Source organism: Nonomuraea sp. NPDC003754, from assembly GCF_053605785.1.
In genome coordinates, this window is record NZ_JBSGJX010000051.1 from 1 (window position 1) to 54,911 (window position 54,911).

Consider the following 54,911-nt stretch of genomic DNA (forward strand, 5'->3'; position numbering starts at 1 on the left):
ATCGCGATCCCCGAGGGAGAGTGGGACAAGGCCACCCTGCTCGCCTTCGAACCGCCACGCTCGTCATCGGCACCGTCGCGGGGCTCTACCCGGTCAGGTGGTGGTCAGTGCCACCGTCGGCGACAGGCGGGCCGCGCGCATGGCCGGGTAGAGCCCCGCGACGGTGCCGATGACGAGCGTGGCGGCCACCGCGCCGCCGATCGCCCACGGGGGCACGACCGGCGGCCAGTCCCGCGACATCGCGTACCCGACCGTCGCCAGCGCCCCCAGGACCGCGCCCGCCACCCCGCCGAGCGCCGACAGCAGCAGCGACTCCGACAGGAACTGGACGCGGATCTGCCCTCTCGTCGCCCCCAGCGAGCGGCGCAGGCCGATCTCGCGGCGGCGTTCGAGGACGGAGATGACCATGGTGTTGGCCACGCCGACCCCGCCCACCAGCAGCGCGACCGCGCCGAGGCCGAGCAGCAGGCTGGTGAAGGCGCCCGCGGCGGCGGCCCTGGCGGCCAGCGCGTCGGACGGGCGGCTGACGTCGACCTCGTTGGGGTTCTCCGGGTTGACCGTGCGCGGCAGCACGTCCCGCACGGCCTCGACCGCCTCCTCCGCCGACCGTTCGTAGATCGTCGTCGGGTGCCCGTCGAAGCCGAGATGTTCCTCGGCGACGGGGAAGCCGACGAGCGCCGACCGTTCGATCTCGGGGGCGAGCGGCGTGGGGCGGAGGATCCCGATCACCGTGAACCAGCGCCCGCCCATCCACACCCGCACGCCGGTGCGGGTGATGCCCAGCCGTTCGGCGGCCTTGGCGCCGAGGACGACGGCGGGCTGGCGGGAGGTGGCGTCGTTCAGCCAGGTGCCCTTCGCCACCGTGCCCTCCAGCGTCTCCAGCAGGGACGTGGTCGCCGCCTGGACGCTGATGCCGCCGGTCACCGCCTCGTCGATGTGGGAGGTCCGCCGTACGGTCGCCGGGGCCGACCCCGTCGCGGCGGCGGAGAAGACGGGGCCGATGCGGGAGACCATGTCGACCGCGGTGCGCGGCAGCTTGGCGGGCTCGCCGAAGACGGTGTTGCCCGCCGAGACGGTCAGCATGTTGGTGCCCAGCTTGTCGAGCTGGCGCAGCAGTTGCTCCCGCGAGGACGACGAGATGCCGATGACCGCGATCATCGTGGCGATCCCGATGGCGATCCCGAGCGCCGACAGGATCACCCTGGCCGGGCGGGCCCGCAGCCCCGACGCCCCGACCCTGAGGACGTCGCGGAGGCTCAGCCTGGCCGGTCTCATGGGAGCACCAGCCCGTCCCTGACCCGCACCTGCCGGGGACACCACTCGGCGATCTCGCTGTCGTGCGTGATGATCGCGATGGTCGTCCCCGCCTCGCTGAGCTCTTTGATGATCTTCAGGACCTCGGCTCCCGCCGCCGAGTCGAGGTTGCCCGTCGGCTCGTCGGCCAGCAGCAGGGGCGGGTCGCCCACGACGGCCCTGGCCACGGCGACACGCTGCTGCTCGCCGCCCGACATCTGGTTCGGCTTGTGGCCGAGCCGGTGGCCGAGGCCCACCCGGTCCAGCGCCGCGGCCGCCCGCTCGCGCCGGACGCGCAGCGGGGTGCCGGTGTAGAGCATTCCGTCGGCCACGTTGTCCAGCGCGCTCACCCCCGGCGACAGGTGGAACTGCTGGAAGACGAAGCCGAGGTGCCGGGCGCGCAGCGCGGACAGCCGGCGGTCGCTCAGCCCCAGGACGTCGTGCCCGGCGATCCGCACGCTTCCCGCCGTCGGCCGGTCGAGGGTGCCGATGATCTGCAGCATCGTGGACTTGCCCGAGCCGGAAGGCCCGATGATCGCCAGCAGCTCGCCGGAGTCGACCGTCAGATCCACCCCGCGCAGCGCGTGGACGGTGCCGTTGTAGGTCTTGGTGACTCCGCGCAGCTCGATGATGCTCATTCGGCGGGCACCCCGACCTTCATCCCCTCGGCCAGTCCCGCGCCGGTGATCTCGACCATGCCGCTGCCGAACGCGCCGACCTCGACCGGCACGAGCCTGGTGCGGGCGCCCTCGACGACCTCGACGCCGAACCCGCCCTCGCGCAGCGCGAGCAGCGCCTCCACCGGTACGGCCAGCACGTCCTCGCGCCGCTCGCTGACCAGCTCGACCTCGACCGGCGCCTGGTCCAGCTTGGTGCGGGGGGCCTTGTCCAGGGTGATGTCGACATCGACGGTCGTGCTCTCCTTGACCGTCTTGGCGACCGTGCCGACCGAGGTGATCCGCCCGGCCGCCTTCTCGCCGCCCGGCAGCTCGACGGTGACCTTGGCCCCCTTCCTGGCCAGGGTCTGGTCGTCGGTGTCGAGGTCCACGTGGACCACCCTGTCCAGGCCGCTGACCGCCAGCACCTGCCGGCCGTGGGCGGCCCTGCCGCCGACCTCGCCCCGGACGCCGGTCACCCTGACGGCCGACGGCAGGAACACCACCTGGGCGGCGTCCACCCGTCCCGTCTCGGGCAGGCCCCTGTCCTCCTGCCACTCGACGACGGCCTGGTAGGTGGCGTAGGTGAACTCGTCGTCCACGGTGAAGCCGTCGTAGCCGAGCGCGGCGAGGTTGCGTTCGAGCTGCTCGACGTCCGGGCCGTCGCCGACGCCGAGCTGGAGGGTGCGGTAGAGGGGGAGCTTGCCGTACATGAGGACCGTGGGGCGGCGGTCGGTCCTGAACAGGGACCGGCCCCGCCTCACGACCGCGCCCTCGTCGGGGAGCCAGGTCAGCGTGCCCGCCGCGCCCGCGGCCACCTGGCGCTCGCCCTCGTAGGTGAGGGCGCCGTCGACCGTCTTGGTGTCGATCAGGTCCTGCCTGGTGATCGGCGCCGTGGCCGGTACGGCCGCCGCCGCGGGGGCCGCCGCGCCGGTGCCGCCGTCGGCCAGGACGGCCACCGCCGCGCCCGCCACCGCGACCGCGAGGAGGCAGGCACCGGCGAGGGCGACCCTTCTCACGAGCCGTTCCCCCTCAGCGCGCCGGGCGCGAACTCCTTGCAGGCCTCCTGGGCGACCTTCATCGCCTGCTCGCCGCCCTCGGCCCCGGTGATCCTCACCATGCCGTCGGCGCTCGGGTCCTCCATCTTGACGCCGTTCTCGCGCATGCACTGGGCGAACTTCAGCATCTGGTCGCGCTGGGCGGGGTCCATGGCCTTGCGCTCGCCCGCCGCCTGGTCGAGGTACTGCTTGCAGGCCTTCATCGCGGCCTCGGTCTTGGCCTGCTCGCCCTTCTTGGCCTGGATGCGCACGCCTCCGCTGCCGTCGGGATCGGGCATGTCGACGCCGTTCTCGCGCATGCACTGGGCGAACTTGAGCTGGGCGGTGTTCCTGTCCATGGTGGCCGAGGCGCTCGGCCTGGCGGCGGCGGTGGCGCTCTCGCCGACGCCGGCGACCTGCGCGGTGGTGGAGGGGGTCGAGCCGCACGCGGCGGCGAGCAGGAGTGGCAGCGCGGCCACGAGGAGGTGTCTTCTCATGCCGCACACTTCACTGAAGGGAGCGCTAAAGCCGGATAAGTGGCTTACTCACGGCTAACAGGCGGTGCTGCACGCTCGTCATCATGCGGGTGCTCATCGTGGAAGACGAGGAACAGCTGGCCGACGCCGTGGCGCGCGGGCTGCGGCTGCAGGCCATGGCCGTCGACGTGGCCTACGACGGCCAGGAGGCGCTCGAACGCGCCTCCCACACCGACTACGACGTCGTCGTCCTCGACAGGGACCTGCCCGAGGTGCACGGCGACGACGTCTGCGAGGAGCTGGCCGGCAGGAGCAGGATCCTCATGCTCACGGCGGCCGGACAGGTGCGCGACAAGGTCGAAGGGCTCACCCTCGGCGCGGACGACTACCTGGTCAAGCCGTTCGCCTTCGCCGAGCTGGTGGCCAGGATCAGGACCCTGGCCCGCCGCAGCTCGCCCGCCGCGCCGCCGGTGCTGGAGCGGGCCGGGATCAGGCTCGACCCCGCCCGCCGTACGGTGACCAGGGACGGGCGGCCCGTGTCGCTCAGCCGCAAGGAGTTCGACCTGCTGTGGGAGCTGATGCGCGCCGAAGGCGCGCTGGTGACCTCGGCGGAGCTGCGCCGCAGGGTGTGGGACGAGTACGCGGGCACCGACACCGCTGTCCTGCGCGTCACCATGACCGCGCTGCGCAGGAAGCTCGGCGGTCCCGCCCTCGTCGGGAACGTGCCGGGCAAGGGGTACCGGCTGTGAGGCTCGGGCTGCGCGCCAGGCTCACCGTCCTGTACGGCGTGCTGTTCTTCGTGGCCGGATCGCTGCTGCTCTGGTTCACCTACCTGCTGACGTCCAGCGCGTTGAGCAAGCAGTTCGTCCTGGCGTTCGCCAAGGTCGGCCCGGGCGCGGCGCTGCCGTCCAAGGAGCAGCTGCAGACCACGATGAAGCGCGAGGTGGGCGTACGCGCCGCCGAGGTGCTGGACGAGATGCTGCGCTACTCGCTCATGATCATGATTCTCATCGGGATCATCGCGGTGATCCTCGCCTACCTGGTGGCCGACCGCGCGCTGCGGCCGATCGACCGGGTGACCGAGACCGCGCAGCGCCTGTCGGAGAGCACCCTGCACGAGCGCATCGGCCTGGACGGACCCGACGACGAGGTCAAGCGCCTGGCCGACACCTTCGACGCGATGCTCGACCGGCTGCACAGGGCGTTCGACGCCCAGCGCAGGTTCATCTCCAACGCCTCCCACGAGCTGCGCACGCCCCTGGCGATCAACCGCACGGTCCTGGAGGTGTCGCTGGAGGAGCCGGAGGCCTCCGCCGACCTGAAGGCGCTGGCACGGGCGTTGCTGGGCACCAACGCCCGCTACGAGCGGCTGATCGAGGGCCTGCTGCTGCTGGCCCAGTCGGAGCAGGAGCTCACCGCGCGCCGCCCGGTCGAGCTGCGCCACATCGTCCGCACCGTGCTGGAGCAGGTCGACCTGCAGCCGCGCAGGCGCCGGGTCACGATCCACCAGGACCTGTCGGACGCCGAGGTCGAGGCCGATCCGCTGTTCCTGGAGCGCTGCCTGTTCAACCTCGTGGAGAACGCGATCAAGTACAACGTGCGCGACGGCCAGGTCTGGATCAGGGTGTCGGCCGACGGGCTCGTCACGGTGGAGAACACCGGGCCCGTGGTCGCGCCGTACGACGTGGACGGCCTGTTCGAGCCGTTCCGGCGGCCGGCGGGGGAGCGCGTGCGCTCCGACAGGGGCGCCGGGCTCGGGCTGTCGATCGTGCGGGCCATCGTCGACGCGCACGGCGGCACCATCACCGCGCTGCCCAGGCCGGACGGCGGCCTGGCCGTCACCGTGAGCCTGCCCAGGCCGGACGGCGGCCTGGCCGTCACCGTGAGCCTGCCCAGGCCGGCGACGGCGAGCGTCGCGGGCCCGGGCAGGCCCGTGAGGGGGACCGGGGGTCTGCGGGAGGTCAGCAGGTGAAGTGGACCCCGGAGAAGCCGCGCCGCCACTGGGTGACCTCGGGCGCGACCGTCGCGGGATCCACGGACGGGTCGAGGCTGCGGGCCACGAACGCGGCCAGCACGGGCATGTCCTCCTCCGTCATGCCCAGCCGCGCCACCTCGGGCGTGCCCAGGCGCAGCCCGTTGACGTCGCCCTCGACCGGGGCGGCCGGCAGGCCGATGCCGCAGGCCAGCAGGTTGGCTCGGCGCATGCGGCGGGCCGCGGCCTGGCCGCCCTGGGGAGCGACGAGCGCGAACTGGTGGGAGTTGGTGCCGCCGCCGAAGACGGGCAGGCCGAGCTCCTGCAGGCTGGTCGCCAGCTGGTGGGCGGTGCTCACCATCATCTCCGCGTAGGCCTTGCCCGCCACCTTCCAGTCCAGCAGCGCGACGGCCAGCGCCGCCGTACGGCCCGCGTCGAAGTTGGCGGTGAGCCCCGGATAGGCGATCGCGTCGAGGCGTTCGGCCAGCGCGGCCGAGTCGGTGACGACCAGGCCGCCGGCCGGGCCGCCCAGGCTCTTGTAGGTGCTCATCGTCATGAGGTGCGCGCCCTGGGCCAGCGGGTTCGGCCAGACGCCGCCGGCGATCATCCCGCACACGTGGGCCGCGTCGAACAGCAGGAGGGCCCCCACCTCGTCGGCGACCTCGCGGACGGCGGACACCGGGTGGGGGAAGGGGTTGAGGCTGCCGCCGAGGGTGATCAGCCTTGGCCTGACCCGTACGGCGAGCTCGCGCAGCGCGGCGACGTCGACGGTGTAGCCGTCGGCCGCGACGGGGGCGTCGACGGTGGTCAGGCCGTACAGGCCGGCCGCGCCCGCCGCGTGGTGGGTGACGTGTCCGCCGATGGCGGGCGGCGGGGCGATGATCGTGTCGCCCGGCTTGCAGGTGGCCATGAACGCGTAGAGGTTGGCCAGCGCGCCCGAGCCCACGCGGACCTCGGCGTAGCGGGCCGAGAACACCTCGGCGGCCAGCTCGGCGGCGATGATCTCGATCTGCTCGATGGCCTCGAGGCCGGTCTCGTACTTCTCACCCGGGTAGCCGAGGGAGGGCCTGGAGCCGAGCCCGGCCGACAGCAGCGCCTCGGCGCGCGGGTTCATGACGTTGGTCGCGGGGTTGAGGTTGACGCACTCCACGTCGTGGATCTCGTGGCTGCGGGTGGTGAGCCGCTCGATCTCGGCCAGCGTGGCCGAGGCGGGCTGCGAGGAGACGGCGGCCGCGCCGTGCTGAACGAGATCGTCGGCGGCGGCGGGAACCCAGGAGCGAGGGGCGAGCATGGGGCCAGGGTAAGCAGCACGTCGCGGCGGGCACATGGTGTGGATGAAGGGACCCGCTCCTACACTTGTCGGAATGCAGGCATGGCTCGACGCGCTCGCCGCGGCCATCGAGCGGAGCGTCACCGTCGACGACCCCGACGGCCGGCTGATCGCCTACAGCTCGCGGCACGCCGACGCCGATCCGGTGCGGGTCGCCGCGATCCTCTCCCGGCAGGTCGCGCCCGAGATCAGCCGCTGGCAGGACCTGCACGGCATCGCCGCGGCCACGGCACCCGTCCGGGTGCCGGCCAACGAGGAGCTCGGCATGGGGGCCAGGGTCTGCGTGCCCATCAGGGACGGCGGGCGCGCGCTCGGCTACCTGTGGCTGCTCGACCCCGACCAGACGCTGGACGGCAAGGCGCTCGCGCTGGCCGAGGAGACCGCCCGCGAGCTGGCGGCCGCCTGGCACGAGGACCCCGACGCGATGGTCCGCCGCCTGCTGACCACGGGGCAGGGCTGGAACCGGACGACCCCCAGACTCATCCAGGTGTGCGTCGTGCTTCCCGGCTCCGGCCGGCCGGAACGCCATGCCATCGGCGGCTTGCGGACCGACACCCACGCCGCCTACCTGCTCCGCCAGCCCGCCGACGCCATGCCGGACGAGGACGGCGTCACCCGCGGCTACAGCGAGGCGATGGCGCCCGAGGCGGCTCCTGAGGCCTACCGCCAGGCGCTGACCGCCGCCCACCTGGCCGCCGCCGACCCCGCGCTGCCGCGCCAGGTGTCGTGGGCGGGGCTGGGGCCGTACCTGACGCTGCTCGGCGCGGCGGACGACCCGCTGGCCGGGCTGGACGGCGAGCAGGCGCACACCCTGGAGACCTACCTGGACCTCGGCGGCAACGCCCAGCGCGCCGCGGCGGCGCTGCACCTGCACCGGACGACCCTGTACTACCGGCTCGGCCGCATCGCCGAGGCGCTGGGCGCCGACCTCGACGACGGCATGACCAGGCTCCACCTGCACCTGGCGCTGAAGAAACGAAGGCTCGACTCGGGTCTTCCCGGCTGAGCCCCCTGCTCCAGCTCCCCGGCGGCGGCCGGGGAGCTGGAGCCCGTTCATTCGGCGGTGAGCCGTTCGGCCTCCTCGTGCAGCGCGGCGACCAGCAGGAGCTCGATCGCGAGCTCGGTCAGGTCGGGCGCCGCGAGGCCCTCGAGAACGTGCATGGTGGGCCTCCCTGATCAGGGGACGCCCCAGCAGTCACAGTGGTTTACCGGACGGGTTACCCGGACGGTTACCTGGGCCGGTTATCTGGGCCGGTTATCTGAACCTCTCCCAGGCCGACTGGCGGGTCATGTTCAGGGACGCGCCGATGCGTTCCCAGCTCACGTCGCGGGTGCGGAGGTGGCGCACCCAGTCGTGCAGGTTGTCGTCGATCTGCACCTGGACCGCCGCGATCTTGGGAAGGTGGTCGAGGATCTGCTCGACGGACATCTCCTCCCACATGGGCAGGCGCGGCTCCGACGGCGCGCTGAGGCGCTCTGTCTCGAGGATCTCGTTGCAGAGGGCGACGCACTGGTCGCAGATGTGCACTCCCGGGCCCGCGATGAGCTTGCCGACGTCCGCGCTCTTCTTGTGGCAGAACGAGCAGCGGAGCTTGTCCTTCCAGCTGTCAGGCATGGCCTGACAGTAATCCCGTCAGGCGACACCTGACAAGCCCTCCTGCACGGCTTCTCTGGTCTCCTTGACCTGGGACATGATGATGGCGTTGCGCTCCTCGCCGATCTTGCGGCAAATGGTGGTGTAGGCCTGCAGGATCTTGCGGTAGGCGGCGCGCGCCTCCTCGAGTTGGGCGCTGAGCGCGAGCACTCTGATGGGGTCGCCGTAGAGCTCGGCCTCGGCGAGCATGGCGCGCGCCTCGTTCACGATCTGCTCCGCCCGCTGACGCGTACGGCGCAGCAGTGCCGAGCACTCGTAGAGCTCGGCGAGCCGTGCGGAGGAGACGATGCGCTCGGCGGAGCGCACGGCTGGATCCTCGGTCGTCTCACGGCTGAGTTCCGTTCCCATTTCCGCCACCTCTCAGATCAAGGTTGCCTGAGTGTAGACGCGTCATTCCCGTCTTGGGATCACCCAGGTGGGCAGGGGGTAGGGCACTGTTCCCTGCAGGGATGAATCTCTACGCCGCAGGGGAATTCAGCGCCCCCGCCGAGCCGCAATTCACCCTGCTTAATCAGCAAATTTGCATCGCCGAGTGATATGTCGGTTGTCCCGAAAGTAAAGCCGTCAACACGCCGGATTGCCCGCGCGAACCCGCAGTCTCGTCACATACTGAATTCAAGGGCTAGCGGAACGTGACGGCTGAGGGGCGCGGCTGTGGCTGAACGACCGACCGGATGCGAAGAGGGCGGTGTGGACGTCAGCGTCATCATCCCCGTCCGCGACTGCCGTGACTATCTCGATCGCAGCCTGACCTCCGCACTGGTCCAGCGGGTGAAGAAGGAGATCGTCGTCGTCGACGACGGCTCCACCGACGGCAGCGCCGAACTGCTCGAGCTCTACTCCCATTACCACCGTGGCGTGGTCAGGGTCGTGCGCAAGGAGCACCCGATCGGCGCGGGCGGCCCCCGCAACACCGGGCTGGAGCACGCTCGGGGCCGCTACGTGTTCTTCTGCGACGCCGACGACTACCTCGGTCCCGAGGCGCTCGAGCGCATGGTCGCCATGGCCGACAAGAACGCCGCCGACATCGTGCTCGGCAAGATCGTCGGGCATGGCCGCCGCGCGCCGGTCTCGATGTTCCTGCACAGCACCGACCGGGTCGACCTGGGCGACAGCGCCGTCTACAACAGCCTGAGCTGCTTCAAGCTCTACCGCAGGGAGATGCTCGACCGGCACGGCATCAGGTTCGCCGAGGGGCAGCTGATCGGCGAGGACATCGTCTTCAGCGTCCACGCCTACTGCCACGCCGAGATCATCTCTGTCGTGGCCGACTACGACTGCTACCACCTGGTCGCCAGGCCCGACGGCAGCAGCATCATGCAGCAGCCGGCCAGTCGCGACCCGCTCGGCTGGCTGGCCATGATCGGCAAGCCCATCGAGCTGATGACCGCGCACATCGGGCCGGGGCCGCTGCGCGACCACCTGCTCCGCCGCCACTTCAGGCTCGACATCTTCGCCCAGCTCGGCGCCCCCTTCCTGGCTGCCGACGACATGCGGCGCAAGGAGATCGCCCACGAGGTGGCCGTCCTGTGCGACCGGTGGCTGACGCCGGGCGTCACCGACCGGCTCACCACGACCGACCGCCAGCGCCTGGCGGCGCTCGACGACATCGACAGGCTCGTACGGCTGGCCGGCATCGAGGCCGCCGTCGTGTGCCGCCGCCTGACCGGGCTGCGTTGGGAGAGCGACAGGCTGGTCGTGGAGGGCGAGGCGGCGCTCGACGGCCAGCACGCCGCCGGCGGCGTCGCGCTCGTCCTGCGCTCCCGGCAGGAGCAGGGCGGCGAGCTGGTCCTGCCGGCCGACCCGGTGGGCGACGGCGGCTTCATCGCGAGCGTCGACCCCGGCGAGCTGTCGTCCGGCGTGTGGGACTTCTACGTCGCCGTCGAGTGCGAGGGTGTCATCCGCCTGGGCAGGCTGGGCGCCGACCGCGACGGCGGCATCACCAGGCCGGTTCCCCGCCTGGTGGGCAGTGCGGTGGCGCTGCCGTACTTCACCAGGACCAACGGCAACCTCAGCGTCGACGTCGGCGGGCACGTGCTCACCGTGCCGGGCAGCGCGCGGCTCACCCGCACCCGGTGGATCCTGGGGCACCGCCTCCTCCTCGACGGGGAGATCACCGTGGGCGGCGGCGGGATCCCCGAGGCGGGCGCGGTCAAGCAACTGGTCTGGAGGGAGCGCCACAGCGGCAGGGAGCGCGTCGAGCCGGTGGTGGCGCTGCCCGGCGGCGTGTTCGTGGCCAAGCCCGCGATCGGCAGGTTCGCCCCCGGCACCTGGGACGCCTACCTGGAGCTGGAGCTGGGCGGGCCGCCCGCGCGGTTCAGGATCGAGGTCGACGCCGGCACGGTGGCCGAGCCGCGCAGCTGGTGGCGGGGCCCCGTGCGCAGCAGCGTCCGGCCGTACGCGACGGCGGGCAAGGGCAGGCTGAGCACGGTCGTCCGTAAGATCACGCCTCGGGCGCTCGTGCGAAGGCTGATCCGCCGCGGGTAATTGCTAGACATGTGCAACTGCAAAGCCTTGACTTAAAGTAGGGGAGTTTCGTCCGCTTACTGGAGGCTTGGTCGTGCACGTACCCGATGGCTTCTTCAATGCCGCTACATCCGTCTCGGCAGGCGTCGTCGCGGCCGCCGGGGTGGCGGTCTGCCTGCGCGGCGCCCGGCGGGAGCTCGACGACCGCACCGCGCCCATGGCGGGGCTGGTCGCCGCCTTCATCTTCGCCGTCCAGATGCTCAACTTCCCCGTCGCCGCCGGCACCAGCGGTCACCTGCTGGGCGGGGCGCTGGCCGCGATACTCGTCGGACCCTACACCGGCGTGTTGTGCATGGCCGTGGTGCTTCTCGTCCAATGCGTCTTCTTCGCCGACGGCGGCCTGACCGCGCTCGGCATCAACATCGTGATCATGGGCGTGGTCACCGTACTGGTCGGGTGGGGTCTGTTCCGCCTGGTCACCAGGGCGGCGAAGGGCAAGGCGGCGGTCGGCGCGGCCGCCTTCCTCGCCGCTCTGGTCTCGGTGCCCGCCTCCGCGCTGGCCTTCTCGCTGCTGTTCGCGGTCGGCGGCACCGCCCCGATCGACGCCGCCGCCGTCGCCGGGGCCATGGGTGGCGTCCACGTGCTCATCGGCATCGGTGAGGCCCTCATCACCACCGCGACCGTCGGCGCGGTGCTGGCCGTACGGCCCGACCTGGTCTACGGCGCCCGCGGCCTGGCCGCCCCGCTCGTCCTGAAGGGCGCCGACGGCACGACCTCGCCCGTCGGCGCGGCCCCCGCGGCCAAGCCCGCCACCGGCGGCAGGCCGTTCCTGCTCGGCGGCGTCGGCCTGACGCTCGTGCTGGCCGGCGTGGTCTCCTTCTTCGCCTCCGCCGACCCCGACGGCCTGGAGGCGGTCGCCGAGAACAAGGGCTTCCTCGACCAGGCCACCGACCACCTGTTCGGCTCGTGGGCCCTGGCCGACTACGGCGACGTCGGCGGCGTGCCCGTCGGCGTCGCGGGGGTCGTCGGCGTCGGCATCACGCTGCTCGTCGCCGGCGCCGTCGCCTTCGCGGCCCGCCGCCGCGCGGGAGCCGGGGTCTAGAGATGGGCGCGGGGCACCACCACCAGCTCTACCGGCCCGGCGACTCGCCCGTCCACCGGCTGCCGCCGCAGTGCAAGCTGGTGGCGATGCTGGCCTTCGCGGGCGTCGTCGTGGCCACGCCGCGCGAGGCCTTCTGGGCCTTCGGCTGCTACGCGCTGCTGCTGGCGCTCACGGCGGGCGTCGCACGGGTGCCCGCCGCCCACGTGGTCAGGCGGATGGCGATCGAGATCCCGTTCGTGCTGTTCGCGCTGGCGATCCCGATCATCGGGATGGGGGAGCGGACCGAGGTCCTCGGGCTCTCGCTCAGCGTGCCGGGACTGTGGGCGGCGTGGAACATCCTGGCCAAGGCCTCCCTCGGCGTCGTCGCCTCCATCCTGCTGGCCGCCACCACCGAACCGCGGATGATCCTGCTCGGCGCCCAGCGGCTGCGGCTGCCGTCGTTGCTGGTGCAGATCGCGATGTTCATGCTGCGGTACATGGACGTGATCGTGGACGAGATGCGGCGGATGCGGGTGGCGCGGGAGGCCAGGGGCTTCGAGGCGCGCAACCTCACCCAGATCCCGGTGATCGCCAGGTCGGCCGGCGCGCTGTTCATCCGCTCCTACGAGCGGGGGGAGCGGGTGCACCTGGCTATGCTCAGCCGGGGGTACAGCGGCTCGCTGCCGCTCATCCACGATGTCTCCGGATCGGGGCGGCAGTGGGGGACCGCGCTGGCCCTGCCCGTCACGGCGCTGGCCGTCCTTGGAGTGTCACTGTGGTGAAGTCCCTTGAGGTGAGCGAGCTCGCCTACGCCTATCCCGACGGCACGCAGGCGCTGTTCGGGGTGAACCTCACGATCGGGCGCGGCGAGCGCGTCGCCCTGCTCGGGCCGAACGGCGCGGGCAAGACCACCCTGGTCATGCACCTCAACGGCATCCTGACCGCCGGACACGGCACGGTCAGCGTCGCCGGCACCCCGGTGCGGGCCGACACCCTCAAGGAGATCAGGCAGCGGGTGGGGCTGGTCTTCCAGGACCCCGACGACCAGCTGTTCATGCCGACCGTGCGCGACGACGTCGCCTTCGGCCCCGCCAACATGGGCGTCAGGGGCGAGGAGCTGGAGCGCAGGGTCAAGAACGCGCTCGACAGGGTGGGCATGGCCGACCATCTCGACCGGCCGCCGCACCACCTGTCCTTCGGCCAGCGCCGGCGGGTCGCGGTGGCCACCGTGCTGGTCATGGAGCCGGAGATCCTGGTGCTCGACGAGCCGTCGTCCAACCTCGACCCGGCGGCGCGCAGGGAGCTGGCCGAGATCCTGCGCTCGCTCGACGTGACCGTGCTGATGGTCACCCACGACCTGCCGTACGCGCTGGAGCTGTGCGAGCGCTCGCTGATCCTGTCCGGCGGGGTGATCGCCGCCGACGGGCCGACCCCCCGCCTGCTGTCCGACTCCGCGCTGCTGGCCGAGCACCGCCTCGAGCTGCCGTACGGCTTCGCCGTCCCTGAGGCTCCCGGGACCGCCGAGACGCGTGGGTGACCGCCGGGCGGTCGCCCTCGCCGTCCGCGGCGGTCCTCGGCCGGGCATTCCGCTGCCCGCACGTTGGTGAGCGTAGTTTGTCCATGCCGCTCGTCGGGGGATGTCGAAGTACAGTGGCTCATCGAGGAGGGCCGAATGAAGCTACGGCTGGCGCGCCATGCCATGGGAGACGCCGTGGTGGTCGCGGTGGAGGGTGAGCTCGATCTCTTCACCGCGCCATTCCTCCGTGACGAGGTCCGCGACGCGATCAAACAGGACGGCGCGCGGCTGGTGCTCGATCTCCAGGCGCTGTCGTTCATGGACTCCAGCGGTCTGTCGGTGCTGATCGAGGCGTGGCGCCTGGCGACGGGTGAGGGTGGGTGCGTGTCGCTGGCCGCGCCCCAGGCGCCCGTGGCCCGCATCCTGCGCACCACCGGCCTCGACCGCCGCATCAAGGTCTACCCCGACGTCGACACGGCGGTGGGCGCGATCTGACCGGCGGGGCCGGGCGGACCGGCGGGGAGAGATTTGAGCCACTCGAAGTAGAACTTCGTTCGGTTCTCGCGTTAAGGTCCGTGACATGGACGTCAACGGAGCAGTAGCAATCATCTCGGGCGGGGCGAGCGGCCTGGGCGAGGCCACGGCCCGCGAGCTCGCCCGGCAGGGCGCGACCGTGGTCATCGCCGACCTCAACGAGGAGCGCGGCAAGGCGATCGCCGACGAACTCGGCGGCGTCTTCGTCAGGACGGACGTGTCGGACGAGGCCGAGGTCCAGGCCGCCGTCGACGCGGCCGTGGCCACCGGCAAGCCGGTCCGCGTGATCGTCAACAGCGCGGGCATCGGCTGGGCCGAGCGCACCGTCAACCGTGAGGGCGCCCCGCACAGCCTGGCCAGCTACCGCAAGGTCATCGAGGTCAACCTGATCGGCACCTTCAACCTCATGCGCATCGGCGCGGCCGCCATCGCCAGGACCGAGCCCGTCTCCGAGGACGGGCACAGGGGCGTGGTCGTCAACACCGCCTCCGTCGCGGCGCTGGAGGGCCAGACCGGGCAGCTCGCCTACTCCGCGTCCAAGGGCGGCATCGTGGGCATGACCGTGCCCGCGGCCCGCGACCTGGCCGCCATCGGCGTGCGCGTCAACACCATCTGCCCCGGCATCATCGACACCCCGATCTACGGCTTCGCCGGCGACGCCGCCGAGGAGTTCAAGGCCAAGCTCGTCGCCCCCGTCGTCTTCCCCAAGCGCATGGGCCGCCCCGACGAGTTCGCCCACCTGGTGCGCTCGCTGATCGAGAACGACTACATGAACGCCGAGGTCATCAGGTTCGACGGCGGTATCCGCTTCCAGCCCAAGTGATGAGGTGCGCGTGTCCTCCGACGAAGTACTGATCGAGGAGTCCGACGGCGTCGCGGTGATCACCATCAACCGCCCGTCGGCTCGCAACGCCGTCAACGGAGCCGTCGCCCGTGGCCTCGCCGCCGCGCTCGACGCGCTCGACTCCCGCCCCGACATCTCCGTCCACGTCCTGACCGGGGCGGGCGGCACGTTCTCCGCGGGCATGGACCTCAAGGCCTTCCTGACCGGCGACCTGCCCGTCATCGAGGGCAGGGGCTTCGGCGGCATCGCCGAGTCGCCGCCCAGGAAGCCGCTGATCGCGGCCGTCGAGGGGTACGCGCTGGCGGGCGGCTTCGAGCTCGCGCTGTCGTGCGACCTGATCGTGGCCTCGTCCGAGGCGAAGTTCGGCCTGCCCGAGCCCAAACGCGGGCTCGTGGCGGGCGCGGGCGGCATCATGCGCCTGCCCCGCCGGATCCCCTACCACGTGGCCATGGAGATCGCGCTGACCGGCGACCACTACCCGGCTTCCCGGCTGTACGAGCTCGGCCTCGTCAACCGGATCACCGCCCCGGGCGCGGCGCTGCAGGGCGCCCTGGAGCTGGCCAGGACGATCGCCGCGAACGCCCCGCTGGCGCTGGCGGCGACCAAGCGGGTCGTCATCGAGTCGGCGGACTGGTCGCTGGAGGAGATGTTCGAGAAGCAGGGGCCGATCATCAACCCGGTGTTCGGCTCGAAGGACGCGATGGAGGGCGCGGCGGCCTTCGCCGAGAAGCGCCCGCCGGTGTGGCGGGGCGAGTAGGTCCTTCCCGGCTCCTCCCGCGCCGCCGGGAGGAGCCCCGGCCATCGTGCGGCGGCGCCGTCCCGCGGGAGACGGGCGCCGCGCGCAGGGGATGCTCCGCATTACCGTAAAGGGAGAAGCCTTCCCTCCGACGGCAGGAGAGCGCATGAGTTCCCCCTACGAGTCGGCCAGGCGCGGCGCGAGCGGCCTCCTGCAGGGCGCGCTCGGCGCCCTCCTCCTGGTCGTCGGCATGGTCGTCGTGATGTGGGCGGTCGAGATCTTCGACTACTTCGCGCTCGGCCGCCTCGACTACGAGCTCGGCATCGTCTCCTGGTCTCCCGACGGCCTCGTCGGGATCCTCTTCGCGCCGTTCCTGCACGCCGACTTCGGCCACCTCATGGCCAACTCGCTGCCGCTGCTCGTCCTCGGCTTCCTGGCCGCCTTCCGCGGCCTGGGCAGGTTCCTGTGGGCCACGCTGATCATCATGGTGATCGGCGGCGTCGGCACCTGGGTCGCCACCCCTCCCGGCGTGGTCACCGTGGGCGCCAGCGGGCTGGTCTTCGGCTATTTCGGATTCGTGGTCGCCCGGGGGCTGTTCGACCGGCGCGTGCTCGACATCGTGGTGGGCATCGGCGTGGCCGCGGCGTACTACTCGCTGCTGTGGGGCCTGCTGCCGAACGAGCAGGGCATCTCGTGGCAGGGCCACCTGTTCGGGCTCGTCGGCGGCGTCGTCGCGGCGTGGGTGCTGCGGCGCAGGTCCGCGATCGGCCGCACGCCCGAACCCTTCTGATTCCGCCGTGGCCCGCCGATCAGCCGGGCGAGGCCCTCGGATGGGTGAGCGCCGCCCGCGGACCCGCAGCGGCCCGCTGAGCGGCGCCCAGGGTCAGTGGGCGGCCGGCGCCTTGGTGCGTTCGGCCGGCGAGGCGGCCAGCAGCCGGTCGATGTAGGCCAGCCCGATGGCCGAGGCCACGAAGGCCAGGTGCATGAGGGTCTGCCACATCATGGTCGCCGACGGCGTGTCCTTGGCCCTGATGAACGTCTGGAGCAGGTGCACCGACGAGATGCCGATGATGGCGGTGCCCAGCTTGACCTTGAGCACGTTGGCGTTGACGTGGGAGAGCCATTCGGGCTCGTCGGGATGGTCGGTGAGGTCGATGCGCGAGACGAACGTCTCGTAGCCGCCCACGATCACCATGATGAGCAGGTTGGAGATCATCACCACGTCGATGAGCCCGAGGACCGCGAGCATGACGATGACCTCGGGGCCGGGAAGCGAGTCGACGCCGCCGAAGGCGTCGACCGTGGCCTGGCTGACGTGTCCGGTGATGATCGTGTCACCCAGGTGCCACAGCTCCACCATGAACTGCCACACGTAGAGACCCTGGGCCACGATCAGGCCGAGATAGAGCGGCGCCTGCAGCCACCGGCTGGCGAACATCAGGTGGCCCAGACCGCGCCCCCTCCTCGCAGGCTCCCCCGAGATGGACGTCACTCCTTGTACTCCTGTCGCAGTGGTGGGGCCGCGCTCCGGCAGCCTCGGGTCGTGGACGCGCTCGGGGCCCGCACACGCGAACGAGCACGTCACCCGGCTCACGCTCGAGGCGCCCGCCGCCGGCACCGGCAGGCTGCCGGTGCCGGCGAGGGTCGCGCGGAGCGGGGCGCCGGGGGACGCGCTCGCGTTGCCCGGCGAGCCTGCCCGCCGGGCCAAGGACGCTAGAGGCGCTCGACCACGTAGTCGACGCAGGTGGTCAGGGCCTCGATGTCGGACGGCTCGATCGCCGGGAACATCGCGACGCGCAGCTGGTTGCGGCCGAGCTTGCGGTAAGGCTCGGTGTCGACGATGCCGTTGGCGCGCAGCACCTTGGCCACCGCGGCGGCGTCGACCGTGTCGGAGAAGTCGATCGTGCCGACCACCTGCGAGCGGAACTCGGGGGCGGCGAACGGCGTGGCGAACGACGACTTCTCGGCCCAGGTGTAGAGGCGCTGGGCGGAGTCGGCGGTGCGCGAGGTGGTCCAGGCCAGGCCGCCGTTGCCGTTCATCCAGTCGAGCTGGTCGGCCAGCAGGAACAGCGTGGCCACCGACGGGGTGTTGTAGGTCTGGTCCTTGGCCGAGTTGTCGATGGCGACGGGCAGGCTGAAGAACTCCGGCACGTAGCGGCCGCTCGCGGCGATCTCCTCGACGCGGGCCAGCGCGCGCGGCGACATGATCGCGATCCACAGGCCGCCGTCGGAGGCGAAGCTCTTCTGCGGGGCGAAGTAGTAGACATCGGTCTCGGCGATGTCGACGGGCAGGCCGCCGGCGCCCGAGGTGGCGTCGACGAGGACGAGGGCGTCGTCGCCGCCGACCCGCCTGATCGGCATCGCGACGCCGGTGGAGGTCTCGTTGTGGGTGAGGGCGTAGACGTCGACGCCGTCCTCGGCCACGGCCTCCGGGTGGGTGCCGACCTCCGACTTGATGATGGTCGGGTCGCCCAGCCACGGCGCCTTGCTGACGACCGCGCCGAACTTGGAGGAGAACTCGCCGAAGGACAGGTGCTGCGACTTCTGGCGCACCAGCCCGAAGGCGGCGATGTCCCAGAACGCGGTGGTGCCGCCGTTGCCCAGCACGACCTGGTAGCCCTCCGGCAGCGAGAACAGGTCGGCGAGCCCGGCGCGGACCCTGCCGACCAGGTTCTTGACCGGCTTCTGCCGATGGGAGGTGCCCATCACGCCGGCGCCAGTGGTGGCGAGCGCGGACAGCTGCTCGGGTCGGACCTTCGAGGGCCCGCAGCCGAAGCGGCCGTCGGCGGGCTTGATGTCAGCGGGAATCACGATGTCAGCCACCTGCCCAAGCCTACTGAGCCGACTCCGGTGGCTCGTCCCGGGTCCGGGATGTGAGACATGTGGCGGGCGGCGGGAGCCGTACGGAACGACAAACGGCCCGCTGGTGATCAGCGGGCCGTTACCGAGGGAAAGGCGTCAGATGGTGCCGACGACCTCGTCGGCGCCGGGGACGTCGCTCAGCGGACGCGTGGCGGGGCCGACGTAGTTGGCGCTGGGGCGGACCAGCCTGCCCGTGCGCTTCTGCTCCAGGATGTGCGCGGCCCAGCCGGCCGTGCGCGCGCAGGTGAACATCGAGGTGAACATGTGCGAGGGAACCTCGGCGAAGTCGAGGACCACGGCAGCCCAGTACTCCACGTTGGTGGCGAGCACCCGGTCGGGCTTGCGCGCGTGCAGCTCCTCCAGAGCCGCCTTCTCCAGTGCGGCGGCGACCTCGTAGCGAGGAGCGTCGAGCTCCTTCGCGGTACGGCGCAGCACCCGGGCGCGCGGGTCCTCGGCGCGGTAGACGCGGTGACCGAAGCCCATCAGGCGGTTGCCCTTGTCCAGCTCGCTCTGGACGTACTTCTTGGCGTCGCCGAGCTGCTCGACGCCCTCGATCATGTGCAGCACGCGGGCGGGCGCGCCGCCGTGCAGCGGACCCGACATCGCGCCCACAGCGCCGGAGAGCGCGGCGGCCACGTCGGCGCCGGTGGAGGCGATGACGCGGGCGGTGAACGTGGAGGCGTTCATGCCGTGCTCGGCGGCGGAGGTCCAGTAGGCGTCGATGGCCTTGACGTGCTTGGGGTCGGGCTCGCCCCGCCAGCGGACCATGAACCTCTCGGTGATGGTCTTGGCCTCGTCGACCCTGCTCTGCGGCACCATCGGCAGGCCGAGGCCGCGCGCCGACTGCGCCACGAAGGACAGGGCCATCACGGACGCGCGCGCCAGGTCGTCGCGGGCCTGCGCGTCGTCGATGTCGAGCAGCGGCTTGAAGCCGTAGGCCGGGGCCAGCATGGCCAGCGCGCTCTGCACGTCGACGCGGATGTCACCGGAGTGGACCGGGATGGGGTACGGCTCCGCGGGCGGCAGGCCCGGCTGGAACTTGTTGTCGACAAGCAGACCCCAGACGTGCCCGAACGGGACACGACCTACCAGGTCTTCGATGTCGACGCCCCGATAGCGAAGGGCCCCTCCCTCTTTGTCCGGTTCCGCGATCTCGGTCTCGAAGGCCACGACGCCTTCGAGTCCGGGTTTGAAGTCGGACATTCTTGGCCGCCTTCCTTTCTTGCCGTATGGGCAATCCGTCTCATGGTCGCGGCCGCCTCGGGCGCGTGTTCGCATCCCCGGGGCTCGTCCGCTTCTGTTGATGTCGAGATACCGGCGGGTCAATTTAACCCCCTAACAGGGCGTGCTTCGTCTTCGGGCACGCCGAAACGCCATCGGTGCTGGTAGGGGGTTGTGCGTGGGATCGCCACCAAGCGCGCAAGAATACCTAGTCGTGGATGTCACTTCGCTGGCGGGGCTCCGCCGTACCTATGAGGGACAGCCGTTGCTCGAATCTGACGTCGCGGCCGAGCCGATCGCGCAATTCACTCGATGGTTCGAGGAGGCGCTGGAGGCCGGCCTGCCCGAGCCCAACGCGATGGTGGTCGCCACCGCGTCGGCAGGAGGCCGGCCGAGCGCCAGGACCGTGCTGCTCAAGGGCTACGACGAGCGCGGCTTCGTCTTCTTCACCAACTACGAGTCGCGCAAGGGGCGTGACCTGACCGAGAACCCGCGTGCCTCGCTGCTGTTCCCGTGGCATCCGATCCGCCGCCAGATCAGGATCGAGGGCAGCGTGGTCCGCCTGTCGCACGAGGACTCGGCCGCCTACTTCAACTCCCGCCCGTACGGCTCCCGCGTCGGCGCGTGGGCCTCGCGCCAGTCGGCGGTCGTGCGCTCGCGCGAGGAGCTCGACGACCGTTACGCCGAGCTCGCCGCCCGCTGGCCGGAGGAGCCGCCCGTGCCCGACTTCTGGGGCGGCTTCCGGGTGGTGCCGATCGAGGTGGAGTTCTGGCAGGGCCAGATGGACCGCATGCACGACCGGCTGCGCTATCGGCGGGTTCACTCCGGTTGGGAGTTGGAGCGGCTTGCCCCCTAATGTGCCGTGAGTGGCTTTCGGGGACCTTGTTGTTGACACGCGCCCACTTCGCGTCGCCGCCTACCGGCGCCTGTGGTGGGGGCAGGCCGTCTCCCACGTCGGTGTGGCGGTCACCGTGGTGGCGGTCAGCCAGCAGGTGTGGGAACTGACGGAGTCCTCCTTCTGGGTGGGCATGCTGGGCCTGGCCAACCTGATCCCGCTGGTGGTCTTCGGGCTGTGGGGCGGCGCCGTCGCCGACGCCATGGACCGGCGCAAGCTGCTGGTCATCGGCTGCGTGGTCGCCTGGCTGAGCACGCTGGTGCTGGTGGTGCAGGCCGCTCTCGGCCTCGGCAACGTCTACGTGCTCCTGGTGGCCGTCGGGCTCGGCGCGGCCGGCTTCGCGATCAGCTCCTCCACCAGAGGCGCGATCATCCCCAGGCTGCTCGAGCCCGGACTGGTGCCCGCGGCCAACGCGCTCAACTCCCTCGTCTTCAGCATCGGCGCCGTCTTCGGACCCATGATCGGCGGCGTCGTGCTCGCGGCGGGCGGCTACGCCTCCGCCTACGCCATCGACGCGGTGCTGTTCACCGGGAGCCTCTACGCGGCGCTGCGGCTGCCGGCGCTCGAACCGATCAGCAAGGTGGTCGTCCGCCCGGGGGCGGAGGCCGTGTGGGAGGGGCTGCGCTTCATCATGGCCAGCCCCGTCCTGCTGATGTCGTTCGTCGTCGACATCATCGCCATGGTCTTCGCGCTGCCGAGAGCGCTGTTCCCCGAACTGGTCGCCGATCGTTTCGGCGGCTCCGAGCTCGCCCTCGGCTGGCTCACCTCGGCCATGGCGATCGGCTCGGTGGTGGGCGCGCTGTTCTCCGGCTGGGTGGGCAGGATCAGGCGGCAGGGGGTCGCGCTGGTCATCGTCATCGCCGTGTGGGGGCTCGCCGTGGCCGCGGCGGGGATGGCGCATGAGCTGTGGCTGGTCATGACGTTCATGGCCGTCGGCGGCATGGCCGACGTGGTGTCGTCGGTGTGGCGCCAGTCGATCCTGCAGCTCCACGCGCCCGACGAGATGCGCGGGCGGATGCAGGGCGTGTTCATGGTGGTCGTGGCGGGCGGCCCGCGCCTCGGCGACCTGCGCGCGGGAGCCACCGCCACGGCCTTCGGCATGACCGGGGCGTGGGTGGGCGGCGGCCTGGCCTGCGCGCTGGCCGTCCTCGCGGTGGGGCTGGCCGTACCGGCCTTCAGGAACTACAGGGACAGGAGCGGCGAGCCAGCGTGAGGTCGGAGACGAGCCCCTTGTAGGCCTCCTCGCGGTCGGGCGCGCGCAGCACGGCCGACGGATGGATCGTCGCCACCGCCAGCGCCTCGCCCAGCTCCAGCACCTCGCCCCGCTGCCGGCTGACCCTGAAGTCGGCGCCGAGCAGGGCGCGGGCGGCCGTCGCGCCGAGCACCACGATCATCTCCGGCTCGACCAGGGCGAGCTCCGAGCTGAGCCACGGCCGGCAGGCCTCGATCTCGGCGACGGTCGGCTTCTGGTGGATCCTCCGCTTGCCCCTGAGCGTGAAGGAGAAGTGCTTCACGGCGTTGGTCAGGTAGACCTCCTCCCTGGCGATGCCCGCGTCCTCCAGTGCCCGGTCCAGGACGCGGCCCGCGGGCCCGACGAACGGCGCCCCCTTGTGGTCCTCCTGGTCACCGGGCTGCTCGCCGACGAGCATGAAGCGGGCGTCCGTGGGTCCCTCGCCGAACACGGTCTGGGTGGCGTTGCGATAGAGATCGCAACCCTGGCAGTGCGCCGCGGCTTCGCGCAGCTCCGGTAGGGAGCGATGCTCGGGAAGGAACCGAGCCGCTCCAGTGTTGCCGTCCTTTGCCATCGCTGGTCGTTCTCCCACTAGGGTTTCTGTGGCTTCTGTGCCCCATGACCGGCGTAGCATTCAGGACGGGAGGAGCCTTGACCGCACACGGCTTGATCGACACGACGGAGATGTATCTCCGCACGATCTACGAACTCGAGGAAGAGGGGATCGTTCCTCTTCGTGCGCGCATCGCCGAACGGCTCCAGCAGAGTGGCCCCACCGTGAGCCAGACCGTCGCCCGCATGGAACGTGACGGGCTGGTCCGCGTCGAAGGCGACCGCCATCTGGCGATGACCGATCTGGGCCGCACTCTCGCCACCCGCGTCATGCGCAAGCACCGCCTGGCCGAATGCCTGCTGACCCAGGTCATCGGGTTGCCATGGGAGGAGGTGCACATCGAGGCCTGCCGCTGGGAGCACGTGATGTCCGAGTCGGTGGAGGAACGGCTGGTGAAGCTGCTCGACAACCCCACCTTCGACCCTCATGGCAACCCCATTCCCGGCCTGGAGGAGCTGGGCGCCACCGGCCCCGAGTCCGACGCCTGGTCCGCCTTCCCCAGCATGGCCGACGTGGCCGGGGCCAGGGACATACCCGTTGTCGTACGTCGAATTAGCGAACAAGTGCAAAGCGATCCCGCTGTGATGCTTAAACTCAAGCAAGTTGGGATACAACCCGGACGCGAGGTGACGCTCGCGGCGAGCGACGACGGTGTGCGGGTGACAGGTGATAACGACGCGACGAACACTCCCGCGGAGCTTCCGCGTGAGGTCGCCGCGCACGTATTCGTCTCCAAGCGCTGACGGCGGCGCTGCTGCTTGGTTGAATCCCGCATGGGAGTCCCTCCACTCCCCGGACACGACTGTTGCAGGAGCGCCCGTGGTTCGCTTTGCGCACATGCCTCCCCGAGGAGTGGTCGCCGGATGAAACGTTGGGGGGATCTGTCCCAGGAAGCGGCTGACTTCTTGTCGGCGTCGTCGGTCCTCGACCACGCCGAGATGGCCGTCGTGGTGACGGACCGCTTCAGCAATCTCCTGTACTGGAACCCGTTCGCGGAGAAGCTGTTCGGCCGCCAGGGCAAGGGCTCGGTGCGGGAGGGCTCGGTGCTCTCGCTCGGGATCATGGAGAAGGATCACCCGGCCGCCGTCGAGCTGGCCAAGCACGTGCTCAAGGGCGGCGTGTGGGAGGGCACCTTCGACGTCAAGCGCGGCGACGGCACGATGATCTACGTGCGGGCCCAGGCCGTGCCGCTCCGGCACGACTCCGGCTCGGTGACCGGCATCGTCATCACCGCGCGCGAGGCCATGCGCAGCAACGAGCGCGAGAAGGACCGCTTCGGCCTGCTCGAGCGCATCGGGGAGCGGCTGGCCGGCTCGCTGTACGTCGAGGAGACGCTCAAGCGGGTCGCCGAGATGCTCGTGCCGCAGTTCGCCGACCACTGCTTCATCGAGCTGATGGAAGGCGATCGGCTGGTGCGCAGGGTCTCCCAGCACGTGCAGGGCTGGACCCCCCCGCCCGACACGTGGAAGCCGGTCGGCTCGGAGATCCGCTACCCGGCCGGCCACTACGCCGACACGGCGATGCGCCGCCAGGAGACGATCCTCGTCGAGGACTTCGCCTCCACCAGCTTCCCCAGCCCCCACGAGGGCAGCGCGCGGCTGTGCGGCGAGATCGGGATGACCTCCGCCGTGGTCGCCCCGCTGTGCGTGCGCGGCGAGACGCTCGGGCTGATGTACCTCGGGCTGTCCAACCTCACCGACCGGCGCAGCCCCCACTACGACGCCTTCGACCGCGACTTCGTCGGCGCCATCGCCACCAGGGTCGCCCTCGCCGTCGACAACGCGCTGCTGTTCGAGGAGGAACGGCACACCGCCGAGTCCTTCCAGAAGCACCTGCTGCCCAGGGCGCTGCCCACCCTCGACGGCCTCGACATCGCCGTCCGCTACTACCCCGCCGCGCCCCTGGCCTCCCACGGGCAGGGCATCCAGACCCAGGTCGGCGGCGACTGGTACGACGTGATCCCGCTGTCGGCCGGCCGGGTCGGCATCGTGATCGGCGACGTCGAGGGGCGCGGCGCCAAGGCCGCCGCCATCATGGGCCAGCTGCGCGCCGCGCTGCGCGCCTTCGCCCAGGACGACAAGCCCCCCGCCGAGATCCTGGCCAGGCTCGACGAGTGGACCCGCATCATCGCCACCCCCGAGCAGGACGAGTCGGGCGCCGACATCAGCGTGCCGCCCATCGTCACCTGCCAGTACCTCGTCTACGACGCCTGGTCGCGGCAGCTGTCGTTCGCCAACGCCGGCCACGCGCCGCCGCTGCTGCTGCACGACGGCCAGTGCCTGGAGATGAACATCGAGGAGGTCGGCCAGCCGCTCGGCGTCCGCGCCAAGGGCATGCACGCCGACCTGGTCTACAAGGAAGAGACCCGTACGCTCCCGCCGGGCGCCGCCCTCGTCCTCTACACCGACGGCCTCGTCGACCGGCGGCCGGGGCGCGACTTCGGCGGCAGGACGCCCTCCGACGAGGAGACGCTGGCCATCCTCAGGGACAAGCTGGCCGCCTGCACCAAGGAGAACGTCGAGCGCATCGCCGACACCGCCACCCGCGCGGTGCCCGGCGAGATCGACGACGACATGGCGATCCTCGTGCTGCGGGCCAGCCCCGTCGACCTCGACGTCGAGGAGCGCGACTTCCCCGCCCAGCCGATCATGGTGGGTGAGGCCCGCAGGATGGCCACCGAGGCGTTCACCGGCTGGAACGTCCCCGAGGAGCGCGCCGAGCTGGCCTGCCTGCTCGTCTCCGAGGTCGTCACCAACGTCGTGCTGCACGCCGCCAGCGCCAGCATCCCGCGCAGGGAGCTCGTCGTGGAGGGGCCGCCGCTGCCGTTCGAGGAGTCCTGGGACATGCCAGGCTTCGAGGAGGAGCTGGCCGGCGACAAGACCTTCACGCTGAGGCTGCGCAGGGGCGAGGAGTCGGTGTGGGTCGAGGTGTTCGACCAGGACCTGCGCCTGCCGCGCATCCGCAGCGCGGGCGAGAACGACGAGGGCGGCCGCGGCCTCTACCTGGTCGACCAGCTGGCCAAGCGATGGGGATCGCGCCCCACCAAGGAAGGCAAAGCCGTCTGGTTCGAGATTCCCACACGCAGCAGGTGAGTGGTTCACTCAAGGGATGGAGCTGGCCTTCGAACGGCGCGGCAGCGGCCCGCCGCTGATCCTCGTCCACGGCATCGGCCATCACTGGCAGGCGTGGCTGCCCGTCATGGACCGGCTCGCCGCCTCCCGTGACGTGATCGCCGTCGACCTGCCCGGGTTCGGCGACTCGCCCGAACTGCCGCCCGGCACGCCGTACACGGCCGAGGCGCTGGCCGACGCGGTCGAGTCGTTCTGCGCGCTGCTGGACGTGCGCGAGCCGCACGTCGCGGGCAACTCGCTGGGCGGCTACATCGCGCTGGAGCTGGCTTCCCGAGGCGTGGTCGCCACGGCCACGGCGCTCTCGCCCGCGGGGTTCTGGACGCGCGGCGAGCTGGTGTGGTGCCAGACCGTGCTCAGGTCGCTGCGCGCGTCGGCGGAGACGGCCGCGCGGGCCACCTCCGACGGGCTGCTCGCGCGCCTGCTGGCCTCCCGGGCCGCCGGACGCGCCGTCGCCTCGTTCCTGGTCGCCCAGCCCTCCCGGCTCGACCCGGTCGCCCTCGCCGCCGCCACGCAGGCGCTGGCCGCCGCGCCGGGCTTCCACCCGACGCTGGAGGCGTTCACCGACGTGATGCCGCCCGCGCCGCCGAAATCGCCCATCACGATCGCCTGGGGCGCCCACGACCGGCTGCTGCCCCGACGGCAGGCCGTACGGGCGGCCAAATGGTCGGGGCAGCGGGTCAAGCTGCTGCAGGGCTGCGGGCACCTGCCGATGAGCGACGAGCCCGAGCTGGTCGCCAGGGTCATCCTCGAAGGGTCTGCCCCCAGATGGCCAGCATGACGATCACGAACACCACGACCACGCCGACGTAGCCGACCGGGTTCAGGCGCAGCGCGCGCCGTACCCGGTTGAGGGCCCAGGCGAACAGCAACGCCAGGAAAACCAGGAGGATCAGACCTTCCATGTCCTCCAGTATGGGTCAGAACCCGAAGGAACGGCCGATGATCTCCTTCATGATCTCGGTGGTGCCGCCGTAGATGGTCTGCACCCTGCTGTCCACCCACGCCTTGGCGACCGGGTACTCCATCATGTAGCCGTAGCCGCCGTGCAGCTGCAGGCAGCGGTCGATCACCTTGTTCTGCAGCTCCGTGGTCCACCACTTCGCCTTCGCCGCGTCGACCACCGACAGCCGCCCGGCGTTGAGCGCGGTGACGCACTTGTCGACGTAGTGGCGGGCGATCTCGGTCTCGGTGGCCAGCTCGGCCAGGACGAACCGGGTGTTCTGGAAGCTTCCGATGCTCCTGCCGAAGGCCTGGCGGGTCTTGCAGTACTCGATCGTCTGCTCCAGCACCGCCTCCGCCGCCGCCACCGCGCCGACCGCGATGGACAGCCGCTCCTGGGGAAGGTTGTTCATGAGCTGGACGAAGCCCTGGCCGTCGGTGGCGCCGAGCCGGTTGGCCGCCGGGACCCGGACGTTCTCGAAGAACAGCTCCGCGGTGTCCTGCGCCTTCATGCCGATCTTGTCGAGGTTCCGGCCGCGGGTGAAGCCCTCCGTGCCGCGCTCGACGACGAACAGGGTGGTGCCGCGCGCCCCCAGCTCCGGATCGGTCTTGGCGACCACGACGACCAGGTCGGCGTTGATGCCGTTGGTGATGAACGTCTTCTGGCCGTTGATGACGTAGTGGTCGCCGTCGCGCACCGCGGTCGTCCTGACACCCTGCAGGTCGCTGCCCGCGCCGGGCTCGGTCATGGCGATCGCGGTGATCAGCTCGCCCGACACGAAGCCGGGCAGCCAGCGCTGCTTCTGGTCGTCGTCGGTGAGGTCGACCAGGTAGGGGGCCACCACGTCGTTGTGCAGCGAGAAACCGAGCCCGGACGCGCCGCTGCGGATGATCTCCTCGACGATGACCGCGTTGTACCGGAAGTCGGTGACGCCGGCGCCGCCGTACTCCTCGGGGACGGAGAAGCCGAACATGCCGACCTCGCCGGCCTTCTTCCACACGTCTCTCGGGACGATTCCCTCCTTCTCCCACTGCGGATGGTGGGGGAGGACCTCGCGGGCCATGAACTCGCGCACGGTCTCCTGGAAGAGCAGGTGCTCCTCCTCGAAGAGGTCTCGCTGCATGTGGTCGCCTCCATGGTGGGGTGTGGCACCAGAATACGATTCTGTTCCGCGGCGCGCCTCCCGGCGGGCCGGACGAGCGAGGCGCCCGCCGGAGGCCCGCTTGCTAGGCCGAGTAAAGCTCGTGCAGGTCGAAGGTGCGCGCTCCCCTGATGCCCTGGTCGAAGTCCGCTCCGCCGTACAGGGAGAGGACGGTGTCCCGCACGTCGTACTTGGAGCTCAGCAGGTCGCGCGCTCGCGCCAACCGGTCGGCGTGACCCTGGTCCATACGGGTGCCCCACTTCACTTCACCCAGAGAGAGGATGCGTCGCGGCCTTCCCGGCTCGGTCGCCGCGAAGACCACCACGTCGACCTCGATCTGGCTTCGGCGTGCCGTGTCGGCGATGACCCCTGCGGCGACCTCGCCGGGGAGCTCGCCGAAAAGTGACTCGGTTCTGGCGAACTCGCGGCACATGTCCTCGAAGTGTGGACCCACGACCTGGCCGTTGAACCTTGTCCGCGCATCCTGCCAGACAGCCGCTGCCCTGCCGCTCTCCAACAGTGCCCATCGGGGGCGCATGACCACCTGGTAAAAGCTGACCAGCGGCTCGCACACGCGGTACACGGATCGGCCTGGGCGGAAGGCATCGATCTCGCGGCGCAGCAGGCAGCTGTCCTCCAGAACATTGAGAGGGTGCCCGATGTCGGTGGCTTTACGACCGATGTAGCTCGCGATACCGCCTCTGGTGGCATTGCCGTTCGCCACGGCGGCGAGCACCGAATGGTAGAGAGCGGTGTCGCGCACGTTCGCCTCCTCCTCCATGAGATAGCGCGCCTCGCGGAACAGGGGAGTGCCAGGATCGAGCACCGTGCGCTGGACCCAGTCATCGAAGTCATCGAGGCACGTAGGCCTCTCGTCGTTCACGAAACGGAGGTAGGCGGGGGTCCCGCCGACTACCGTGTGAACCAGCACGGCCAGCCGCGGATCGTCGAGGCGCCAGTACTGTGCCGCGAGCCGATAGTCGAAGGGGCGGACGACCAGTTCGAGCGACGCTCGGCCGCGAAGGGGGGCGTTTCCTGAGAGCAATCCCCCCATGACGGACATCGCGGAACCGCACAGCAAGAGTGAGGCGGGAATCTCTCTGGAAACCGCTCGATCGATCTCACGCTGGATGATCGACGTCAGAGCCGGTGAGACATTGCTCAGGTAGGGGAACTCGTCGATCATGATGGGCGCGGCCTTCTCCGCGCTGATGGCGAGAAGGTGCCTGATGGCCTCGTTCCAGTCCGCGAAGCGGACCGGGACGTCCGCCTGCGTGTAGTCGGCCAGTGCTTGCGAGAGCAGCCGCAGGGACTCGGCTTCGGTCGCCTCGGTCGCTCCGAAGAAGAAGCCGCCGACCTGTCTGGCCAGAGCTTCGAGGAGAAATGTCTTTCCCTGGCGCCTGCGCCCGCTGATGACACCCAATTGGGTCCGGGTTCCCGCTCTCGCGCTTGGATGACTGCTCCTGGAGGCTGCGACAGATCGTCCGGATGCGAGTCATCGCAGGGGTCACGGCGCGCGGTGCTGTCCCTCTTGCTCGGTGCCCACGACCACTGGGCGATCTACTCCAACGATCAGCGGACCTGGAGGGACGCCGTGGTCCGGCACCGTGGGACACGGGTTCATCACAAGTGCCGCTTGTCGCCGTTTTCGCCTGTGTCGCAGGTGTTTGAAACCTTAAGATCTCCTCTGGATTTCTGTGAGATCGGAGTGTGCGGTGGCTCGTTGGCGGAGCGCATTAGCAGCCGGATCGGTAGGGCTGGTGGCGGGGCTGTGCGTCGTCCTACCGTCAACGCCGGCCTCGGCCGCGCCGGCCGACCTGGTCATCGACTACGACTGCTACGGCGTCGGCAACACCTACACCATCGCCAAGTACGCGCCGGTCAGGCTGCGGACCCGGCTGACGTTCGCGACCGATCTCGTGGTCGGCGGCGCGCTCGACCTCAAGTGGTCGATCGCCTACAAGGACGGCAGCCGCTTCTCCTCGCCCGGCTACTACGCCGCGGGCGCCCAGATGAACGTGCTGGGCAACGCGCAGATCACCGGCGCATGGCAGGGCGTGCTCCAGCCGACCGGCGCGACCACGATCTCCAGCAAGCTCCGGATGGACGACCCGCTCGCGCTGCCGGCGGGCATCGCCGACCCCGGGCAGATCATCAAGGCCGGCGTGATCAAGATCGAGCCGAAGGACATCGTCGTCGACTTCGTGCCGCCGGACGGCGAGGCGACCGTCAACAACGGCAACGACGGCGACAACCCGCGCTTCCACACCATCAACTACGGCGGCCCGTGGACCGAGTTCGACGACCGGCTCTCCTCCGAGCACCACATCCACAACGACTACCACGAGACCTCCGCCCAGGGCGCCTCGGCCGAGTTGAAGTTCATCGGCACGGGCGTGAAGTACATCGGGCCGCGCGACCGTGAGGGCGGTCCCGTCAAGGTCTCCCTGGACGGCGCGCAGCGGGCCGAGGTCGACCCGTCGCGGAACATCGAGGACGACCCGGTCAACGAGGTCCACAACGGCGGTTTCACGCTGTGGGAGTCGCCGCAGGACCTGGCGTACGGCGAGCACACCATCAAGATCGAGAACGGCAGCGCCAAGAAGGCGTGGCTCGACGCGTTCATCGTGACGACCAACACCTCCAAGGTGCCCACGGACTTCCACCGCGCCTCCTGCAAGCTGGTGAGCTCGCCGGTGTCGGTCGAGGTGACGGTCAGGGAGAAGCCCGGCCAGTCGCCGACGGTCAGCCCCACCGTCAGCCCGACCATCTCGCCGACCGTCAGCCCCACGCAGACGCCCACGGGGACCCCGGCGACCACCCCTACGCGCCACCACAACGGCAACCACAACAGCGGGAACCAGACCACGGTCGACCGGCTCGTGAGCGTGCACGGCACCACGACCGTCACCGCCACGCCCACGGTCAAGACGTCGACCGGGCCGACGGCGACCAACTACGTCGCGGCGCAGGTGAAGAAGACACCGTTCGGCGGCGTGCCGTCCGGTGAGGCGCCCGAGCCTTCGCGGCAGCCGTACGCGCTGATGGCCGGCGGCACGGTGCTGCTGCTCGGCAGCGCGGCAGGCGGGCTGGCAATGAGACGGCGGCGGGCCGCGCACGCCGGGAACCGGCGCTGAGGGAGGGCGGATCATGACCGAGCAGAAGTCACTGCTGAACAAGGCCCTTCCCGGGCTGCTGATCGCGGGGTCGCTGGGTGGCGTGGCGGCCATCATGGCGGGACTGCTGTCGTTCATCACCCCGGTCGATGACGGCTCCGGGCCCACCCCGTCCCTGGCGCAGGGGGAGAGCCCCGAGACCCTGGCGATGTACAACGTGGCGAACTCGTTCGTCCTGCCGGCGGTCGGGCCCGGCGGGCCGAACAAGCCGCTGGCGCCCGCCGTGCTGAGCGCGCCGCCGCCGGCCCCGGCCGGTGCCGTCGCGGCGCCCATCAAGCCCAACGCGAAGGCCAAGCCGCTGCGCATCAGGATCCCCAAGATCAAGGTCAACGCGCTCGTCGGCAGCGTGACCGTCGACGCCAAGGGTGAGCTGCAGGCGCCGCCGCTGTCCAAGCCGAACCTCACCGGCTGGTACCGCTTCAGCCCCGTGCCGGGCGAGAAGGGCCCGGCGATCATCAACGGGCACGCCACGACCAAGAACGGCGCGGCGGTGTTCAGGCGGTTGAAGGAACTGGCCAAGGGCGACCAGATCTACGTCTACCGCACCGACGGGAAGGTCACCCGGTTCACGGTCAGCGGGATCGAGCAGGTGAAGAAATCGGCGTTCCCGACAAAGCGGGTGTACGGGAACGTGGACAACGCGCAGCTGCGGCTGATCACCTGCGGCGGGCTGGTCGGCGCGAACGGCCACTACGAGGACAACGTCGTCGTCTACGCCGCCCTGTCGAAGAAGAAGGGTTAACGGCGCGGAAATTTGTCGTGATTTTTGGAGTTTGCAGACGATTCACAGGGACAGTTCGTAGGATCTCTACCGAATCGTGACCATGGACTGGAATCCTGTTATGCCAGTTGTCAACATGGTCCCCGCTGTTTGGAACGGAGAGAGACAGTGCTGAAGTCCTTGGCGCGGCGTCGCCACGCCCTGAAGACCTCTGCCCTGGGGCTCGCGGGAACGCTGGCTCTCTTCGCCGGATCGGTCCTCGGCCTGTCGTCCCCGGCCGAGGCGTCCACCTCGACAGCGGCCGCCGACACCACGATGACCATCCCGTTCAACTGCTCGGGCGCTTTCGAGGGCTCGACCTCGGTACAGGTCAAGATCACGGTTCCGGACAACGTGGCCACCGGCACGACGACCGTCCCCATCAAGTGGGAGTTCGTCAGCGCGAAGCCGAAGGACGCTCTCGCCGCTCGGTCCAAGATCGCTGTCACGGCCGACCTGGATGTCACCGGTGCCACCGCCGGTACGGGGGGCACCGACCTGATGTGGGACCAGGAGTACGAGCTCACCACGCAGGTGACTGCAGGCTCGAACGTCACGATTCCCGCGAAGACGGTCAATGCCACGATCACCACAGGTGCCACCTCCGTCGTTGTCAAGCCGTTGGCGAACGCGGTCAGCCTCGACCTGGACGTGACACCCCCCACCGGGGGCACACCGGTGGAGAGCAGCTGCACGGCGGGAACGGCGACCCCCGCGAGCCTGACGACCACGGTCGGCGGCACGGGCGGTGGCACCGGCACGCAGGACATCGTCACCTACAAGTGCACCGGCCCCGCCACGACGGACATCCAGAACGTGCAGATCAAGGTCGAACTGACCATGCCGACCAACGCGAAGGCGAACGAGCAGTTCGCGATCGGCTGGAAGGGCACCTACGTCTCCGGCCAGGAACTGAAGGCGCCGGCCACGGGCACCATCGCCGCGAAGATCTTCCCCTACGCGACGCTCACGGGCATCACCAACCTGACGTCGGCGACGGGTGAAGGCACGCCAGGGACGATCACGGCGGGCCAGATCATTCCCCTGCCCACCACTTCCGTCAGCATGAAGAGCACGTCGGCGAACACCGGTACGGCGACGGTCAAGCCGGGCAACGTCAACTTCGGCTCGAACGCCGCCAGCGGCACCGATCCCGCCATCAGGTGCGAGGTCCAGAACGCGGCCAACCTGAAGACCTACACGCTCACCGTCGGGACCGGGACCGGGACGTCGCCTTCGCCGTCACCGTCGCCTTCGCCGTCCCCCTCTCCCTCGGCCAGCGCCAAGCCGACCCGTACCGTCACCGCGACCGTCACCCAGACCCCCGTCGGCGGCAACGGCAAGGTGAACAAGACGCCGAAGGGCGCCGCCGAGACCGGTGGCGGTGGCGAGCTGGGTCCTGACGGCCGGATGTTCGTGCTGACCGGTTCGCTGATCGTGCTGGCCGCCGCGGTGGGCGGGCTGATGCTGCGCCGCCGTACCGCGCCTCGGGGTTGACCTCGGTGAGCGGACAGTACCCCGAACCGCCCTACGACGATCGCGGCAGCCAGATCCTGCGGTCGACGCTGATCTTCGCCGCGGTGGCCGGGGTGCTGACCGTGGTCGTCGGGCTGGTGTTCATGCTGATGAGCCCCGAGGAGTACGGCCTGGCGGAGGGGCGGCAGTCGCTGTCGCTGTCGAGCCAGCCGGACGCGATCGCGTCGGGCCAGCCGCAGCAGGCGCTGTTCGAGGCCCCGCCGACGGTGCCGCCACCGTTGCCGCCGATCACGCCCGCGCCGCCGATGCAGCCGTCGAACCCGATCAGGGTGGTCATCAAGCGGCTCGGCATCAACGCGCCGGTCATGTCGGTCGGCCTTGACCGCAAGGGCGCGATCCAGACGCCGCCGATCGACAACCCGAACCTGGTGGGCTGGTACCGGCACGGGTCCACGGCGGGGGAGTCGGGCCCGGCGGTCATGCTCGGGCACAAGGACACGCGCACCAGGAGCGCGGTGTTCAGCAGGCTCGGGGAGATCCGCAACGGCGACGTCATCGAGGTGAAGCGGCGCGACGGCACGACGGCCGTGTTCACCGTGGGCGGGGTCGAGCAGGCGGGGAAGGCGACCTTCCCGACGCAGCGCGTGTACGGGGACCAGGCCAACGCCCAGCTGCACCTGATCACGTGCGGCGGCGTCTACAACCGGGCGACCGGGCACTACACGGACAACATCATCGTCTACGCGACGATGACCAGCTCGCACCGCTCCTAGACGGCCCGGCCGCGCCGCCGAGCTCCAGGCGGCGGCCCGGCCGTTCCGTCGCGCCTTGGACAACGGCCCGGCCGTTCCATCGTGCCTAGGCAACGGCCCGGCCGTTCCGTCGTGCTTCAGGCGGTGGCCCCGCCGTTCCGTCGTGCCTAGGCGGGGGCCGCGTCGAGGCGTTCGGCGAGGACGCGCAGGTCGTCGGCGCGCAGCACGCGGGCGGGGGTGGCGCCGGGCAGCGGCACGTGCAGCGGTTCGAGCCAGCGCGCGGGGATCGCGTCGATCCCGTGGACGGCGCCCGCCAGCCCACCGGTGACGGCGGCCACGGTGTCGGTGTCGCCGCCGACGTCGACGGCCGCGCGCAGCGCCTCTTCGTACGACGAGGTGGTGCGCACCGCCCACACCGCCGAGCCGAGGCATGGCCAGACGGCGCCGTTCACCTCGGTGGCCTGATCCGGGTGCCAGCCGGGGGCGAGGACGGCCGCGTAGCGTTCGCGGTGGCCGGGCTCGACGTGGGCCAGGATCTCCGGCAGCGCGGCGAGGGGGTCGCCGCCGTCCAGGGCGATCCTGATGAGGTCGTGGAAGATCGCTGTGCCCTCTCCCGCGGCGGGGTCGCCGTGCGTGAGGGCGGAGATGCGCCGGGCGGCGTCCATGGTGGCGGCGCGGCCGTGCCGGGCGAAGTGGACGGCGGACGGGGTGGCCCGCATCAGCGAGCCGTTGCCCGCCGCACGTCCCGTCGAGCGGAAGTGGGCCGCCGCGGCCTGGTCCCAGGGCAGGCCGGCACCCAGGACCGCCTCGGTCTGGAGTCCGATGTCCTTGGGCTCGGCCGCCGCCCAGCACCGGAACCGGTCGAAGACGTCGGCCAGGTCGAGCGTGCCGCGGTCGAGGAGTGACTCGGCGACGTGGACGGCCATCTGTGTGTCGTCGGTCGCCTCGCCTGCCTCCCAGCCGCCGCCGGGCCGCATGTTGCCGCCGCCACCGGGGAACGCGGCGGAGAACGCGCCCGCCGGTCCGAACTCGTACGGTGCCCCCAGCGCGTCGCCGACGGCTGATCCGACGACCGCGCCGACCGCTCGCCCTATCCGGTCCATGCCTGTCCTCTCCGCCGACATCCCGCTCATTTCTACCGCCTCTACCGCCGATAAATGCGTTGCGGGGCAGAGGGGGCACCGCCTACTGTCATGGACATGCGCCTTTACCTGTGACGCGCGGGGCTGACCTGATCAGCCGACCGCCACTCAGCCGTCAGACCTCGTCCGTTCAGACGCGGCAGCTGAGCTTGCCAGACCGGCCTTCACCCGTGATGCGGCCGCGTCGCAAGTCGCGTAAAGGAGCACACTCATGCGAGTTCGTTCAGGCCACAAGAAGCACGGCACCGCTCTGCCCGGCAGGGAGATGCCGCAGGTTCCTCGCCAGATGCCCAAGATGCCGCAGCGGCCCATCGCGCCGCCGCGCCGCATCCCGCCCAAGGGGCGGTAGGTGGGCAGTGCGCCGCTCCCCGGTTTCCTCGGGGGGCGGCGCACCTCTTTCCGGAGGCGAATCTTTCCGGAGGCGGGAGGGCGCACCTCTTTCCGGAGGCGGGAGGGCTGCACCTCTCCGGAGGCGGGAGAGTGTCGCCGGGCCGGTCGTGTGATGCGGGAAGCCCGCCAGTCTCCCGCCGGCCGGCCCGGCGGGTCCGTCAGAGGCGCTCGATGATCGTGACGTTGGCCTGGCCGCCGCCCTCGCACATCGTCTGCAGGCCGTACCGGCCGCCGGTGCGCTCGAGCTCGTGTAGCAGCTTGGTCATCAGGATCGCGCCGGTGCCGCCCAGCGGGTGGCCGAGGGCGATGGCGCCGCCGTTCGGGTTGACCTTGGCGGGGTCGGCGCCGAGCTCGTGCATCCACGCCAGCGGCACGGGCGCGAACGCCTCGTTGATCTCGGTGACGTCGATGTCGTCGATCGACAAGCCCGCCTTCCGCAGCGCCTTCCGCGTCGCGGGGATGGGCGCGGTGAGCATGTAGACGGGGTCGTCGCCGAGGAGGGCGAGCTGGTGGATGCGGGCCCTCGGGGTCAGTCCGTGGTCGCGCACGGCCTGCTCGGAGGCGATGAGCACGGCGCCCGAGCCGTCGGAGATCTGTGAGGCGGTGGCGGCGGTGATGGCGCCGCCCTCCTTCAGCGTCTTGAGGCCGGCCATCTTCTCCAGCGTGGTGTCGGCGCGCGGGCCCTCGTCGTCCTCGACGCCGTTGACGGGCACGATCTGGTCCTTGAAGTAGCCGTTCGCGATGGCCTTGGCGGCCCGCTGGTGCGACTCGAAGGCGTACTTCTCCAGGTCCTCGCGGGTGAGCCCCCACTTCTCGCACATCAGCTCCGCGCCGCGGAACTGGGAGATCTCCTGCTTGCCGTACCGCTCGACCCACATGTCCCCGAACGGGAACGGCATGCCCTTCTCGAGGGCGGCGGTGATCGACGAGCCCATGGGGACGATGCTCATCGACTCGACGCCCGCGGCCACCACCAGGTCCTGGGTGCCGGACAGCACGCCCTGGGCGGCGAAGTGGATCGACTGCTGCGACGAGCCGCACTGGCGGTCGATGGTGACGCCCGCCGTCGTCTCCGGCAGGCCGGCGCTCAGCCAGGCGTTGCGCGCGATGTCCATGCTCTGCGGGCCGAACTGCATGACGCAGCCCATGATGACGTCCTCGACCGCCGCGGGGTCCACGCCTGTCCTGCCGACGAGTTCTTTCAGCGTGATCGCGGCCAGGTCGGTGGGGTGGACGGTGGAAAGGCCGCCCTTCTTCTTACCGACGGGGGTGCGGACCGCCCCGACGATGTACGCCTCTGCCACAGTGCCTCCCGGATCCAAACCGAGCAACATTCGGTCAGTGAGAGGTTACAACAGAACCTTGCTCTGTGCCTGTCCCGGCCCGGGTCCTCGCCATACGGCAGGGCGGGCTCAGGGCCACCGCGGTCACCGCTGACCGCCCGTCCTTCACGGCACTCCAGCGGGACTTCGCACCCCGCCGTCACATCGGGCTCGCCGGCCCCCGCGTGGTGCCTCCGACCGGCGGGAGGGCCCCGGGCAGGCGGAATAGGGCGAAGGCCGAGCCCGGAAAAGGCGCCGCCGCCCGCGCGGAGGGATCGCGGGCGGCGGCGCGGGGAGGGGGTCTACTTGATGGAGCCGGCGGTGAGGCCGCCGACCACCTTCCGCTCGATCAGCGCGAACAGGATGATCACCGGGATGGTGGCGATCACCGAGCCGGCGAACAGGTTCTGCCAGTCCACCGAGTACTGCCCGATGAAGGAGTTCAGCGCCACGGTCAGCGGCTGCTTCTCCGGGCTGGTCGTCAGCGTCAGCGCGACCACGAACTCGTTCCACGCGGCGATGAACGTGAAGATCAGCGCGGTGATGACGCCCGGCATCGCCAGCGGCAGCGTGATCCTGAACAGCGCACCGAAGCGCCCGTTGCCGTCCATGAACGCCGCCTCCTCCAACTCCCTCGGGATCGAGGCGAAGTAGGCGTTGAGGATCCACACCGCGAAGGCCAGGTTGAACCCGCCGTTGACCAGGATCAGCGACCACGTCGAGTCGACCAGGCCGAACTGGAAGAACTCCCGGTAGATGCCGACGAGCATCGCGGTCGGCTGGAACATCTGGGTGATGAGCACCAGGATCAGGAACGCCGTGCGCCCTCTGAAGTTGTGCCGGGCCGAGTAGTACGCCGCCGGCAGCGCCACCAGGAGCACGAGCAGGGTCGAGCCCCCCGCCACCTTCAGCGTCACCAGCAGGTTGTCGGCCAGGCCGCCGGTCCAGAAGTTCAGCAGGTTGGACCACTCGAACGACGACGGGAGGTAGGCCGCCTCGCGCAGGCTGGCCTGCGGGCGCAGCGCGGTGAGCAGCATGACCAGGTAGGGGAACAGGAAGACGAAGGCGATCAGGTAGGCCGCGGCGGCGACCAGCACCTTCTTGAGCGACGGCATCGGACCGCCGGTGACGGCACGGGAGTGGGCCATCACGCCACCTCCTGCTTCCACTTGGAGATCTTGAGGAAGATGGCGGTGAGGATGATCACCATGCCGAAGTTCACCACCGACATCGCCGCCGACTCGCCGATGTTCGAGCCCTTGAGGATGAACATGAAGATCGTCGAGGTCGCGGTGGAGTAGCCCGGCTGGCCGTGGGTCATCGACCAGATGATCGGGAAGCTGTTGAAGACGTTCATCACGTTGATCAGCGCGGCGACGGTGAGGGCCGGTCGCAGCAACGGCAGCGTGATCGACCAGTACGTCCTGAACGTGGAGGCGCCGTCCATCCTGGCCGCCTCGTAGACGTCCGAGGGGATCGTGGCCAGGCCGGCCAGCAGCGCGTAGGTGGTGAACGGCACCGACACGAACACCGCCACGAAGATCAGCCAGGGGAACGCGGTGGCGGCCTGGCCGAGCTGGTCGGCGTCGGCGCCGCCCATCGCGGGGATCAGCCCGAGGTCACGCCGGATCAGGTTGATGATCCCGACCTCGGGGTCGAGCATCCACTTGAAGATGATCGACGTCATGAGCACGGAGGCGGCCCACGGGGCGATGAGCGCCCACCGGGCGATCTTGCGTCCGGGGAACCTCTGGTTGAACAGCTGAGCCAGCGCCAGCGAGATCAGCACGGTGAACCCGACGACCGCGACCACCCAGACGAGGCTGCGGAACATCACCGGCCAGAAGTCGGTTTCGGCGAAGAGCTTGTCGTAGTTCTCGGTGCCGTTCCAGCCGCGGACCACGCCGAACCGGCTGACCTCCAGGAACGACGTCCGCACCATCTCGATGACCGGCCACAGGACGACCACCGCGATCAGCACCACCGCGGGCCCGACCCATGCCAGGGGCTCCAGGACGCGCAACCTTTTCATGAAGAACCTTCCATACGGGTACGGCCGGCGCGGGGGAGCGCCGGCCGTACCGACCCCTGAGGATCAGCTGCCCTCGGCGACCTTCTGGATGTCGCCGAGCACCTTCGCCGGGTCGTCCTTGACGGCCCCGCCGATCGTCTGCTTGATCGTGGTGTTCACCTCGGACCACTTGGGGTCCTTGAAGGGGTAGAAGCTGGCGTTGGGCAGCGCGTCGAGGAAGGGCTTGAGCTTCTCGTCACCCGACAGCTTCTGGATGCCGCCGTTGGTCACGGGCAGCAGCTTGTAGTTGTCGACGATCTTCTGGGTGGCGTCGCCGGTGTAGAAGAAGTCGAAGAACTTCCTGATCTCGGCGGCGTGGCCGTTCTTGTTGAACGCCATGATCCAGTCCATGACGCCGAGGGTCGTGTTGAGCGGGCCGGTCTTGCCGGCGATCGGGGCGACCGCGTACTTGCCGTTCACGGCGCCCTTGTCGAAGATCGGGATGGACATGGGGCCGCCGTTGACCATGCCGACCTTGCCCGCGGCGAAGTCCTCCCAGACCGTCTTGCGGTCCTTGGTGCCCGGGTTCGGGGTGGTGAGGCCGGCGTCGACCAGGCCCTTGACGTACGTGAACGCCTCGACGTTGGCCGGCGAGTTGACCGTCCACTTGCCGGAGGCGTCGGTGTAGCCGCCGCCGTTGCCCAGCATCCACAGGAAGGACTCGCCCTGTGCCTCCTCCTGGCCGAGCGGCAGGCCGAACGGCTGGCTGACGCCGGCCGCCTTCAGCTTCTCCGCCGCGGCCTTGAGCTCGTCCCACGTCTTGGGCGGCTCGGCGACGCCGGCCTTCTCGAACAGCTCCTTGTTGTAGAAGAGCGCGCGGGCGGAGGAGACGAACGGGATGCCGTAGGCGGTGCCGTCGACCTTGCCGAAGTCGGCGAACTTGGTGAGCATGTCCTTCGACACCTCGGGCGACAGGACCTCGTCGGCCTTGTAGAGCAGGCCGTCCTTGACGAAGCCGGAGTAGTCGCCGGTCTGGAGGATGTCGGGCACCTGGCCGTTCTGGACCATGGTGGCGACCTGCTTGTCGATGTCGTTCCAGGAGATGACCTGGACGTCGACCTTGATGTTGGGGTTGGCCGCCTGGAACTGGTCCACGACCGACTTCCAGAACTTCGTGCCCGCGTTGTCGGCCGTCGGGTTGTCGCCGTAGTCGGCGGCCACCATCTTCAGCGTGACCTGGCCGCCGGCCTGACCGGTGGAGTCGCCGCCGGTGGCGGGCTGGGAGCCGCCGCCCCCGCACGCGGACAGGACCAGCATGGTGGCAAGGCCGAGAGCGGCGCCGCCCACAAGCTTGATGTTCACCGTAGATACCGCCTTCTCATCGGACGGGTGCGCTGGTCCGTACCAGCCACCTGACACCGCCCAGGGGTTGGGGGTGCGCGCGGGCCGCGGCTCCGCGCGTTTGCGTCAGAGTAAGCCCCTGTTCGGCAGCCGGTCTATACCGGCTGGTCTCGGTTTCACAACACAAAGGCTGACGCGGTCTAGACCGGATGTGATGCGAGGGTGCCCTGTGTCGAGCATCCTGCACGATTCTGCGTGAAACAAGGCCTTTTATATTACTAATCAAGCACCAAGATGACGGCGTACGTCATCGTCACCCGAGGGGGAGGCGATCCACGGACCGTCGATGGACGGGTCGAGCACCCCTTCCTCCAGGAAGGCGTAGCGGCCCTCGAGGAGATAGCGCGCCACCCGGGCGTCGTGCGCGTCGGTGTTGTGCCACAGCCGCTCGAACAGCGCGTCGACCCGCGCGGCGGCCTGGCGGCAGAACGCGTCGGCCAGCTCCACCGGGCGGCGGCCGAGATCGCGCGAGTCCTCGTCGGCGCGCAGGCAGACGGCGGTCATCGCGAACAGCTCCGCGCCGATGTCGACGATCCTGCCGAGGAAGGACTGCCGGTGCTCCAGTGCGCCCCGCCACCTGGACATCGCGTAGAAGGTGGACCTGGCCAGCTTGCGGCTGCTCCGCTCGGCCTGCCGCAGGTGCTGGGCCAGCGGGCCGAAGTCGGCGTAGGAGACCGGCAGCGTGCCGTGGCCGACCATCAGGCCGGGCAGCCACCTGGCGTAGAAGGCGCCGGCGCGCTTCAACGCCCTGGTCCGGTCCTGCCGGGAGGCCCCCGGGTCGACCAGCTCTCCCGCGACCGAGAGATGCGCGTCCACGGCCTCACGCGCGATCAGCAGCCGCATGATCTCCGAGGAGCCCTCGAAGATGCGGTTGATGCGCAGGTCCCGCAGGACCTGCTCGGCAGGCACGCCCCGCTCCCCCCTGGCGGCCAGCGACTCGGCGGTCTCGTAGCCGCGCCCGCCCCTGATCTGGACCAGTTCGTCGCCCACCCGCCAGGCCATCTCGCTGGCGAACAGCTTCGCCAGCGCGGCCTCGATCCTGATGTCGGTGGACTCGTCGTCGGCCATCCTGCTCGACAGGTCCGTCACCGCCTCCAGCGCGTAGGCGGTGGCGGCGATGAAAGCCAGCTTGGTCGCCACCGCCTCGTGCTCGCCGATCCGGTGCCCCCACTGCACCCGGGCGGCGGACCACTCCCGCGCGATCTTCGTCGCCCACTTGGCGTTGCCCGCGCAGGTGGCCGGCAGCGACAGCCGGCCGGTGTTGAGCGTGGTCAGCGCGATCTTCAGGCCCGCGCCCTCGCGGCCGATCCGGTTCCTGGCCGGGACCCGGACACCGGCGAACCGCGTGACGCCGTTCTCGATGCCGCGCAGGCCCATGAACGCGTTGCGCCGCTGCACGGTGATCCCGGGCGAGCCGGCCTCCACCACGAAGGCGCTGATCCTCTCCCCGGTCCTCGCCATCACGACCAGCAGATCGGCGAGCACGCCGTTCGTCGTCCACAGCTTGACGCCGTCGAGCACGTACTCGTCGCCGTCGCGGACGGCCGTCGTGGACAGCCTCGCGGGATCGGAGCCCACGTCCGGCTCGGTCAGCAGGAACGCCGAGATCTCCCCCCGGGCGCAGCGCGGCAGGAACTCCCGCTTCTGCTCCTCGGTGCCGAACAGCCGCAGCGGCTGCGGCACCCCGATCGACTGGTGCGCCGACAGCAGCGCCGACAGCGCAGGGGAGTAGGAGCCGACCAGCATGAGCGCCCGGCTGTAGTACAGGTGGGACAGTCCGAGACCGCCGTACTCCTCCTCGATCGTGATCCCGAACGCGCCGAGGCCCGCCAGGCCCTTGATGACCTCGTCCGGCACCACCGCGGTCCGCTCGATCTCCGCCGGATCGACCTGCCGGTCGAGGAAGCGCCGCAGCGCCCTGACGAACTCCTCGCCCCTCGTGGTGGCTGATTCGTCGAGCGCGGGCATCGGATGCACCAGATCGAGCCTGAAGTCGCCCAGGAAGAGCTGCCTACCGAAGCTCGGCCGCTCCCATTCGGCCTGCCTGGCCTGCTCCGCCACCTCTCGCGCCTGCGCGTACTCGGTCATAACGGCCGCCCATCTCCGTCCACCGTTCTCTTCGGATTCTGATCCCCACCCCTGCCCGTGACCATCCCCGGCCGGCGTTACCCTCAGCCGGATCTCCAAGGCGGGCGTCGTGCGCGGGTGCCGGTCGTCGGGCGCCCGTACGGCAAGCCCGGTCCAGCCCACCCTCCGCGCGGGGCCGGCGTCCCTCCAGGGAGACGGCAGGCGAGCGCGCGGGGCCGGGGCGGCAGACGACGGGCCGGCCGGCGTGGCGGCTTCGGCGCGGCGGGGCGGCCCAGGCGTTCAGCATCGGCCACGGGGCCGGCGATACGGGCGGCGTAGCGGCGACCGGCCGGAGTCCCGCTGGAGTACGCGTGAAAGACGGACGGCCACCGAGTGATCTCGGTGGCCGTGGCGAGGCTTGCCGTACGGGAGGCTGGACGGCGCGCCCTGCGAGAGGTCGTACGGGGGCTGGACGGGAAGAGGGTCAGCGGGGCACGCGGGCGACGCAGAAGACCGTCTGGCCGAAGGGCGGGCGGATGAAGCGCTCGAGCAGCCGGGTGGCGGGCACCACGGTGCGGTCGTAGATCTTCACCAGGCGCGGGTCGGGGTAGCCGACGCCGCCGCGGCGCACGGCCGCCCACCAGGCGATGCCGCCCAGGAAGTTGATCGGCTTCAGCACGTCGATGTCGAGGCCCGCCTTGGCGACCGAGCTGCGCAGGGTCTTGGGCGTGTAGCGCTGGACGTGGCCGACCTTCTTGTCGAAGTCTCCGTAGAGCTGCATGTAGCCCGGCACCCAGATGATGATGCGGCCGCCCGGCGTGACGACGCGGGCCAGCGAGCGCAGCGCCTCGGAGTCCTCCTCGATGTGCTCGAGGACGTTCATCATGACGACCGTGTCGACCTTCTTCTCCATCGGAACCGGGTCCGGGAGCGCGAAGTGCAGCACGTCGATGTCGGAGCGGTCAGCGAAGCGCTTGCGCAGCTGGTCGACGCAGTAGGGGTCGAAGTCGCTCACCACGAGCCGGTCGAGGCGGGGCAGGAACTGCTCGGCGAAGTGGCCGAGACCGGAGCCGATCTCGAGCATCGAGCGGCCGACGTGGGGCGCGACCATGTCGAACTCGTACTGGCGGTAGTTCTTCGCCTCGTCGCCGCCGAGGTGGTTCTCCAGAGCCTCGTCGCCGGCCGCCGGTTGCACCACGCGGTCGTACCCAGATGACATAAGTCCGTTCCTCCATGGAAAACCGGTCGGCCCAGCAGTCTAGTGCCCGGTCGTCCCTGGCAATCACGTTATGGACGGAAGCGGCGTTCATGCGATGGAATCTCTCCTGCCCATGGACGACGCCGAGGCGATAGCCCGATCCCTGGACGGTGACCTTGCCGCCTACGAGGTGCTGGTCGCCCGTTACAGCGCGCTCGCCCACCGCACCGCCGCCATGCTCGGCGCGGGCGACGAGGCCGACGACGTGGTGCAGGAGGCGTTCGTCAAGGCGTTCAGGCACCTGGGCGGCTTCCGGATGGACGCGCCGTTCCGCCCGTGGCTGCTGCGGATCGTCGCCAACGAGACGCACAACCTGACCAGGTCGCGCGGGCGCAGGTCGGAGCTGACGCTGCGGCTCGGCGCGCTCGCCCCGGCGCAGGCGCCCGACGACCCGGAGGGCGCGGCGATCGCCGACGACCGCAGGGCGCGGCTGCTGGCCGCCGTCCGCGAGCTGCCTGATCGGGAACGGGAAGCCGTGGTCTGCAGGTACTTCTTGCAGCTGTCGGAGCAGGAGACGGCACAGGTGCTCGACTGGCCGGTCGGCACGGTCAAGTCCAGGACGCATCGCGGTCTGGCCAGGCTGAGGGAGGAGGTGGGACGTGACCTCGCCTGACGACGAGCCCGGCGTGACACCGCCGGACGACGACCTCGAGGCGGAGCTGACGGCCCTGGCCGGCTTCCTCGACGTGTCCGCCGCCCCGCCGCCCGCCGACGTGGCCGCCGCCGTACGGGCCCGCCTCGAACAGCCCGCCCCACGGCCCGAGGCCGTCGACGATTCCCGCCACGCCCCGGGGCCCGAGACCGAGCCCGGCCGAGATCCGGGGCCCGAGGCCGTCGACGATTCCCGCCACGCCCCGGGGCCCGAGACCGACGACGACCCCGGCCGCGCGACTGATCCCGTGGGGCGGCCTGGCGCCCGGCCCGTGGGCCGGCGGGGGTGGCGCAGGTCCAGGTGGGGGCTGGTGGCCGCCGTCCTGGTCGCGGTCGTCGCGCTCACCGCGGCCACCCCGCAGGGCAGGGCGGCCGTCGTCCACGTCCTGCGGCTGGCCGGCATCGAGCTGCGCGTGGGCGAGAACGGCACGCCGCCCGCCTCGCCCGTGCCGCTGCCGGGGGAGCGGGCCGTCACGCTCGACGCGGCGCGGAGCCTGGTGACGTTCCCGGTGAAGGTGCCCGCTGAGCTGGGCGAGCCCGAGCGGGTCACGGTCAGCGACGGCGGCCGGATCGTCTCCCTGTTCTGGTCCGGCGGCACCAGGATCGACCAGTTCGACGGCCTCGGACCCTACTTCGTCAAGCAGCTCGGCGAGCCCTGGCCCGAGCACGTCAGCGTCGACGGCGCCGAAGGCTGGTGGATCGGCCGCGAGCACCGGCTCAGCCGCGTCGACCGGGAGGACGGCACCGAGCTGCCCCTGCGCCTGGCGGGCCCGACCCTCGTCTGGTTCGACGGCGAGGTGGCCGTCAGGCTCGAAGGGGTGCCGGACAGGCGGCGGGCGCTGGAGATCGCCGCTTCACTCCGCTGAGGGATCAGGGGCGGCCAGCCAGTCGTCCACTCCCCGCAGCAGCTCCTTGCGCACCTGCTCCGGCGCGGTCGACGCCCTGATCGACTGCCTGGCCAGCTCCGCCAGCTCGGCGTCGGAGAAGCCGTAGACCTCGCGGGCCAGCTCGTACTGCGGCAGCAGCCGCGCGCCGAACAGCAGCGGGTCGTCGGCGCCCAGCGCGATCGGCACTCCGGCGTCGAACAGGCGCCGCAGCGGAACCGCCGACGCGTCCTCGACCACTCCGAGGCCCACGTTCGACGTGGGGCACACCTCGCAGCAGATCTGCCGGTCGGCCAGCCGTTCCATCAGCCGCGGCGACTCGGCCGCCCGCACGCCGTGGCCCACCCGGTCGGCGCCGAGATCGTGGACGCATTCCTCGACGCTCTCCGGGCCCAGCAGCTCGCCCCCGTGCGGCACGGCCAGCAGCCCCGCGCGCTTGGCGATCCTGAACGCGTGGTCGAACTCGCGGGCGCGCCCGCGCCGCTCGTCGTTGGACAGGCCGAACCCGACCACGCCCTCGCCCGCGTACTGGGTGGCCAGCCTGGCCAGCGTCCTGGCGTCGAGCGGGTGCCTGGTCCTGTTGGCCGCCACGACCGTCGCGATGCCGATCTTCGCCTCCGCCGCGGCCTTCGCCACCGCGTCCAGCATCAGCTCCAGCGTCGCGGTCAGCCCGCCGAACCTGGAGGCGAAACCCGACGGATCGACCTGGATCTCCAGCCAGCCGGACCCCTCCGCCGCCTCGTCCAGCGCCGCCTCGCGCACCAGCCGGTAGATGTCCTCCTCGCGGCGCAGCACCGACCTGGCGATGTCGTAGAGGCGCTGGAACCTGAACCAGCCCCGCTCGTCGGTCGCGTGGAGCTGGGGCGGCCAGTCCTGCTCCAGCGCGTCGGGCAGGTGCAGGCCCTGCTCCCTGGCCAGCTCGATCAGCGTCGAATGCCGCATCGACCCGGTGAAGTGCAGGTGAAGGTGGGCTTTGGGAAGGGCGGCGAGCGGACGTGGCATTTCCATATGGTGCCACTCAACCTGACCCCCGGTTGACGCGTTGGGAGGGGCGAAAGGGGATCTCGCTGATGAAGGAAGAAGACGAGGCGGCTTTCGACGAGTTCCTTGCCGCCCGAAGCACGTCCCTGCTGCGTACCGCGATCCTGGTGTGCGGGGCCACCCAGCACGACGCGGAGGACCTGGTCCAGCACGCGCTGGAGAAGGTCTACCGGCACTGGCCGCGCATCAGGCACGACAACCCCGACGCGTACGCCCGCAGGATCGTGGTCAACACGGCCATCTCGGCCGCCCGCCGCCGCAAGGTCATCCAGGAGATCACGTTCTCCAGGCCGCCCGAGACGGAGGCCCGCTCACCCGATCTCGACCTGCGCGACGCGCTCATCGCGGAGCTCCGCAAGCTGCCCGCGCGCATGCGGGCCGTCCTGGTGCTGCGCTACTGGGAGGACATGAGCGAGCACGCGACGGCGCAGATGCTCGGCTGCTCGCTCGGCACGGTCAAGAGTCAGGCGGCGCGGGGGCTCGCCAGAATCCGCGAGAACGTCAAGGAAGGAGTGCTCGTATGAAGGTGGAGGAAGCCCTCGCGGACGCCATGGCGGCGAGCGTGGCCGAGGTCAAGGCGGCACCCACTCTGGGCGCCGGCGTGCGCAGGAGGCACCGCGCCCACGTCATCAGGTTCCGTACGGCAGGCGCCGCGCTGGCCACCGCCGTCCTGGCCGCGGGAGTGCCGGTCTATATGGCGGTGACCGCGGGGCCCGAGTCGAGCGGCGTGGCCAACGGCACGTCGACCGTGCGGGTGCTGACCAAGGTGACCGTGCCCGACATGACAGGCAAGACGTTCGAGGAGGCGCAGGCGGCGCTGCAGGCGGCCGGCCTCGTCGCCGAGAAGGCCACAGGGGCGGAGAAGGTCTTCGGCCAGGAGCCCAAGCCGGGCACGGAGGTGGATTCCGGCTCCACGGTCCGGCTGCTGCTCGGGGAGGCCCCGCCCCAGGCGCTCGGCGACCTGGGCGACGGCCGCACGTTCGGCGGCATCACGCTCGGCTACGTGCCGGACGGTCTGGCGTGGGGCAAGTGGTCCAACAAGTGGGACGGCCCGTCCGGCGGCACCTCCTACACGACGACCTACGACCTGCCCGACGAGCCGAACGGCTACTACGGCATCCAGGTCTTCGTCCACGAGGGCAAGGCCGGCGCGCGCGTCGACGACACCCTGAAGCGCGAGGGCGTCGAACGCGTCGACGTCGGCGACAGGCGGGGCTATCTCGGCGACATCGACGAGGGCGGCGACTACGACAAGCTCGGCGCGCAGCCGCGCAAGGAGCCCTGCTGCACGCCGACCCTCGGCTTCAGGCTCACCGACGATCTCGCCGTCGAGGTGGCGATGAGCCCGTCCCGGGCGAAGGAGCTCAGCACGGAGGAGATCACCGCCGAGCTGAAGAAGATCGCCGAGGGGGTGCGCCCCGCGAAGTGACCATGGCGGGGTCGGTGGGCACCAAGGAGATATGGCGCCTGACGAGTTGGTCGCCGGCACGGGCGGGGGACGGCGCGCCGCGCTCGCTCTCGCCGCCCTGGCGGTGACGGTTCTGACCATCTACGCCATCTTCTCCTCCGGGTTCGGGCGGGTCGCGCCCTCCGCCACCCCGCCCACCATCGCCAGCCCCGCTCCACCAGCCCCCACCGACGCAGTGCCCGACACCATGCCCGGCATCACGGTCGTCGCCGACAACTTCTGGCTGACCTACCTGCCGTCAGGCCTCACCCGCACCGGCGGCGGCGCCATCGCGCCCGAGCCCGGCGTCGAGGGCGGCTGGGCCCGCTACGCCTCGGGCGCGGCGTTCGTCGAGGTCCAGGTCGAGCGCGGTACGGTCGCCGCCGACTGGGAGACCTACCGCGAGCGCGTCAGCGTCGCCAAGCCCCGCAAGACCACCGTCCGCGGCAGGCCCGCCCTGGTCGGCAGGCATCCCGGCGGCGGCATGGTCATCGCCTGGCTGGAGCGCACCGGCACGGGCGCCTGGATCCGCGTCAGCGACGGCCTGGCCCACGCGCTCGTCCCGCTGGCGGCCTCCGTCCGGTCGCCCAGCTGATCCGGGGCAACCCTCCCGCGGCCCCAGGCGTACACAAGGGGTATGGAGACCACCGAGTGACCGCGTTCGCCGAGTACGTGGCGGCGCGCGGCACCAGCCTCTTACGCCTCGCGTACCTGTCCTGCGGCTCGCGCGAGGAGGCCGAGGACGTCCTGCAGACCGCGCTGGAGCGCGCCTACCGCAGCTGGCACCGCCTGCGCAAGGACGTCGACCCCGAACCCTACGTCAGGCGCATCATCGTGAACACCGCGATCAACCGCGCCAGACGCCGGGCCGTCCTGCGGTTCATCCCGATGGGCACGCTCCCCGAGGTGCCGGTGGCGGGCGCGGACTCGGGCGTCGAGCTGCGTCAGGTTCTCGCCGACGGCCTGCGCCTGCTGCCGCCCCGGCAACGGGCGGTGGTGGTGCTGCGCTACTGGGAGGACCTGACCGAGGCGCAGACCGCCGAGACCCTCGGATGCGCCGTCGGCACGGTCAAGAGCCAGACCGCCAAGGCGCTGGCGAAGCTGCGCGGGCTGATCGTCATGGATGAGGTGCCGAGCGATGTTTGAGAGCAGCCTGCGGCAGGCCATGGCCGAGGACACCGCCCATCTCGCCGCCGCCCCCGACCTCGCGGAACGGGTGGTACGGCGCTCGCGGCGGCGGCGCCGTACCAGGCACTCGATCGCGGCGGTGGCGACGGCGACGGCGCTGGCGCTGGCCGGATGGGTGCTGGCGCCCGGGGAGCAGCGGGTGGCCACCACGCCGAGCACCACGGGCCGCCTCGACGACGTCGTGGTCCGCCACGTCCCTCCCGGCCTGGGCGAGCCGGTCCAGGGTCACTCCGGCGAGGGCAGGCTCCTGGCGGGCACGCTCACCTGGGGCTCGGGCGCCGACCTCGTGAGAGTCAGCAGGTACGGCGGGGCGGACGGCCTCGACACGCCCGGACTGATGGCCGGAGGGCAGCTGACGTCCACGCGGGGCCGGCAGGCGAAGATCTCCCCCGGCGGGACGGACCTGCTCTGGAGCGAGCGTCAGGGGCTGCTCCTCAGGGTGACGGTCGGCGCGAACCACGTCGCCGAGGTGCGGAGCATCGCCGAAGAACTCCAGGTGATAGACCCCACGGGACCGGCCGGCGGCGTCGTGGAAGGGCTGCGCGTCTCCTACCTCCCGCCCCGCCTCCACCTGGAGAGCTTCACCATGAGGAGCGACGGGGAGACGGCCAAGACGTGGACTGGAGCGGGCGCGAGGCAGATCACGCTGACCGTCGTCAGGGGCAGGCACGCGGCCTCACTGGACGAGCTGGCCGCCTGGAGCGCCGGGGACTGGCGGAACGGGACGCGCACGACCGTCAACGGCAGGCCCGCCTACCGCAACGGCGCCAGGAGCCGGCTGACCGGCCGGCTGTGGCTGCAGGAGCCCGGAGTCGGGGTCGTCCTCAGGATGAGCGAGAACCTCGAACCCGAGATCGACCGCGTCCTCGCCGGGATCATCCCCGTTCCCGCCACGCGGGGCCTCCCCCTGAGATTCGAGGGGCTCACCGTCACGCATCTCCCACCGGGGTTCACGGCAGGGCAGGACGGCGGCATGGACGGCCGCGGCAGATGGTGGACCAGGGCGGGCAGCTCGGTCCTGGTCGAGGTGGTGAAGGGGGAGCGGGCGCGCACCCCGCAGGACCTCGCGCACGTCTCGTGGCCCACGAGCGAGAGGTTCAGCGGTCTGCGAAGGACGACCGTGGGGAGCCGTCCCGCCCTGGTCGGCGACATCGTGACGGGCACGGGCCTGTCCAGGGGCCGCATGGTGCTGTGGACGGCCAGACCGGGCTACGGCGTGCGGGTCCAGGTGAGCGACGACCTGGTCAACGACCTCATGGCGGTGGCCCGCGGCATCCAGGTGGCCCCCGCCCGGTAGCGGGGCCCTGGGAGTCTCGCCGGCACGCGACCGGGAGCGGACCCGGACACCACCACGGCCGTGCCGACGGCCGGGGGTGGTGTCCGGGGCAGGAGAGGGGACGGGCCCCGGTTCAGCTCGCCTCGGCCAGCAGCTTCTGCAGCCGGCTGACGCCCTCGACCAGGTCGTCGTCGCCCAGCGCGTAGGACAGGCGGAAGTAGCCCGGCGTGCCGAACGCCTCGCCCGGCACGACCGCCACCTCCGCCTCCTCCAGGATGAGCTCCGCCAGCTCGGCCGAGGTCTGCGGGCGCCGGCCCCTGATCTCCTTGCCGAGCAGGGCCTTGACCGACGGGTAGACGTAGAAGGCGCCCATCGGCTCGGGGCAGACCACGCCGGGGATGTCGTTGAGCATCCTGACCATGGTCTTGCGCCGCCGGTCGAACGCCTCACGCATCTCCGCCACCGCCGACAGGTCGCCCGAGACGGCGGCGAGGGCGGCCATCTGGGAGACGTTGGCGACGTTGGAGGTGGCGTGGGACTGCAGGTTGGTGGCGGCCTTCACCACGTCGGCGGGCCCGATGAGCCAGCCGACCCGCCAGCCGGTCATCGCGTAGGTCTTGGCGACGCCGTTCAGGATGACGACCTTGTCGCCGAGCTCGGGCACGGCGGTGGCGATGCTGGTGAACTCGGTGCCGCCGTAGACCAGGTGCTCGTAGATCTCGTCGGTGACGACCCACAGGCCGTGCTCGGCCGCCCAGCGGCCGATGGCCTCGACCTGCTCGCGCGGGTAGACGGCGCCCGTCGGGTTGGACGGCGAGACGAACAGCAGCACCTTGGTGCGCTCGGTGCGGGCCGCCTCCAGTTGCTCGACGGAGGCCAGGTAGCCGGTCGTCTCGTCGGTGACGACGTCGACCTGCACGCCGCCGGCCAGCTTGATCGCCTCGGGGTAGGTCGTCCAGTACGGCGCGACGACCAGGACCTCGTCACCCGGGTCGAGCAGCGCGGCGAACGCCTGGTAGACGGCCTGCTTGCCGCCGTTGGTCACCAGGACCCGCGAGGCGTCGACCTCGTAGCCGGAGTCGCGCAGGGTCTTGGCGGCGATCGCCTGCTTCAGCTCGGGCAGGCCGCCCGCGGGCGTGTACTTGTGGAAGCGCGGATCGCGTGCCGCCTCGATCGCCGCCTCGACGATGTAGCCGGGCGTGGGGAAGTCGGGCTCGCCGGCGCCGAAGCCGATGACGGGACGGCCCGCTGCCTTCATCGCCTTCGCCTTGGCGTCGACGGCCAGCGTGGCGGACTCTGAGATCGCGGAGATGCGTGCGGAGATGCGGCTGGACATGGGGTCCATCGTAGTGCGGGCAAGCCGTCCCGACCTGGGCGATCGTGTTCTGGTTCGACGTGGAGGTCATTCGCCCGTACACTTTCGCATGGTCCTGCCGCCGCATGTCGATGCGGCGATCGGTCCGGACAGGCAGTCAATCGATGTAGTGTGGTTGACGACATAGGGCAATGGCGCAATTGGTAGCGCTCCGGTCTCCAAAACCGGCGGTTGGGGGTTCGAGTCCCTCTTGCCCTGCTGAGTGCGGTCCGCGCAGCAAGGCGTGCAAGCGCGCCGCGCAACTGCGTTGGATACGACAGATCAGGTGAGGACTGTGGCGATCGACACGCACAGCGAGACCGCAGGCAAGCCGAGCGGCGAGAAGAAGCAGAAGCGCACTTCGCCCGCCCTTTTCTATCGGCAGGTCGTCAACGAGCTGCGCAAGGTCATCTGGCCGACGCGTAAGGATCTCATCACTTACACCACGGTCGTTCTGGTATTCGTTCTGATCATGGTTGCGATCGTGTCGGGGTTTGACGCCCTGCTCACGGAGGGCGTCCTGCGGATCTTCGGCGGTAGCTGACCCGACGCCTGACAAGGCACCATTCGATTCGACGAAAGAGGAAAAGTCACCGTGTCCGAGACTTCAGACACCCCTCGCGAGGAGTGGGACGACGACGTCGCCGCCGAGGAGGCCATCGACGAGGTCGAGGAGACCGAGCTCGATGAGGCCGAGGAGGCCGACGACGACGTCGAGGAGTCCGAGCAGGCTCCGGTGACCGTCGTCGACGAGGCTGAGGAGGCCGACGAGGCCGAGGAAGCCGTCGACCCCGTCGAGGAGTTCAAGCAGTCCCTGCGCGGACAGCTCGGCGAGTGGTACGTCATCCACTCCTACGCCGGTTACGAGAACCGCGTGAAGTCCAACATCGAGAGCCGCAACGTGTCGCTCAACATGGAGGACTACATCTTCCAGGTCGAGGTGCCCACGCACACCGTCCAGGAGTTCAAGAGCGGCAAGAAGGTCCCCGTGAAGGAGCGCGTGCTGCCCGGCTACGTGCTCGTCCGCATGGACCTGACCGACGAGTCCTGGGCCGCGGTGCGCAACACGCCCGGCGTGACCGGCTTCGTCGGCCTTTCCAACAAGCCGAGCCCGCTCAGCCTCGACGAGGTCGCCAAGCTGCTGGCGCCCGAGCCGACGGAGGAGACCAAGAAGGCCACCACCAAGGCCGCCTCGGGCCCGGCCGTCGAGTTCGAGATCGGCGAGTCGGTCACCGTCATGGACGGTCCGTTCGCCACGCTGCCCGCCTCGGTCAGCGAGATCAGCCCCGAGTCGCAGAAGCTCAAGGTGCTGGTGTCGATCTTCGGCCGCGAGACCCCGGTCGAGCTGTCGTTCAACCAGGTCTCGAAGATCTGACGGGCTCGCATACACTCGACGGGTAACGCGTGACCCCGGCAGTGCGCCAACCGCCGGCGATCCGTCACTCGTTTCCGTCGACCACAGACGTTCGGCAGGCCGTCCACGCGAAGGACGGCCTTCCGACATGTCCGCCCGCACCCGCGAGCGGACGGCAACACGATCAGGACCCGGAGAAGGACACATGCCTCCGAAGAAGAAGATCGCGGCGCTGGTCAAGGTTCAGCTCCCCGCTGGCCAGGCCACGCCCGCCCCGCCGGTCGGTACCGCCCTCGGTCCGCACGGCGTCAACATCATGGACTTCGTGAAGCAGTACAACGCTGCCACCGAAGCCCAGCGGGGCAACATCATCCCCGTTGAGATCACCATTTTCGAGGACCGCAGCTTCACCTTCATCACGAAGACGCCCCCGGCGCCTGAGCTGATCAAGAAGGCGCTCGGCCTCGACAAGGGTTCTGCGGTCCCCCACAAGGACAAGGTCGGCAAGCTGAGCCGCGAGCAGCTGCGCAGCATCGCCGAGACCAAGATGCCCGACCTCAACGCCAACGACATCGAGGCCGCCGAGAAGATCATCGCCGGCACCGCCCGGTCGATGGGCATCACGGTCGCGGAGTAGGTAGAACACCGTCACCCGACGGGCTTCTGCCCAGCAGTCCATTTGTTCCATCCGTGGGAGGGCCAGGCGCTGGCCCGTGACCACAGACTCCACCGAGGAGATCCGAAGTGAAGCGCAGCAAGGCGCACAAGAACGCGTCGGCCCAGGTCGACCGCGACAAGCTCTACACGCCCGCCGAGGCCGCGAGGCTCGCCAAGGCGACCACCACCACCAAGTTCGACGCCACCGTTGAGGTGGCGCTGCGGCTGGGTGTCGACCCTCGCAAGGCCGACCAGATCGTGCGCGGCACGGTCAACCTCCCGCACGGCACCGGTAAGACCGCCCGGGTCCTGGTCTTCGCGACCGGTGACCGTGCCGAGGCTGCCCGCGAGGCCGGCGCCGACATCGTCGGCGCCGACGAGCTCATCGACGACATCGCCAAGGGCAACCGCCTGAACGAGTTCGACGCCGTCGTCGCCACCCCCGACCTGATGGGCAAGGTCGGCCGCCTGGGCCGCGTGCTCGGCCCGCGCGGTCTCATGCCGAACCCCAAGACCGGCACCGTCACGCCGGACGTGGCCAAGGCCGTGACCGACATCAAGGGCGGAAAGATCGAGTTCCGCACCGACCGTCAGGCGAACCTCCACTTCATCATCGGCAAGACGTCGTTCGACGAGCGCCAGCTCATCGAGAACTACGCCGCCGCCCTTGACGAGGTGCTGCGTCTCAAGCCGTCCGCGGCCAAGGGGCGCTACCTGAAGAAGGTCACCTTCTCGACCACGATGGGCCCCGGCGTTCCCGTCGACCCGAACGTGACTCGCGCGATGACCGCCGAGCTCGAGGGCTGACCCCTTCCTCTCACTCGAAGGCCCCCGCAGGATCTCCCTGCGGGGGCCTTCCCCTTTCCCACCCCCCGCCTCCGTCTGTCTCCGGCCTCCGTCTGTCCCTGGCCTCCGTTGCACGAAGGCCGTGCGTTTCCACGCGCGGCGGCCCTTGGAGCGGCGTCCCTTGCCTCGCCCAACCTCATGCTGGTGCGGCTCCGTGTTGGTGGGCTCGGGATGTTCGCTGTGTGCGCCCTGGTGCTGGTGGGGCTGGGGGCGCTTACCGGTCTGTGCGGCGCTGTGCTGGTGGGGCTCAGGATGTTCACTGGTGTGTGCGGCCTCGTGGTGGTGCGGCTCGGGGGGTTTGCCGGTCTGTATGGCGCTGTGCTGGTGGGGCTCGGGATGTTCGCTGGGTGTGCGGCCTCGTGGTGGTGCGGCTCGGGGGGTTTGCCGGTCTGTACGGCAAGCCGGGTCAGGCGCCTCCGTGGTCACCGGTTGCCCTCCGTCGAAGGGACGCTCCTCGAGCCCAGCCGCGTCCCGCCGTCACGGACGGCCCTTCATCGGCCTTCCGTAGCGGCGGCCGGCCACGCGCGCTCGGTGACGCGTATCCCGGGACAGACGCCCGCCACGCGCCTGGGGTGGCGCGTGGCGGGGCTTGCCGTACGGGTCGGTGGGCGGGATCCAGCGGCCGGCCGGATGGGCGGAATCCCGGGCCCGCCGGGTGGACGGATCCCGGGCCCGTCGGGTGGACGGATCGCGCGCCTGCCAGTGAACGGGACGCGTGCCGGATGGCGGAATTCCGGGCCCGTCGGGTGGACGGATCGCGCGCCTGCCAGTGAACGGGACGCGTGCCGGATGGCGGAATTCCGGGCCCGTCGGGTGGACGGATCGCGCG

General features: G+C 70.6%; 54 protein-coding genes, 1 tRNA gene and 1 pseudogene. 33 read left to right on the forward strand and 23 right to left on the reverse strand.

What is annotated here, in order from left to right:
* Window positions 1–93: 93 nt before the first annotated feature.
* From ACWEVS_RS39670 to ACWEVS_RS39685, 4 genes are read right to left on the reverse strand one after another with little or no spacing between them, the layout of a single operon-like run.
* Window positions 94–1,275, reverse strand: coding sequence for an ABC transporter permease (locus ACWEVS_RS39670; protein ID WP_449914306.1), 1,182 nt, complete (start codon window positions 1,273–1,275; stop codon window positions 94–96).
* Window positions 1,272–1,931, reverse strand: coding sequence for an ABC transporter ATP-binding protein (locus tag ACWEVS_RS39675; RefSeq protein WP_449914303.1), 660 nt, complete (start codon window positions 1,929–1,931; stop codon window positions 1,272–1,274). Before ACWEVS_RS39675 ends, ACWEVS_RS39670 begins: the two co-directional genes overlap by 4 nt.
* A complete protein-coding gene (locus ACWEVS_RS39680; protein ID WP_449914301.1) occupies window positions 1,928–2,968 on the reverse strand; it encodes a peptidoglycan-binding protein in 1,041 nt (346 codons plus the stop codon). The genes ACWEVS_RS39675 and ACWEVS_RS39680 overlap by 4 nt, the downstream gene beginning before the upstream one ends.
* Complete coding sequence (locus ACWEVS_RS39685) at window positions 2,965–3,483, reverse strand: hypothetical protein (RefSeq protein ID WP_354913942.1); 519 nt, start codon at window positions 3,481–3,483, stop codon at window positions 2,965–2,967. Before ACWEVS_RS39685 ends, ACWEVS_RS39680 begins: the two co-directional genes overlap by 4 nt.
* An 83-nt stretch (window positions 3,484–3,566) precedes the next feature.
* Between ACWEVS_RS39685 and ACWEVS_RS39690 the strand changes: the two genes are divergently transcribed.
* A complete protein-coding gene (locus tag ACWEVS_RS39690) occupies window positions 3,567–4,211 on the forward strand; it encodes a response regulator transcription factor (RefSeq protein WP_354913940.1) in 645 nt (214 codons plus the stop codon).
* Window positions 4,208–5,434: a sensor histidine kinase gene (locus tag ACWEVS_RS39695; RefSeq protein ID WP_452555952.1), complete on the forward strand. Its 1,227-nt coding sequence runs from the start codon at window positions 4,208–4,210 to the stop codon at window positions 5,432–5,434. Before ACWEVS_RS39690 ends, ACWEVS_RS39695 begins: the two co-directional genes overlap by 4 nt.
* Here ACWEVS_RS39695 and ACWEVS_RS39700 read toward each other — a convergent pair.
* Window positions 5,424–6,725 carry an aminotransferase class I/II-fold pyridoxal phosphate-dependent enzyme gene (locus ACWEVS_RS39700; RefSeq protein WP_452555954.1) on the reverse strand — a complete coding sequence of 434 codons (1,302 nt, stop codon included), beginning with the start codon at window positions 6,723–6,725 and terminating at the stop codon, window positions 5,424–5,426. The genes ACWEVS_RS39695 and ACWEVS_RS39700 overlap by 11 nt on opposite strands.
* Window positions 6,726–6,798: 73 nt before the next feature.
* Between ACWEVS_RS39700 and ACWEVS_RS39705 the strand changes: the two genes are divergently transcribed.
* Complete coding sequence (locus ACWEVS_RS39705; protein WP_354913935.1) at window positions 6,799–7,770, forward strand: helix-turn-helix domain-containing protein; 972 nt, start codon at window positions 6,799–6,801, stop codon at window positions 7,768–7,770.
* Between the two features lie 456 nt (window positions 7,771–8,226).
* Here the strand turns inward: ACWEVS_RS39705 and ACWEVS_RS39710 are convergent.
* Window positions 8,227–8,379: pseudogene (locus tag ACWEVS_RS39710) on the reverse strand (ClpX C4-type zinc finger protein); the annotation flags it as partial.
* Window positions 8,380–8,397: 18 nt separating this feature from the next.
* Entirely contained in the window at window positions 8,398–8,766 is a 369-nt protein-coding gene (locus ACWEVS_RS39715) for a hypothetical protein (RefSeq protein ID WP_354913933.1), read from the reverse strand.
* Window positions 8,767–9,108: 342 nt separating this feature from the next.
* Between ACWEVS_RS39715 and ACWEVS_RS39720 the strand changes: the two genes are divergently transcribed.
* The 8 genes from ACWEVS_RS39720 to ACWEVS_RS39755 all read left to right on the forward strand — a co-directional run bounded on the left by ACWEVS_RS39720 (window position 9,109) and on the right by ACWEVS_RS39755 (window position 16,385).
* Window positions 9,109–10,905, forward strand: a complete 1,797-nt coding sequence (locus ACWEVS_RS39720; RefSeq protein WP_452555956.1) for a glycosyltransferase family 2 protein — start codon at window positions 9,109–9,111, stop codon at window positions 10,903–10,905.
* Window positions 10,906–10,978: 73 nt separating this feature from the next.
* On the forward strand, window positions 10,979–11,986 hold the full coding sequence (locus ACWEVS_RS39725; RefSeq protein WP_449914287.1) for an energy-coupling factor ABC transporter permease: 1,008 nt from the start codon (window positions 10,979–10,981) through the stop codon (window positions 11,984–11,986).
* A 2-nt stretch (window positions 11,987–11,988) separates the two neighbouring features.
* Window positions 11,989–12,747: a cobalt ECF transporter T component CbiQ gene (gene cbiQ, locus ACWEVS_RS39730; RefSeq protein WP_354913927.1), complete on the forward strand. Its 759-nt coding sequence runs from the start codon at window positions 11,989–11,991 to the stop codon at window positions 12,745–12,747.
* Complete coding sequence (locus ACWEVS_RS39735) at window positions 12,741–13,502, forward strand: energy-coupling factor ABC transporter ATP-binding protein (RefSeq protein ID WP_452555958.1); 762 nt, start codon at window positions 12,741–12,743, stop codon at window positions 13,500–13,502. The genes cbiQ and ACWEVS_RS39735 overlap by 7 nt, the downstream gene beginning before the upstream one ends.
* A 135-nt stretch (window positions 13,503–13,637) precedes the next feature.
* Window positions 13,638–13,976: an STAS domain-containing protein gene (locus ACWEVS_RS39740; RefSeq protein ID WP_354913924.1), complete on the forward strand. Its 339-nt coding sequence runs from the start codon at window positions 13,638–13,640 to the stop codon at window positions 13,974–13,976.
* Between the two features lie 85 nt (window positions 13,977–14,061).
* Window positions 14,062–14,838 carry an SDR family NAD(P)-dependent oxidoreductase gene (locus ACWEVS_RS39745; RefSeq protein ID WP_354913922.1) on the forward strand — a complete coding sequence of 259 codons (777 nt, stop codon included), beginning with the start codon at window positions 14,062–14,064 and terminating at the stop codon, window positions 14,836–14,838.
* Between the two features lie 10 nt (window positions 14,839–14,848).
* A complete protein-coding gene (locus ACWEVS_RS39750) occupies window positions 14,849–15,616 on the forward strand; it encodes a crotonase/enoyl-CoA hydratase family protein (RefSeq protein WP_452555960.1) in 768 nt (255 codons plus the stop codon).
* Window positions 15,617–15,761: 145 nt separating this feature from the next.
* Window positions 15,762–16,385 carry a rhomboid family intramembrane serine protease gene (locus tag ACWEVS_RS39755; protein ID WP_354913920.1) on the forward strand — a complete coding sequence of 208 codons (624 nt, stop codon included), beginning with the start codon at window positions 15,762–15,764 and terminating at the stop codon, window positions 16,383–16,385.
* A gap of 93 nt (window positions 16,386–16,478) precedes the next feature.
* Here ACWEVS_RS39755 and ACWEVS_RS39760 read toward each other — a convergent pair whose 3' ends face one another.
* From ACWEVS_RS39760 to ACWEVS_RS39770, 3 genes are all read right to left on the reverse strand, one after another.
* Window positions 16,479–17,087, reverse strand: coding sequence for a TIGR00645 family protein (locus ACWEVS_RS39760; RefSeq protein WP_452555962.1), 609 nt, complete (start codon window positions 17,085–17,087; stop codon window positions 16,479–16,481).
* 221 nt (window positions 17,088–17,308) lie between these two features.
* Complete coding sequence (gene serC / locus ACWEVS_RS39765) at window positions 17,309–18,418, reverse strand: phosphoserine transaminase (protein ID WP_449914276.1); 1,110 nt, start codon at window positions 18,416–18,418, stop codon at window positions 17,309–17,311.
* Window positions 18,419–18,553: 135 nt separating this feature from the next.
* On the reverse strand, window positions 18,554–19,660 hold the full coding sequence (locus ACWEVS_RS39770) for a citrate synthase 2 (RefSeq protein ID WP_354913914.1): 1,107 nt from the start codon (window positions 19,658–19,660) through the stop codon (window positions 18,554–18,556).
* Between the two features lie 232 nt (window positions 19,661–19,892).
* Here ACWEVS_RS39770 and pdxH point away from each other — a divergent pair, with 232 nt between their 5' ends.
* Window positions 19,893–20,534, forward strand: coding sequence for a pyridoxamine 5'-phosphate oxidase (gene pdxH, locus ACWEVS_RS39775; RefSeq protein WP_354913912.1), 642 nt, complete (start codon window positions 19,893–19,895; stop codon window positions 20,532–20,534).
* Between the two features lie 10 nt (window positions 20,535–20,544).
* Window positions 20,545–21,786 carry an MFS transporter gene (locus ACWEVS_RS39780; protein ID WP_449914271.1) on the forward strand — a complete coding sequence of 414 codons (1,242 nt, stop codon included), beginning with the start codon at window positions 20,545–20,547 and terminating at the stop codon, window positions 21,784–21,786.
* On the opposite strand, the gene ACWEVS_RS39785 is transcribed toward ACWEVS_RS39780, so the two are convergent.
* The gene (locus ACWEVS_RS39785; RefSeq protein ID WP_449914269.1) at window positions 21,749–22,378 is read right to left on the reverse strand and encodes a UdgX family uracil-DNA binding protein; all 630 of its coding nucleotides are present in this window, start codon (window positions 22,376–22,378) and stop codon (window positions 21,749–21,751) included. The genes ACWEVS_RS39780 and ACWEVS_RS39785 overlap by 38 nt on opposite strands.
* Window positions 22,379–22,455: 77 nt before the next feature.
* Between ACWEVS_RS39785 and ACWEVS_RS39790 the strand changes: the two genes are divergently transcribed.
* From ACWEVS_RS39790 to ACWEVS_RS39800, 3 genes are all read left to right on the forward strand, one after another.
* Window positions 22,456–23,160 (forward strand): metal-dependent transcriptional regulator, encoded by a 705-nt coding sequence (locus ACWEVS_RS39790; RefSeq protein WP_354913906.1) that lies wholly within the window; start codon window positions 22,456–22,458, stop codon window positions 23,158–23,160.
* A gap of 120 nt (window positions 23,161–23,280) precedes the next feature.
* Window positions 23,281–25,509 carry a SpoIIE family protein phosphatase gene (locus ACWEVS_RS39795; protein ID WP_449914267.1) on the forward strand — a complete coding sequence of 743 codons (2,229 nt, stop codon included), beginning with the start codon at window positions 23,281–23,283 and terminating at the stop codon, window positions 25,507–25,509.
* Between the two features lie 16 nt (window positions 25,510–25,525).
* A complete protein-coding gene (locus ACWEVS_RS39800) occupies window positions 25,526–26,326 on the forward strand; it encodes an alpha/beta fold hydrolase (protein WP_449914264.1) in 801 nt (266 codons plus the stop codon).
* On the opposite strand, the gene ACWEVS_RS39805 is transcribed toward ACWEVS_RS39800, so the two are convergent.
* The 3 genes from ACWEVS_RS39805 to ACWEVS_RS39815 form a co-directional block, all read right to left on the reverse strand.
* Window positions 26,289–26,450 (reverse strand): hypothetical protein, encoded by a 162-nt coding sequence (locus ACWEVS_RS39805; RefSeq protein ID WP_354913900.1) that lies wholly within the window; start codon window positions 26,448–26,450, stop codon window positions 26,289–26,291. The two genes, ACWEVS_RS39800 and ACWEVS_RS39805, sit on opposite strands and share 38 nt — an antisense overlap.
* A 15-nt stretch (window positions 26,451–26,465) precedes the next feature.
* A complete protein-coding gene (locus ACWEVS_RS39810; protein ID WP_452555965.1) occupies window positions 26,466–27,611 on the reverse strand; it encodes an acyl-CoA dehydrogenase family protein in 1,146 nt (381 codons plus the stop codon).
* Window positions 27,612–27,714: 103 nt separating this feature from the next.
* Window positions 27,715–29,052, reverse strand: coding sequence for an ATP-binding protein (locus tag ACWEVS_RS39815; protein WP_452555967.1), 1,338 nt, complete (start codon window positions 29,050–29,052; stop codon window positions 27,715–27,717).
* Window positions 29,053–29,344: 292 nt separating this feature from the next.
* Here ACWEVS_RS39815 and ACWEVS_RS39820 point away from each other — a divergent pair, with 292 nt between their 5' ends.
* The 4 genes from ACWEVS_RS39820 to ACWEVS_RS39835 all read left to right on the forward strand — a co-directional run bounded on the left by ACWEVS_RS39820 (window position 29,345) and on the right by ACWEVS_RS39835 (window position 33,814).
* Window positions 29,345–30,766, forward strand: coding sequence for a hypothetical protein (locus ACWEVS_RS39820; RefSeq protein ID WP_452555969.1), 1,422 nt, complete (start codon window positions 29,345–29,347; stop codon window positions 30,764–30,766).
* Between the two features lie 13 nt (window positions 30,767–30,779).
* The gene (locus ACWEVS_RS39825; RefSeq protein ID WP_354913893.1) at window positions 30,780–31,547 is read left to right on the forward strand and encodes a class F sortase; all 768 of its coding nucleotides are present in this window, start codon (window positions 30,780–30,782) and stop codon (window positions 31,545–31,547) included.
* 147 nt (window positions 31,548–31,694) lie between these two features.
* Entirely contained in the window at window positions 31,695–33,062 is a 1,368-nt protein-coding gene (locus tag ACWEVS_RS39830) for a hypothetical protein (protein ID WP_452555971.1), read from the forward strand.
* Window positions 33,063–33,067: 5 nt separating this feature from the next.
* Entirely contained in the window at window positions 33,068–33,814 is a 747-nt protein-coding gene (locus tag ACWEVS_RS39835; protein ID WP_354913889.1) for a class F sortase, read from the forward strand.
* A gap of 146 nt (window positions 33,815–33,960) precedes the next feature.
* Here the strand turns inward: ACWEVS_RS39835 and ACWEVS_RS39840 are convergent, their stop codons facing one another.
* A complete protein-coding gene (locus ACWEVS_RS39840; RefSeq protein WP_452555973.1) occupies window positions 33,961–34,896 on the reverse strand; it encodes an ADP-ribosylglycohydrolase family protein in 936 nt (311 codons plus the stop codon).
* 250 nt (window positions 34,897–35,146) lie between these two features.
* On the opposite strand from ACWEVS_RS39840, the gene ACWEVS_RS39845 reads away from it, so the two are divergent.
* Complete coding sequence (locus ACWEVS_RS39845; RefSeq protein WP_452417965.1) at window positions 35,147–35,284, forward strand: hypothetical protein; 138 nt, start codon at window positions 35,147–35,149, stop codon at window positions 35,282–35,284.
* A 199-nt stretch (window positions 35,285–35,483) separates the two neighbouring features.
* On the opposite strand, the gene ACWEVS_RS39850 is transcribed toward ACWEVS_RS39845, so the two are convergent.
* The 6 genes from ACWEVS_RS39850 to ACWEVS_RS39875 all read right to left on the reverse strand — a co-directional run bounded on the left by ACWEVS_RS39850 (window position 35,484) and on the right by ACWEVS_RS39875 (window position 43,345).
* Window positions 35,484–36,629, reverse strand: a complete 1,146-nt coding sequence (locus tag ACWEVS_RS39850) for an acetyl-CoA C-acetyltransferase (RefSeq protein WP_354913884.1) — start codon at window positions 36,627–36,629, stop codon at window positions 35,484–35,486.
* A 320-nt stretch (window positions 36,630–36,949) separates the two neighbouring features.
* Window positions 36,950–37,795, reverse strand: coding sequence for a carbohydrate ABC transporter permease (locus ACWEVS_RS39855; RefSeq protein WP_354913882.1), 846 nt, complete (start codon window positions 37,793–37,795; stop codon window positions 36,950–36,952).
* The gene (locus ACWEVS_RS39860; protein WP_354913880.1) at window positions 37,795–38,679 is read right to left on the reverse strand and encodes a carbohydrate ABC transporter permease; all 885 of its coding nucleotides are present in this window, start codon (window positions 38,677–38,679) and stop codon (window positions 37,795–37,797) included. The genes ACWEVS_RS39855 and ACWEVS_RS39860 overlap by 1 nt, the downstream gene beginning before the upstream one ends.
* Window positions 38,680–38,742: 63 nt before the next feature.
* Entirely contained in the window at window positions 38,743–40,020 is a 1,278-nt protein-coding gene (locus ACWEVS_RS39865) for an extracellular solute-binding protein (RefSeq protein WP_452555976.1), read from the reverse strand.
* A 261-nt stretch (window positions 40,021–40,281) separates the two neighbouring features.
* Window positions 40,282–42,147, reverse strand: a complete 1,866-nt coding sequence (locus tag ACWEVS_RS39870; RefSeq protein ID WP_449914243.1) for an acyl-CoA dehydrogenase family protein — start codon at window positions 42,145–42,147, stop codon at window positions 40,282–40,284.
* A gap of 463 nt (window positions 42,148–42,610) precedes the next feature.
* A complete protein-coding gene (locus tag ACWEVS_RS39875) occupies window positions 42,611–43,345 on the reverse strand; it encodes a class I SAM-dependent methyltransferase (protein ID WP_354913874.1) in 735 nt (244 codons plus the stop codon).
* Between the two features lie 94 nt (window positions 43,346–43,439).
* Here ACWEVS_RS39875 and ACWEVS_RS39880 point away from each other — a divergent pair, with 94 nt between their 5' ends.
* Both ACWEVS_RS39880 and ACWEVS_RS39885 read left to right on the forward strand, forming a co-directional pair.
* A complete protein-coding gene (locus ACWEVS_RS39880; protein WP_354913872.1) occupies window positions 43,440–43,997 on the forward strand; it encodes an RNA polymerase sigma factor in 558 nt (185 codons plus the stop codon).
* Entirely contained in the window at window positions 43,984–44,901 is a 918-nt protein-coding gene (locus tag ACWEVS_RS39885; RefSeq protein WP_452555978.1) for a hypothetical protein, read from the forward strand. The genes ACWEVS_RS39880 and ACWEVS_RS39885 overlap by 14 nt, the downstream gene beginning before the upstream one ends.
* On the opposite strand, the gene ACWEVS_RS39890 is transcribed toward ACWEVS_RS39885, so the two are convergent.
* Window positions 44,890–45,927 carry an adenosine deaminase gene (locus ACWEVS_RS39890; protein ID WP_449914237.1) on the reverse strand — a complete coding sequence of 346 codons (1,038 nt, stop codon included), beginning with the start codon at window positions 45,925–45,927 and terminating at the stop codon, window positions 44,890–44,892. The two genes, ACWEVS_RS39885 and ACWEVS_RS39890, sit on opposite strands and share 12 nt — an antisense overlap.
* Window positions 45,928–45,989: 62 nt before the next feature.
* Here ACWEVS_RS39890 and ACWEVS_RS39895 point away from each other — a divergent pair, with 62 nt between their 5' ends.
* The 5 genes from ACWEVS_RS39895 to ACWEVS_RS39915 are packed head-to-tail and all read left to right on the forward strand — an operon-like array spanning window position 45,990 to window position 49,892.
* The gene (locus ACWEVS_RS39895) at window positions 45,990–46,484 is read left to right on the forward strand and encodes a SigE family RNA polymerase sigma factor (protein WP_354913866.1); all 495 of its coding nucleotides are present in this window, start codon (window positions 45,990–45,992) and stop codon (window positions 46,482–46,484) included.
* Window positions 46,481–47,389, forward strand: a complete 909-nt coding sequence (locus ACWEVS_RS39900; RefSeq protein WP_449914234.1) for a PASTA domain-containing protein — start codon at window positions 46,481–46,483, stop codon at window positions 47,387–47,389. The genes ACWEVS_RS39895 and ACWEVS_RS39900 overlap by 4 nt, the downstream gene beginning before the upstream one ends.
* 31 nt (window positions 47,390–47,420) lie before the next feature.
* On the forward strand, window positions 47,421–48,002 hold the full coding sequence (locus tag ACWEVS_RS39905; RefSeq protein WP_452555980.1) for a hypothetical protein: 582 nt from the start codon (window positions 47,421–47,423) through the stop codon (window positions 48,000–48,002).
* 56 nt (window positions 48,003–48,058) lie between these two features.
* On the forward strand, window positions 48,059–48,553 hold the full coding sequence (locus tag ACWEVS_RS39910; RefSeq protein ID WP_449914230.1) for a SigE family RNA polymerase sigma factor: 495 nt from the start codon (window positions 48,059–48,061) through the stop codon (window positions 48,551–48,553).
* Window positions 48,546–49,892 carry a hypothetical protein gene (locus tag ACWEVS_RS39915; RefSeq protein WP_452555982.1) on the forward strand — a complete coding sequence of 449 codons (1,347 nt, stop codon included), beginning with the start codon at window positions 48,546–48,548 and terminating at the stop codon, window positions 49,890–49,892. Before ACWEVS_RS39910 ends, ACWEVS_RS39915 begins: the two co-directional genes overlap by 8 nt.
* A 112-nt stretch (window positions 49,893–50,004) precedes the next feature.
* Here the strand turns inward: ACWEVS_RS39915 and ACWEVS_RS39920 are convergent, their stop codons facing one another.
* Window positions 50,005–51,207: a pyridoxal phosphate-dependent aminotransferase gene (locus ACWEVS_RS39920; RefSeq protein ID WP_449914225.1), complete on the reverse strand. Its 1,203-nt coding sequence runs from the start codon at window positions 51,205–51,207 to the stop codon at window positions 50,005–50,007.
* A 164-nt stretch (window positions 51,208–51,371) separates the two neighbouring features.
* Between ACWEVS_RS39920 and ACWEVS_RS39925 the strand changes: the two genes are divergently transcribed.
* The 5 genes from ACWEVS_RS39925 (at window position 51,372) to rplA (ending at window position 54,043) form a co-directional block, all read left to right on the forward strand.
* Window positions 51,372–51,444, forward strand: a tRNA-Trp gene (locus ACWEVS_RS39925).
* Between the two features lie 76 nt (window positions 51,445–51,520).
* Window positions 51,521–51,769 carry a preprotein translocase subunit SecE gene (gene secE, locus ACWEVS_RS39930; RefSeq protein WP_449914222.1) on the forward strand — a complete coding sequence of 83 codons (249 nt, stop codon included), beginning with the start codon at window positions 51,521–51,523 and terminating at the stop codon, window positions 51,767–51,769.
* Window positions 51,770–51,820: 51 nt separating this feature from the next.
* Window positions 51,821–52,600 carry a transcription termination/antitermination protein NusG gene (gene nusG, locus ACWEVS_RS39935; protein WP_452555984.1) on the forward strand — a complete coding sequence of 260 codons (780 nt, stop codon included), beginning with the start codon at window positions 51,821–51,823 and terminating at the stop codon, window positions 52,598–52,600.
* Window positions 52,601–52,784: 184 nt separating this feature from the next.
* Window positions 52,785–53,216 carry a 50S ribosomal protein L11 gene (gene rplK, locus ACWEVS_RS39940; protein WP_327087736.1) on the forward strand — a complete coding sequence of 144 codons (432 nt, stop codon included), beginning with the start codon at window positions 52,785–52,787 and terminating at the stop codon, window positions 53,214–53,216.
* A gap of 107 nt (window positions 53,217–53,323) precedes the next feature.
* Complete coding sequence (gene rplA / locus ACWEVS_RS39945) at window positions 53,324–54,043, forward strand: 50S ribosomal protein L1 (RefSeq protein ID WP_449914218.1); 720 nt, start codon at window positions 53,324–53,326, stop codon at window positions 54,041–54,043.
* The last annotated feature ends 868 nt before the right edge of the window (window positions 54,044–54,911 follow it).

Excerpts from the sequence above, each read along its gene's own strand:
- ACWEVS_RS39840 (WP_452555973.1), bottom strand. The coding sequence starts at position 34,896 with ATGGACCGGATAGGGCGAGCGGTCGGCGCGGTCGTCGGATCAGCCGTC.
- ACWEVS_RS39890 (WP_449914237.1), bottom strand. The coding sequence starts at position 45,927 with ATGGAAATGCCACGTCCGCTCGCCGCCCTTCCCAAAGCCCACCTTCAC.
- ACWEVS_RS39860 (WP_354913880.1), bottom strand. The coding sequence starts at position 38,679 with ATGAAAAGGTTGCGCGTCCTGGAGCCCCTGGCATGGGTCGGGCCCGCG.
- ACWEVS_RS39745 (WP_354913922.1), top strand. The coding sequence starts at position 14,062 with ATGGACGTCAACGGAGCAGTAGCAATCATCTCGGGCGGGGCGAGCGGC.
- ACWEVS_RS39810 (WP_452555965.1), bottom strand. The coding sequence starts at position 27,611 with ATGCAGCGAGACCTCTTCGAGGAGGAGCACCTGCTCTTCCAGGAGACC.
- ACWEVS_RS39795 (WP_449914267.1), top strand. The coding sequence starts at position 23,281 with ATGAAACGTTGGGGGGATCTGTCCCAGGAAGCGGCTGACTTCTTGTCG.
- ACWEVS_RS39690 (WP_354913940.1), top strand. The coding sequence starts at position 3,567 with ATGCGGGTGCTCATCGTGGAAGACGAGGAACAGCTGGCCGACGCCGTG.
- ACWEVS_RS39700 (WP_452555954.1), bottom strand. The coding sequence starts at position 6,725 with ATGCTCGCCCCTCGCTCCTGGGTTCCCGCCGCCGCCGACGATCTCGTT.
- ACWEVS_RS39915 (WP_452555982.1), top strand. The coding sequence starts at position 48,546 with ATGTTTGAGAGCAGCCTGCGGCAGGCCATGGCCGAGGACACCGCCCAT.
- ACWEVS_RS39715 (WP_354913933.1), bottom strand. The coding sequence starts at position 8,766 with ATGGGAACGGAACTCAGCCGTGAGACGACCGAGGATCCAGCCGTGCGC.
- ACWEVS_RS39880 (WP_354913872.1), top strand. The coding sequence starts at position 43,440 with ATGGAATCTCTCCTGCCCATGGACGACGCCGAGGCGATAGCCCGATCC.
- ACWEVS_RS39845 (WP_452417965.1), top strand. The coding sequence starts at position 35,147 with ATGCGAGTTCGTTCAGGCCACAAGAAGCACGGCACCGCTCTGCCCGGC.
- ACWEVS_RS39805 (WP_354913900.1), bottom strand. The coding sequence starts at position 26,450 with ATGGAAGGTCTGATCCTCCTGGTTTTCCTGGCGTTGCTGTTCGCCTGG.
- ACWEVS_RS39875 (WP_354913874.1), bottom strand. The coding sequence starts at position 43,345 with ATGTCATCTGGGTACGACCGCGTGGTGCAACCGGCGGCCGGCGACGAG.
- ACWEVS_RS39825 (WP_354913893.1), top strand. The coding sequence starts at position 30,780 with ATGACCGAGCAGAAGTCACTGCTGAACAAGGCCCTTCCCGGGCTGCTG.
- ACWEVS_RS39855 (WP_354913882.1), bottom strand. The coding sequence starts at position 37,795 with ATGGCCCACTCCCGTGCCGTCACCGGCGGTCCGATGCCGTCGCTCAAG.
- ACWEVS_RS39905 (WP_452555980.1), top strand. The coding sequence starts at position 47,421 with ATGGCGCCTGACGAGTTGGTCGCCGGCACGGGCGGGGGACGGCGCGCC.
- ACWEVS_RS39755 (WP_354913920.1), top strand. The coding sequence starts at position 15,762 with ATGAGTTCCCCCTACGAGTCGGCCAGGCGCGGCGCGAGCGGCCTCCTG.
- ACWEVS_RS39770 (WP_354913914.1), bottom strand. The coding sequence starts at position 19,660 with ATGTCCGACTTCAAACCCGGACTCGAAGGCGTCGTGGCCTTCGAGACC.
- ACWEVS_RS39705 (WP_354913935.1), top strand. The coding sequence starts at position 6,799 with ATGCAGGCATGGCTCGACGCGCTCGCCGCGGCCATCGAGCGGAGCGTC.
- rplK (WP_327087736.1), top strand. The coding sequence starts at position 52,785 with ATGCCTCCGAAGAAGAAGATCGCGGCGCTGGTCAAGGTTCAGCTCCCC.
- ACWEVS_RS39895 (WP_354913866.1), top strand. The coding sequence starts at position 45,990 with ATGAAGGAAGAAGACGAGGCGGCTTTCGACGAGTTCCTTGCCGCCCGA.
- ACWEVS_RS39800 (WP_449914264.1), top strand. The coding sequence starts at position 25,526 with ATGGAGCTGGCCTTCGAACGGCGCGGCAGCGGCCCGCCGCTGATCCTC.
- cbiQ (WP_354913927.1), top strand. The coding sequence starts at position 11,989 with ATGGGCGCGGGGCACCACCACCAGCTCTACCGGCCCGGCGACTCGCCC.
- ACWEVS_RS39670 (WP_449914306.1), bottom strand. The coding sequence starts at position 1,275 with ATGAGACCGGCCAGGCTGAGCCTCCGCGACGTCCTCAGGGTCGGGGCG.
- ACWEVS_RS39785 (WP_449914269.1), bottom strand. The coding sequence starts at position 22,378 with ATGGCAAAGGACGGCAACACTGGAGCGGCTCGGTTCCTTCCCGAGCAT.
- ACWEVS_RS39685 (WP_354913942.1), bottom strand. The coding sequence starts at position 3,483 with ATGAGAAGACACCTCCTCGTGGCCGCGCTGCCACTCCTGCTCGCCGCC.
- ACWEVS_RS39900 (WP_449914234.1), top strand. The coding sequence starts at position 46,481 with ATGAAGGTGGAGGAAGCCCTCGCGGACGCCATGGCGGCGAGCGTGGCC.
- ACWEVS_RS39870 (WP_449914243.1), bottom strand. The coding sequence starts at position 42,147 with ATGACCGAGTACGCGCAGGCGCGAGAGGTGGCGGAGCAGGCCAGGCAG.
- ACWEVS_RS39920 (WP_449914225.1), bottom strand. The coding sequence starts at position 51,207 with ATGTCCAGCCGCATCTCCGCACGCATCTCCGCGATCTCAGAGTCCGCC.
- ACWEVS_RS39675 (WP_449914303.1), bottom strand. The coding sequence starts at position 1,931 with ATGAGCATCATCGAGCTGCGCGGAGTCACCAAGACCTACAACGGCACC.
- ACWEVS_RS39740 (WP_354913924.1), top strand. The coding sequence starts at position 13,638 with ATGAAGCTACGGCTGGCGCGCCATGCCATGGGAGACGCCGTGGTGGTC.